Origin of the sequence: Streptomyces sp. NPDC056144, from assembly GCF_042264145.1 — a bacterium.
In the GTDB taxonomy this organism is placed as follows: Bacteria; Actinomycetota; Actinomycetes; order Streptomycetales; family Streptomycetaceae; genus Streptomyces.
Genome location: NZ_JBHJVF010000010.1, coordinates 146,217 through 201,968, shown reverse-complemented (window position 1 = coordinate 201,968; position 55,752 = coordinate 146,217). Strand labels below are relative to the sequence as shown.

Annotated in this window: 50 protein-coding genes and 1 riboswitch (2 of these 51 running past the window's edge); of the genes, 31 read left to right on the top strand and 19 right to left on the bottom strand. The window is 72.7% G+C overall.

Translation table 11 applies throughout. The features are described 5' to 3' along the window. The 4 genes from guaA to ACFC0Z_RS27100 form a co-directional block, all read left to right on the top strand. A protein-coding gene (gene guaA / locus ACFC0Z_RS27115) for a glutamine-hydrolyzing GMP synthase (protein WP_376443014.1) crosses the window boundary here: on the top strand, positions 1-167 show its end. The gene continues 1,426 nt to the left of window position 1, outside the view; 167 of the gene's 1,593 nt are visible here — the last part of the coding sequence; the start codon falls outside the window, past its left edge; it ends in the stop codon at positions 165-167. Between the two features lie 159 nt (positions 168-326). After that, positions 327-1,115 carry a class II aldolase/adducin family protein gene (locus ACFC0Z_RS27110; RefSeq protein WP_376443012.1) on the top strand — a complete coding sequence of 263 codons (789 nt, stop codon included), beginning with the start codon at positions 327-329 and terminating at the stop codon, positions 1,113-1,115. A 188-nt stretch (positions 1,116-1,303) separates the two neighbouring features. Then, complete coding sequence (locus ACFC0Z_RS27105; protein WP_376443010.1) at positions 1,304-2,536, top strand: hypothetical protein; 1,233 nt, start codon at positions 1,304-1,306, stop codon at positions 2,534-2,536. 91 nt (positions 2,537-2,627) lie between these two features. Continuing rightward, the gene (locus ACFC0Z_RS27100; protein ID WP_376443007.1) at positions 2,628-3,197 is read left to right on the top strand and encodes a DoxX family protein; all 570 of its coding nucleotides are present in this window, start codon (positions 2,628-2,630) and stop codon (positions 3,195-3,197) included. 156 nt (positions 3,198-3,353) lie between these two features. Here ACFC0Z_RS27100 and ACFC0Z_RS27095 read toward each other — a convergent pair whose 3' ends face one another. Next, entirely contained in the window at positions 3,354-4,697 is a 1,344-nt protein-coding gene (locus tag ACFC0Z_RS27095) for a PspC domain-containing protein (RefSeq protein WP_376443004.1), read from the bottom strand. Between the two features lie 157 nt (positions 4,698-4,854). Between ACFC0Z_RS27095 and ACFC0Z_RS27090 the strand changes: the two genes are divergently transcribed. After that, the gene (locus ACFC0Z_RS27090; RefSeq protein WP_376443001.1) at positions 4,855-6,120 is read left to right on the top strand and encodes a PspC domain-containing protein; all 1,266 of its coding nucleotides are present in this window, start codon (positions 4,855-4,857) and stop codon (positions 6,118-6,120) included. Then, a complete protein-coding gene (locus tag ACFC0Z_RS27085) occupies positions 6,117-6,854 on the top strand; it encodes a LuxR C-terminal-related transcriptional regulator (RefSeq protein ID WP_376442998.1) in 738 nt (245 codons plus the stop codon). The genes ACFC0Z_RS27090 and ACFC0Z_RS27085 overlap by 4 nt, the downstream gene beginning before the upstream one ends. A gap of 47 nt (positions 6,855-6,901) precedes the next feature. Here ACFC0Z_RS27085 and ACFC0Z_RS27080 read toward each other — a convergent pair whose 3' ends face one another. Next, complete coding sequence (locus tag ACFC0Z_RS27080; protein ID WP_376442995.1) at positions 6,902-8,077, bottom strand: NlpC/P60 family protein; 1,176 nt, start codon at positions 8,075-8,077, stop codon at positions 6,902-6,904. Between the two features lie 362 nt (positions 8,078-8,439). Between ACFC0Z_RS27080 and ACFC0Z_RS27075 the strand changes: the two genes are divergently transcribed. Together ACFC0Z_RS27075 and pcrA are read left to right on the top strand one after the other, a co-directional pair. After that, entirely contained in the window at positions 8,440-8,793 is a 354-nt protein-coding gene (locus tag ACFC0Z_RS27075) for a hypothetical protein (RefSeq protein ID WP_376442992.1), read from the top strand. Positions 8,794-8,859: 66 nt separating this feature from the next. Further along, positions 8,860-11,304: a DNA helicase PcrA gene (gene pcrA, locus ACFC0Z_RS27070; protein WP_376442989.1), complete on the top strand. Its 2,445-nt coding sequence runs from the start codon at positions 8,860-8,862 to the stop codon at positions 11,302-11,304. 103 nt (positions 11,305-11,407) lie between these two features. Here the strand turns inward: pcrA and ACFC0Z_RS27065 are convergent, their stop codons facing one another. Continuing rightward, positions 11,408-13,021 (bottom strand): M23 family metallopeptidase, encoded by a 1,614-nt coding sequence (locus tag ACFC0Z_RS27065; RefSeq protein ID WP_376442986.1) that lies wholly within the window; start codon positions 13,019-13,021, stop codon positions 11,408-11,410. A 228-nt stretch (positions 13,022-13,249) separates the two neighbouring features. After that, the gene (locus tag ACFC0Z_RS27060) at positions 13,250-14,116 is read right to left on the bottom strand and encodes an esterase/lipase family protein (protein ID WP_376442984.1); all 867 of its coding nucleotides are present in this window, start codon (positions 14,114-14,116) and stop codon (positions 13,250-13,252) included. A gap of 327 nt (positions 14,117-14,443) precedes the next feature. Between ACFC0Z_RS27060 and ACFC0Z_RS27055 the strand changes: the two genes are divergently transcribed. Next, positions 14,444-14,851: a cobalamin B12-binding domain-containing protein gene (locus ACFC0Z_RS27055; protein ID WP_360800605.1), complete on the top strand. Its 408-nt coding sequence runs from the start codon at positions 14,444-14,446 to the stop codon at positions 14,849-14,851. A gap of 90 nt (positions 14,852-14,941) precedes the next feature. On the opposite strand, the gene ACFC0Z_RS27050 is transcribed toward ACFC0Z_RS27055, so the two are convergent. Together ACFC0Z_RS27050 and ACFC0Z_RS27045 are read right to left on the bottom strand one after the other, a co-directional pair. After that, on the bottom strand, positions 14,942-16,660 hold the full coding sequence (locus tag ACFC0Z_RS27050; RefSeq protein ID WP_376442981.1) for a DUF5691 domain-containing protein: 1,719 nt from the start codon (positions 16,658-16,660) through the stop codon (positions 14,942-14,944). After that, a complete protein-coding gene (locus tag ACFC0Z_RS27045) occupies positions 16,657-18,060 on the bottom strand; it encodes an SWIM zinc finger family protein (protein WP_376442978.1) in 1,404 nt (467 codons plus the stop codon). Before ACFC0Z_RS27045 ends, ACFC0Z_RS27050 begins: the two co-directional genes overlap by 4 nt. Before the next feature lie 138 nt (positions 18,061-18,198). Between ACFC0Z_RS27045 and ACFC0Z_RS27040 the strand changes: the two genes are divergently transcribed. The 5 genes from ACFC0Z_RS27040 to sucD all read left to right on the top strand — a co-directional run bounded on the left by ACFC0Z_RS27040 (position 18,199) and on the right by sucD (position 25,320). Then, the gene (locus ACFC0Z_RS27040; RefSeq protein WP_376442976.1) at positions 18,199-19,314 is read left to right on the top strand and encodes an AAA family ATPase; all 1,116 of its coding nucleotides are present in this window, start codon (positions 18,199-18,201) and stop codon (positions 19,312-19,314) included. Further along, entirely contained in the window at positions 19,311-21,695 is a 2,385-nt protein-coding gene (locus tag ACFC0Z_RS27035; RefSeq protein WP_376442973.1) for a DUF5682 family protein, read from the top strand. The genes ACFC0Z_RS27040 and ACFC0Z_RS27035 overlap by 4 nt, the downstream gene beginning before the upstream one ends. After that, positions 21,692-22,837, top strand: coding sequence for a VWA domain-containing protein (locus ACFC0Z_RS27030; protein WP_376442971.1), 1,146 nt, complete (start codon positions 21,692-21,694; stop codon positions 22,835-22,837). The genes ACFC0Z_RS27035 and ACFC0Z_RS27030 overlap by 4 nt, the downstream gene beginning before the upstream one ends. A 398-nt stretch (positions 22,838-23,235) precedes the next feature. Next, positions 23,236-24,414, top strand: coding sequence for an ADP-forming succinate--CoA ligase subunit beta (sucC, locus tag ACFC0Z_RS27025; protein ID WP_376442968.1), 1,179 nt, complete (start codon positions 23,236-23,238; stop codon positions 24,412-24,414). 21 nt (positions 24,415-24,435) lie between these two features. Further along, complete coding sequence (gene sucD / locus ACFC0Z_RS27020) at positions 24,436-25,320, top strand: succinate--CoA ligase subunit alpha (RefSeq protein ID WP_200426104.1); 885 nt, start codon at positions 24,436-24,438, stop codon at positions 25,318-25,320. Between the two features lie 112 nt (positions 25,321-25,432). Here the strand turns inward: sucD and ACFC0Z_RS27015 are convergent, their stop codons facing one another. Then, on the bottom strand, positions 25,433-26,803 hold the full coding sequence (locus ACFC0Z_RS27015; protein WP_376442965.1) for a helix-turn-helix domain-containing protein: 1,371 nt from the start codon (positions 26,801-26,803) through the stop codon (positions 25,433-25,435). A gap of 120 nt (positions 26,804-26,923) precedes the next feature. Between ACFC0Z_RS27015 and ACFC0Z_RS27010 the strand changes: the two genes are divergently transcribed. Beyond that, the gene (locus ACFC0Z_RS27010; RefSeq protein ID WP_376442962.1) at positions 26,924-28,525 is read left to right on the top strand and encodes a DUF6350 family protein; all 1,602 of its coding nucleotides are present in this window, start codon (positions 26,924-26,926) and stop codon (positions 28,523-28,525) included. A gap of 7 nt (positions 28,526-28,532) precedes the next feature. Here ACFC0Z_RS27010 and ACFC0Z_RS27005 read toward each other — a convergent pair whose 3' ends face one another. Then, positions 28,533-29,381, bottom strand: a complete 849-nt coding sequence (locus ACFC0Z_RS27005) for a hypothetical protein (protein ID WP_376442959.1) — start codon at positions 29,379-29,381, stop codon at positions 28,533-28,535. Between the two features lie 219 nt (positions 29,382-29,600). Here ACFC0Z_RS27005 and purN point away from each other — a divergent pair, with 219 nt between their 5' ends. From purN to ACFC0Z_RS26990, 3 genes are all read left to right on the top strand, one after another. Beyond that, positions 29,601-30,242: a phosphoribosylglycinamide formyltransferase gene (purN, locus tag ACFC0Z_RS27000; protein WP_376442956.1), complete on the top strand. Its 642-nt coding sequence runs from the start codon at positions 29,601-29,603 to the stop codon at positions 30,240-30,242. Continuing rightward, positions 30,217-31,782 (top strand): bifunctional phosphoribosylaminoimidazolecarboxamide formyltransferase/IMP cyclohydrolase, encoded by a 1,566-nt coding sequence (gene purH, locus ACFC0Z_RS26995; protein WP_376442954.1) that lies wholly within the window; start codon positions 30,217-30,219, stop codon positions 31,780-31,782. Before purN ends, purH begins: the two co-directional genes overlap by 26 nt. A 163-nt stretch (positions 31,783-31,945) precedes the next feature. Next, positions 31,946-33,379: a DUF2079 domain-containing protein gene (locus tag ACFC0Z_RS26990; protein ID WP_376442951.1), complete on the top strand. Its 1,434-nt coding sequence runs from the start codon at positions 31,946-31,948 to the stop codon at positions 33,377-33,379. Positions 33,380-33,468: 89 nt separating this feature from the next. On the opposite strand, the gene ACFC0Z_RS26985 is transcribed toward ACFC0Z_RS26990, so the two are convergent. Next, positions 33,469-34,188 carry an RDD family protein gene (locus ACFC0Z_RS26985; protein ID WP_376442948.1) on the bottom strand — a complete coding sequence of 240 codons (720 nt, stop codon included), beginning with the start codon at positions 34,186-34,188 and terminating at the stop codon, positions 33,469-33,471. Between the two features lie 257 nt (positions 34,189-34,445). Between ACFC0Z_RS26985 and ACFC0Z_RS26980 the strand changes: the two genes are divergently transcribed. The 3 genes from ACFC0Z_RS26980 (at position 34,446) to ACFC0Z_RS26970 (ending at position 37,078) form a co-directional block, all read left to right on the top strand. Beyond that, the gene (locus tag ACFC0Z_RS26980; RefSeq protein ID WP_376442945.1) at positions 34,446-35,306 is read left to right on the top strand and encodes a bifunctional methylenetetrahydrofolate dehydrogenase/methenyltetrahydrofolate cyclohydrolase; all 861 of its coding nucleotides are present in this window, start codon (positions 34,446-34,448) and stop codon (positions 35,304-35,306) included. 19 nt (positions 35,307-35,325) lie between these two features. Continuing rightward, complete coding sequence (locus ACFC0Z_RS26975) at positions 35,326-35,736, top strand: DUF3017 domain-containing protein (RefSeq protein WP_376442943.1); 411 nt, start codon at positions 35,326-35,328, stop codon at positions 35,734-35,736. A 352-nt stretch (positions 35,737-36,088) separates the two neighbouring features. Continuing rightward, positions 36,089-37,078, top strand: a complete 990-nt coding sequence (locus ACFC0Z_RS26970; RefSeq protein WP_376442940.1) for a malate dehydrogenase — start codon at positions 36,089-36,091, stop codon at positions 37,076-37,078. Between the two features lie 123 nt (positions 37,079-37,201). Here ACFC0Z_RS26970 and ACFC0Z_RS26965 read toward each other — a convergent pair whose 3' ends face one another. Together ACFC0Z_RS26965 and ACFC0Z_RS26960 are read right to left on the bottom strand one after the other, a co-directional pair. Continuing rightward, a complete protein-coding gene (locus ACFC0Z_RS26965; RefSeq protein ID WP_376442938.1) occupies positions 37,202-37,951 on the bottom strand; it encodes an isocitrate lyase/phosphoenolpyruvate mutase family protein in 750 nt (249 codons plus the stop codon). Continuing rightward, complete coding sequence (locus ACFC0Z_RS26960) at positions 37,948-38,469, bottom strand: carboxymuconolactone decarboxylase family protein (protein ID WP_376442936.1); 522 nt, start codon at positions 38,467-38,469, stop codon at positions 37,948-37,950. Before ACFC0Z_RS26960 ends, ACFC0Z_RS26965 begins: the two co-directional genes overlap by 4 nt. Positions 38,470-38,516: 47 nt before the next feature. On the opposite strand from ACFC0Z_RS26960, the gene ACFC0Z_RS26955 reads away from it, so the two are divergent. Continuing rightward, positions 38,517-39,914, top strand: coding sequence for a PLP-dependent aminotransferase family protein (locus ACFC0Z_RS26955; RefSeq protein ID WP_376442933.1), 1,398 nt, complete (start codon positions 38,517-38,519; stop codon positions 39,912-39,914). Positions 39,915-39,952: 38 nt separating this feature from the next. Here the strand turns inward: ACFC0Z_RS26955 and ACFC0Z_RS26950 are convergent, their stop codons facing one another. Further along, entirely contained in the window at positions 39,953-40,810 is an 858-nt protein-coding gene (locus tag ACFC0Z_RS26950) for a hypothetical protein (RefSeq protein WP_376442930.1), read from the bottom strand. 123 nt (positions 40,811-40,933) lie between these two features. Between ACFC0Z_RS26950 and ACFC0Z_RS26945 the strand changes: the two genes are divergently transcribed. Further along, positions 40,934-41,260, top strand: coding sequence for a hypothetical protein (locus ACFC0Z_RS26945; RefSeq protein ID WP_376442928.1), 327 nt, complete (start codon positions 40,934-40,936; stop codon positions 41,258-41,260). 28 nt (positions 41,261-41,288) lie between these two features. Then, positions 41,289-42,473, top strand: coding sequence for a glutathionylspermidine synthase family protein (locus ACFC0Z_RS26940; protein ID WP_376442925.1), 1,185 nt, complete (start codon positions 41,289-41,291; stop codon positions 42,471-42,473). 7 nt (positions 42,474-42,480) lie between these two features. On the opposite strand, the gene ACFC0Z_RS26935 is transcribed toward ACFC0Z_RS26940, so the two are convergent. Next, a complete protein-coding gene (locus ACFC0Z_RS26935) occupies positions 42,481-43,188 on the bottom strand; it encodes a polysaccharide deacetylase family protein (RefSeq protein WP_376442923.1) in 708 nt (235 codons plus the stop codon). A 92-nt stretch (positions 43,189-43,280) separates the two neighbouring features. After that, on the bottom strand, positions 43,281-44,486 hold the full coding sequence (gene rocD / locus ACFC0Z_RS26930; protein WP_376442920.1) for an ornithine--oxo-acid transaminase: 1,206 nt from the start codon (positions 44,484-44,486) through the stop codon (positions 43,281-43,283). A gap of 107 nt (positions 44,487-44,593) precedes the next feature. Continuing rightward, positions 44,594-44,684, top strand: a riboswitch (ZMP/ZTP riboswitch). A gap of 92 nt (positions 44,685-44,776) precedes the next feature. Here rocD and glyA point away from each other — a divergent pair. The 3 genes from glyA (at position 44,777) to ACFC0Z_RS26915 (ending at position 47,877) form a co-directional block, all read left to right on the top strand. After that, positions 44,777-46,054, top strand: coding sequence for a serine hydroxymethyltransferase (gene glyA, locus ACFC0Z_RS26925; RefSeq protein WP_376442917.1), 1,278 nt, complete (start codon positions 44,777-44,779; stop codon positions 46,052-46,054). Positions 46,055-46,177: 123 nt separating this feature from the next. Continuing rightward, positions 46,178-47,191: a tryptophan--tRNA ligase gene (gene trpS / locus ACFC0Z_RS26920; protein ID WP_376442915.1), complete on the top strand. Its 1,014-nt coding sequence runs from the start codon at positions 46,178-46,180 to the stop codon at positions 47,189-47,191. Between the two features lie 98 nt (positions 47,192-47,289). Beyond that, positions 47,290-47,877, top strand: coding sequence for a 2'-5' RNA ligase family protein (locus ACFC0Z_RS26915; RefSeq protein ID WP_376442912.1), 588 nt, complete (start codon positions 47,290-47,292; stop codon positions 47,875-47,877). Between the two features lie 3 nt (positions 47,878-47,880). On the opposite strand, the gene ACFC0Z_RS26910 is transcribed toward ACFC0Z_RS26915, so the two are convergent. Continuing rightward, the gene (locus tag ACFC0Z_RS26910) at positions 47,881-48,693 is read right to left on the bottom strand and encodes an SDR family NAD(P)-dependent oxidoreductase (RefSeq protein ID WP_376443141.1); all 813 of its coding nucleotides are present in this window, start codon (positions 48,691-48,693) and stop codon (positions 47,881-47,883) included. A 176-nt stretch (positions 48,694-48,869) separates the two neighbouring features. Here ACFC0Z_RS26910 and ACFC0Z_RS26905 point away from each other — a divergent pair, with 176 nt between their 5' ends. Then, a complete protein-coding gene (locus ACFC0Z_RS26905) occupies positions 48,870-49,817 on the top strand; it encodes a YihY/virulence factor BrkB family protein (RefSeq protein WP_376442909.1) in 948 nt (315 codons plus the stop codon). Here the strand turns inward: ACFC0Z_RS26905 and ACFC0Z_RS26900 are convergent. After that, positions 49,708-51,051, bottom strand: a complete 1,344-nt coding sequence (locus ACFC0Z_RS26900) for a D-alanyl-D-alanine carboxypeptidase family protein (RefSeq protein WP_376442906.1) — start codon at positions 51,049-51,051, stop codon at positions 49,708-49,710. The genes ACFC0Z_RS26905 and ACFC0Z_RS26900 overlap by 110 nt on opposite strands. Before the next feature lie 109 nt (positions 51,052-51,160). Between ACFC0Z_RS26900 and ACFC0Z_RS26895 the strand changes: the two genes are divergently transcribed. The 3 genes from ACFC0Z_RS26895 to ACFC0Z_RS26885 all read left to right on the top strand — a co-directional run bounded on the left by ACFC0Z_RS26895 (position 51,161) and on the right by ACFC0Z_RS26885 (position 54,457). Next, positions 51,161-51,415 carry an SCO4848 family membrane protein gene (locus ACFC0Z_RS26895; protein WP_376442903.1) on the top strand — a complete coding sequence of 85 codons (255 nt, stop codon included), beginning with the start codon at positions 51,161-51,163 and terminating at the stop codon, positions 51,413-51,415. Between the two features lie 20 nt (positions 51,416-51,435). Beyond that, on the top strand, positions 51,436-52,710 hold the full coding sequence (locus tag ACFC0Z_RS26890; protein ID WP_376442900.1) for a metallophosphoesterase: 1,275 nt from the start codon (positions 51,436-51,438) through the stop codon (positions 52,708-52,710). Between the two features lie 193 nt (positions 52,711-52,903). Further along, on the top strand, positions 52,904-54,457 hold the full coding sequence (locus ACFC0Z_RS26885) for an ABC transporter substrate-binding protein (RefSeq protein ID WP_376442897.1): 1,554 nt from the start codon (positions 52,904-52,906) through the stop codon (positions 54,455-54,457). Positions 54,458-54,506: 49 nt separating this feature from the next. Here the strand turns inward: ACFC0Z_RS26885 and ACFC0Z_RS26880 are convergent, their stop codons facing one another. The 3 genes in view from ACFC0Z_RS26880 to ACFC0Z_RS26870 are tightly spaced (at most 12 nt apart) and all read right to left on the bottom strand, a layout consistent with a single transcriptional unit that may run on beyond the window. Then, positions 54,507-55,256: a TetR/AcrR family transcriptional regulator gene (locus ACFC0Z_RS26880; RefSeq protein WP_376442894.1), complete on the bottom strand. Its 750-nt coding sequence runs from the start codon at positions 55,254-55,256 to the stop codon at positions 54,507-54,509. A gap of 10 nt (positions 55,257-55,266) precedes the next feature. Beyond that, positions 55,267-55,671, bottom strand: coding sequence for a thiol-disulfide oxidoreductase DCC family protein (locus ACFC0Z_RS26875; RefSeq protein ID WP_376442892.1), 405 nt, complete (start codon positions 55,669-55,671; stop codon positions 55,267-55,269). Positions 55,672-55,683: 12 nt separating this feature from the next. Beyond that, on the bottom strand, positions 55,684-55,752 hold the 3' portion of the coding sequence (locus ACFC0Z_RS26870; RefSeq protein WP_376442889.1) for a hypothetical protein. 366 nt of this gene lie beyond the right edge of the window; the window shows 69 of its 435 coding nt (coding positions 367-435); the start codon falls outside the window, past its right edge — the gene reads right to left on this strand; its stop codon occupies positions 55,684-55,686.

The following is a 55,752-nucleotide window of genomic DNA, read 5'->3' as shown; positions in this document are numbered from 1 at the left end:
TGCTGCGCCCCGTCTCCTCCGAGGACGCGATGACGGCCGACTGGTCGCGCCTCCCCTACGAGACGCTCGCCAAGATCTCGACCCGCATCACCAACGAGGTCGCCGACGTGAACCGCGTCGTCCTCGACGTCACGAGCAAGCCCCCGGGCACCATCGAGTGGGAGTAATCGCTCCCTGAGGTGTCCGAAGCCGCCGTCCCGGTCCTCCGTGGCGGCGGCTTCGCCGTGTTCCCGCCGCTGCTCCCGCCCGCGTTCCCGCACGTGTTCCCGGCCGTGATCCCGTCCGGACTCTGGTGACTTGACCGGCCGGGCGTTACCTTCCGGCGCATGAGCGTGATACCGGACCCCGTCCCCGTCGAACGGCTCCACTTCGCCATGCCTCCCGTCCACGCGACGGCCGAGGAGGAACGCACCCACCGCAGACAGCGGCTCGCCGGCGCGCTCCGGCTCTTCGGGCGGCTCGGGTACGAGGAGGGCGTCTCGGGTCACATCAGCGCCCGCGACCCCGAACTCCCCGACTGCTACTGGGTGAACCCCTTCGGAGCGCCCTTCGAGGACATCACCGCGAGCGACCTGATCCTCGTCAACGGCGACGGCCAGGTCCTCAGCGGTGACCGGCACGTGAACCAGGCGGCCTTCACCGTCCACGCCCAGGTCCACCGCGCCCGGCCGGACGCCGTCGCCGTCGTCCACACCCACTCGCTCCACGGGCGGGCCCTCGCCGCGCTCGGCGAACTCCTCGACCCCCTGACCCAGGAGGCCTGCGCCTTCTATCAGGACCACGCCCTCTACGACGCGTACACCGGCGTCACCGTCGACCCGGAGGAGGCCCGCCGGATCGCCGTCGCCCTCGGCACCCTCAAGGCGATCGTGCTCCGCAACCACGGCCTCCTCACCGTCGGCACCTCGGTCGACGCCGCCGCCTGGTGGTTCATCGCCATGGAACGCTGCGCCCAGGTCCAACTGACCGCGCGGGCGGCCGGCAAGCCGGTCCCGATCGACCACCGGGACGCGGTCGCCACCCGCGAACAGCTCGGCAGCGACCTCGTGGCCTGGATCAACTACCAGCCGCTCTGGCACAGGATCACCCGAACGGACCCCGAACTCCTGTCGTAACACCATCGCTTCACCCTTCTGTACGTCAATGAGATGGCGCGGCAATCACTCTCCGGCGGGGAGTACACGGCGACTTCCGGTGTCGTCGGTACGACACAATTCCGTGGAACCAACGGCTGGTTGACCCTTCGGAACGCATCGGGACGGGTCGTGAGGTGAGCTCGGGAACGAGCTCGGGAGTGAGCACCGTGGCGGTTCAAGAGGCGAGACAGTACGGCGAGCACGCGACGGCCTGCGCCGGCTGCGCCCACTGCGGACAGGCCGGCCACCGACGCGCGGTCGCCGCCTTCCTCGCCCGGCGCGACGAACTCGCCGCCGGGCACGGCGTCCCCGTCGCCGTCGCCCACTCCCCGGTCGCCTCCCGCCAGTGGGTCTCCGACGAACTGGCCCAGTCCGCCCGCGCCGTCGCCGCCCGCGGCCGTGAGGCCGGCGTGGCCTGGCTCGACCGGGTACGGAGCGGGGGCCTCGGCGCCATCTGGGGCGCCGTCCTCGCCCTCCTCCTCGGCCAGGCCCTCACCGCGATCGAGAGCGGCTGGACAGGAGCCCGCACGGCCGGCCTCTGCACCGCCCTTCTCCTCGCCGTCCTGCTCAGCCTCGCGGCCCACGCCCACCGGGCCCGCGGCGGCCTCCTCGCCCCGCTGATCGGCGAGGACAACCGGCTCTCCACCACCCGTGCCGTCGCCGCCGCCTGGCTGCTCCTCCTCGCCTTCACCCTCCTCTTCCTGGTCTTCGCGTCCCGTGACGTGACGACCTTCGGCCTGTCCCGGGGCGCCGGACTGCTCACCGTCTTCGCCCTCGTCTCGGCGGTGACCGTCACCGCCCGGCTCGTCGTCTCCGTCCGGATCGCCTCACGCCGCCTCCAGAAGGTCCGCGCCGACCGCCCGCGCGCCGCCGACCTGCTCTGCGACGACAGCGGCCGCGCCAGCCTCGCCGACGTCCAGTACCTCCTCGTCTCCTGCGCCGTCCTCGTCCTGACCGCCCTCGGTCTCGCCCGCGACCCCGGCCGGCTCCCCGAAGTGCCCTGGTCCCTCGTCCTGCTGCTCGCCGTCTCCGCCGCCTGGCAGCTCGCCGCGAAGTGCACCGAGGGCGTCCGCCCCACGATCCACTCCGTGGTCCGCTCCCGTGAGGCCGGCGACCTCGACGCCCCGATCCGCACGGGCGACGACATCGAGATCCGAGGCTGCGGCTTCGTCCCGCCCGGCGCCGCCGCCCCCGACCCGCTGACCCGGCTCGTCGTCCGGATCGGCCCCGTCCACGCCCACGTCCCCCTGGTCCCCGTCCCGGGCGGCTTCGCCAACCCGACGGACGCGGTCCTCACCGTCCCCCTCCCGGCGGACGTGGAGCCGGGCCGGGTGGAGGTCTCGGTCGTCACGGCGGCCGGAGTCGAGACCAATCGGGTCACGATCGACGTCGCCGACTGACCGTCGGGCCCCCTCCGCCTGTCCCCGGTGCCCGGGTGCGAGGAGAATCGCTCCGCGAACAGTCGTACGGGGTGTGGAGAGGTGACCGACGATGACGGGACGAGTGGACCGGGCGGACGACACGGGCGGGAGCGGGGAAGCGGGCCGCCCCGACGCGCCCGAGGGCACCCTCGCGCGCCTGCGGGCCACCGCCGACCGCTGGAAGGCCGTCGCCTCCCGCTACGCCCTCCTTCCCCTGCGGCTCTTCCTCGGGATCACGTTCGTCTACGCCGCACTCGACAAGCTCACCGACTCCGCCTTCCTCGCGGACAGCGGCAGCGGCTCCCTCGGCGAGACCCTGAGCGCCGTGCGGGACTCCTCGGCCGTCCCCGGCCTCGTCGACCTCGCCCTCAACAACCCGACCGGTTTCGGATACGCCATCGCCCTGGGGGAGCTCGCCGTCGGAATCGGGACGCTCCTCGGCCTGTACGCCCGGGTGGCGGCCCTCGGCGGCGCCCTGATCTCGCTGAGCCTCTGGCTGACCGTGAGCTGGCAGGTGAACCCGTACTACCTCGGCAACGACCTCGCCTATCTGATGGCCTGGCTTCCGCTGCTGCTGGCAGGGGCGTCCGAACTGTCGCTGGACAGGCTCCTCGCCGACCGGCGGCGCCGTATTCGATAGGCGACCCAGGTCGCGAGGCCGGCCGTGCCGAGCGACCCGCAGAGCACCGGGACCACCGCGTACCACGGGGTCTTCCAGGCGCCCGCGAGGTCACCCGCGTAGGCCGCGGCCAGGGTCAGGGCGCCCAGGCCGACGATCAGCCGGCCGGGGCGGAACTCATGAAGCAGCACGGGTGACCTCCACCTGTCCGATGCCGACCTCCAGCGAGAGGTCCAGCGTGCCCGCCGGGGTGGTCCCCGCCGGCGGGTCGATCGTGCGGGTCTCGGAACGGTCCGGGCCGACGTCGATGTCCTCCGGCGCCTGACCCGGCAGCTGCACGTCGCCGAGTCCCACCTGGGCGTGGACCTTCACGACCGCGTCCTTCGGCACGATCACCTTGAGCTGCCCGGCGCCCACCTCCGCCTCGGTGGCGACGGACGCCCCCTTCGGCAGCGGGACCGCCGAAAGGTCGAGCAGTCCGACACCCGTCCCCAGCTCGTACCGGGGCTGCACCGCGGCGACGGAGGCGGGCTTCCAGGTCTCGCGGACCCAGTCCGTGGTGATCGTGTCGGGCAGGGCGGTCGCACCGGCGAGCAGGCAGGCCGTGAGCACGGTCTGCACGATCGTCCCGAAGCCGAGGCGGCCGAGGAAGCTGCTGACGACCAGCCCGAGGCCGTACACCGCGAGGGCCGCCGCGAGACCGGTCGCGAGGCTCGTGCCCAGCGGCTCGGTCTCCCATGTCGCGGCGACGCCGATGACGGCCGCGACACAGGCGAGCAGATTGACGAGACCGCTGAGGGACCGCGGGCTGCGCCGTATGGACGGCTGCGGACGCTCGGGAGCCGTGGCGTCAGGGCTGCCCCACTGGCTGCCGGGCTTCACCACCTCGCCGTTCACCCGGCCGTCCTTGTCGACATCGCCGTGCGGACCCCACAGGTAGCCGATGGCCACCTTGCCCGTCGACCCGTCCTTCACGATCGGGTCCTTCCACCACGAGTGGTACTCCACTCTCGGCGGGGCCTTGGTCTCGGGCGGCGCCTCGGCGACCCCGTGGGCCATCGCCGCGTCGGGCCGTCCCTCCGTCTCGCCGGCCGCAGCGCGGCGCCGCGACCAGACGGCGGCCGCGGTCACCGCGCCCGACAGGACCACCATGAAGCCGAGCATCGACCCGCTGCGCAGCGTCGAGAGGAAGAGGCCACAGCCGATGAGCGCTATGAGGACGGCGGCCATCGAAGAGCCCGAGACCCGGCCCGTCAGCAGCCTGCGGCCCTCGCTCTCCTCCTCGCCCACGAGGGGCACTATCAGCCACGCGAAGCCGTAGAAGACCAGGCCGACGCCGCCCGTCACGGACAGTACGCCGACGGCGATCCGGAAGATCACCGGGTCCAGGTCGAAGTAGCGGCCGAGACCACCGCAGACTCCGCCCACGACCTTGCTGTTTCGCGAGCGCCGCAGGGACACGGAGGACACGGCCTCCGCCGGCGGCGGGGCCTCGTGGGTCGAGGACTTCGAACTCGTCATGTGTCCATGGTGACCGCCCGTGACCCTCAACCGCACCGGGGATCGACCCTGGCCCGACCCTGATATTCGGAGGGGTGCCGTCCCTGATCCGATACCAGGGACGATCTCAGGGCCGACCCTGATGTGTCCGGTGGGCGGGGCGTGTGACGATCGGTGCATGTCCGCAACCGCTCGTGTCACCGACACCGACGAACCGCCCGTGCGCAGGCTCTACCGGAGCGCCGACGGGCGGTGGCTCGGTGGTGTCGCGAGAGGCCTCGCGGGACACCTCGGCGTGCCGGTCGTCTGGGTGCGCGCGCTCTTCGCGGTGCTGTTCTTCACGGACGGCCTCGGCGCCCTGCTCTACGCGGTCTTCTGGATCGTCGTCCCGCTCGGTGTCGGCGGCCGGGCCGCCCCGCGGCCCGTCTTCGAGATCACCCCGGACGGCCGACGCCGGCTGCGCAAACCCGACCGGGGACAGATCTTCGCCCTGGTGGCTCTCGCGATCGGCGGCATGGTCCTCATCTCCAACGTGGAGATGCGCAACGAGTCCGGGCGGTACGTCTGGCCGGTCCTCCTCATCGGCGTCGGTGTCGTCCTCGTCTGGAGACAGGCGGACAACGCACGCCGGGCCAGCTGGACCGAGGCCGGCAGCCGCAGACGCGTCCTCCAGCTCGTGCGCGGACTCGTCGGTGTCGCCCTCGTCGGCACGGGCCTCGCGGTCTTCGTGGTGGTCCGGGGCTCCGTCGCCCAGCTCGGCACGGCCCTCACCGCCGCCGTCGCGGTCCTCACCGGCATAGCCCTGCTCGCCGGCCCCTGGCTGGTCCGCATGTCCCAGGACCTCACCGAGGAACGGACCATGCGCATCCGCGCCCAGGAGCGCGCCGAGGTCGCGGCCCACGTCCACGACTCCGTGCTCCACACCCTCACGCTGATCCAGCGCAACGCCGACGACCCGGGGGAGGTGCGCCGCCTCGCCCGCGCCCAGGAGCGGGAGCTGCGGAACTGGCTCTACAACCCCGAGGGCACGGGCAGCGACGAGGAGGAGCCGACGACGCTCGCGGAAGCGGTGAAGAAGGCCGCCGCCGAGGTCGAGGACAAGCACGGCGTCCCGCTGGAGGTCGTCGTCGTGGGCGACTGCCCGCTCGACGAGAAACTGGCCGCGCAGATGCAGGCCGCGCGCGAGGCGATGGTCAACGCCGCCAAGTACGGTGGCGAGGGCGGGGCGGTGCAGGTGTACGCCGAGGTGGAGGGCCGCACGGTCTTCGTCTCGGTGCGGGACCGGGGGCCCGGCTTCGACCTGGACGCGGTGCCCGAGGACCGGATGGGCGTACGAGAATCGATCATCGGCCGGATGCAGCGCAACGGCGGTTCGGCCCGGCTGCGGTCCGTGCCGGGCGGGGGCACCGAAGTGGAGCTTGAGATGGAGAGGGCGGACGGATGAGCGACGAGACCGGAGCGGCGACCGGGGCCGAGGCGGGGGAGGCCCCGTCGGAGGAGACCCAGCCGGGCGTGGAGCGCCGGGTGCGGGTCGTGCTCGTCGACGACCACCGGATGTTCCGCGCGGGTGTGCAGGCGGAGATCGGCCGGACACCGATCACCGGGGTCGAGGTCGTCGGCGAGGCCGCCGACGTCGACCAGGCGGTCACGGTCATCACCGCGACCCGTCCCGAGGTCGTCCTCCTCGACGTCCACCTCCCGGGCGGAGGCGGTGTCGAGGTGCTGCGCCGCTGCGCCGGGCTGATGGCGGCGGCCGAGGACCCGGTCAGGTTCCTCGCCCTGTCCGTGTCGGACGCGGCCGAGGACGTGATCGGCGTGATCCGCGGCGGTGCCCGCGGTTACGTCACGAAGACGATCACGGGCACCGACCTCGTCGACTCGATCTTCCGGGTCCAGGAGGGCGACGCCGTCTTCTCCCCGCGCCTCGCCGGGTTCGTCCTCGACGCCTTCGCCTCGACGGACGCGCCCCCGGTCGACGAGGACCTGGACCGGCTCACGCAGCGGGAGCGCGAGGTGCTGCGGCTGATCGCCCGGGGCTACGCGTACAAGGAGATCGCCAAGCAGCTCTACATCTCGGTGAAGACGGTGGAGTCGCACGTCTCGGCCGTGCTCCGGAAGCTCCAGCTCTCCAACCGGCACGAGCTGACCCGCTGGGCCACCGCCCGCCGCCTGGTCTGAGCGGCCGGCCCGATCTGCGTCAGCCGACCCGCGTCAGCCGACCCGCGTCAGCCGACCCGTGTCGCCCCGGCGAAGGGCATCTCGTCGATCGGGGCGATCCGGATCGGGGAGCCGGGGCGCGGGGCGTGGATCATCTGGCCGCCGCCGATGTACAGCCCGACGTGGCTGATCCCCGAGTAGAAGAAGACCAGGTCACCGGGGGCGAGCTCGGAGCGGGAGACCCGGCGGCCCGCGTTGATCTGGGTGTACGTGGTGCGCGGCAGGGAGACGCCGGCCGCGCGCCAGGAGGCCTGGGTGAGTCCCGAGCAGTCGTACGCGGACGGGCCCGTCGCCCCCCAGACGTACGGCTTGCCGAGCTGGGCGCGGGCGAAGGAGATCGCCGCGGCGGCCCTGCTGTCCGGGGCGGGTGAGACGGCGGCCAGCGGCGTGCGGTCGCCGGTCGAGCCCGACGTGGAGCGGTCGGCCCGGGTCGCGCCGGCGGACTGCCCGGCCGGGGCCGTGTAGGACCCGGAGGACGTGGACCCGGCCGCCGTCGTGGAGCCCGTACCCCCGGCTTCCGTGGCGCGGCTGCCGCTCCGGGCGGCGACGGCGGCCTCGTACCGGGCGCGTTCCTCCGCGGTCAGCCGGGCGAGCAGGGTGCGCGCCGCCTCCAGCTTGCCGAGGACGGCCGTCTTCTGGCGCCGCAGCTCCGCCTCGTGCTCGCGCAGCGTGGTCATCCGGCCCTCGGACTCGCCGCGCAGACGCCGGATCGCGCCGAGCTCGCGCCGGACGGCGACGACGGCCGCCGCCTGCCGGTCCCCGGCCTTCTCCGCGAGGGCCGCGCGCTCCAGGTACTCGTCGGGGTCCGAGGTGAGGGCGAGCTGTACGGCGGGGTCGAGGCCGCCGGACCGGTACTGCGCGGCGGCCGCGGCGCCGAGCCCGGCCCGCGCGGTGTTGAGCCGCTCGGTCCTGCGGGCCGCCTCGTCCCGCAGCCGGTCGAAGGCCGCGCGTGCCTCGTCGGCCTTCTCCTTCGCCCCGTTGTACTTCTCGGTCGCGACCTCGGCCTCCTCGTAGAGGCGGTCGACCTTCGCCTTGACCTGGGCGGTGGTGAGACGGGGGTCGGCGTGTCCCGTTCCCTCGAAGAGCGTCGCGGTCGCCGCGGAGGCGAGGGCGAGGGTGGCGGCGGTGCGGACCGCATGGCCACCGAGGGGGGACTGCTGCCTGGGTTTTCGGTGCGCTGCCACGAGGGCGGGTCACATCCTCTTCCCTGCGGGGGAACGGTGCCCGCCGGGCCGACGGCGGTCCGCACAGGGGAGACGGACCGCCGCCGGTTCTTCCTGGCGGGGATGACCGGCAGCCGCCGGGTGACCGACGGTGGTGGGAGCCGACCACCTGGTGCAGGACGCTAAACCTCGGGGTCACGCCCGAGAGGGGAGTTGAACGCTATTGGCGGCAGTTGTCGGATCCGGACCGGATCGGTTCGATCGCGGGGGCACTTCCGAGAACTTGCGGCAGGGGAGAGACCGAAGCGCCCGGAGCGTGCGTCGCCCCGCGGGGGCGGCCCCGGCCGTGGTGGGGCGTCCGGGCCCCCGTTAGGCTCCGCCCCATGGACGCCCTCATCAATGTCTTCGTCGCCCTGCACATCATCGGCATCGCCTCCCTCCTGGGCGGCTTCCTCACCCAGATGAAGGCGATGGGCGCGGGTACGGCCCGTTTCACCCCGGCCATGCTGCACGGCGCTCTGGTCATGCTGATCACGGGCGTCGCGCTCGTCGGCCTCAACCAGGCCGACGACCAGACCGTGAACAACCTCAAGGTCGGCATCAAGCTCGCGATCCTCGTCGTCATCCTCGGCCTCGTCTACGTCAAGCGGGACGAGGAGAAGGTCGACAAGGGCCTCTTCGCCGCCGTCGGCGCCCTGACCACGGCGAACATCTTCATCGCGACCCTCTGGGTCTGAACCGGCGGCGGCCGGTACCCGGCCGTTTCCCCGGATGTCGGTGCGGCGTCCTAGACTCGTGAGGCGATGAGCAGCCTCTTTGACGACAGCTTCCTGGCCGGCCTCCAGAACTCCTCGGGAGAGGCCCCGCCCCCGCCCGAGGACGAGGAGCACGGCGCCCCGGCCGAGGAGGAGGTCCCGCACGACCTCTTCGGGGAGCACTTCGACGCGCCCCCGCCCCGGGACGCGTACTACCGCGACGGCGCCGCACGGCCCGTCGTGGACCCCGCCGCGCTCCTGGAGGGGCTGAACGAGCAGCAGCGCGCCGCCGTCGTCCACACCGACACCCCGCTGCTCATCGTCGCCGGAGCCGGCTCCGGCAAGACCCGGGTGCTCACCCACCGCATCGCCCACCTCCTGGGCACGCGGCACGTCCACCCCGGCCAGATACTGGCGATCACCTTCACCAACAAGGCCGCCGGCGAGATGAAGGAGCGCGTCGAGCAGCTCGTCGGCCCGCGCGCCAACGCCATGTGGGTCATGACCTTCCACAGCGCGTGCGTCCGCATCCTGCGCCGCGAGTCGAAGAGGCTCGGCTTCACCTCGTCCTTCTCGATCTACGACGCCGCCGACTCCAAGCGGCTGATGTCCCTGGTCTGCCGCGACCTGGACCTCGACCCGAAGAAGTTCCCCCCGAAGTCGTTCAGCGCCAAGATCTCGAACCTGAAGAACGAGCTGATCGACGAGGAGACCTTCGCCGACCAGGCCGCCGACGGCTTCGAGAAGACGCTCGCCGAGGCCTACCGGATGTACCAGGCGCGGCTGCGCGAGGCCAACGCCCTGGACTTCGACGACATCATCATGACGACGGTCCACCTGCTCCAGGCGTTCCCCGACGTCGCCGAGCACTACCGCCGCCGCTTCCGCCACGTCCTCGTCGACGAGTACCAGGACACCAACCACGCGCAGTACACCCTCGTGCGCGAGCTCGTCGGCACGGGCTACGAGGACCTCGGCCCCGCCGAGCTCTGCGTCGTCGGCGACGCCGACCAGTCGATCTACGCCTTCCGCGGCGCGACCATCCGCAACATCCTCCAGTTCGAGGAGGACTACCCGGACGCGACGACGATCCTCCTGGAGCAGAACTACCGTTCCACGCAGACGATCCTCTCCGCCGCCAACGCCGTCATCGAGCGCAACGAGTCCCGCCGCCCCAAGAACCTCTGGACCAACGCCGGCGCCGGCGCCCAGATCACGGGGTACGTCGCGGACACCGAGCACGACGAGGCCCAGTTCGTCGCCGACGAGATCGACCGCCTCACGGACGCCGGGGACGCCAAGGCCGGAGACGTCGCCGTCTTCTACCGCACCAACGCCCAGTCCCGCGTCTTCGAAGAGATCTTCATCCGCGTCGGCCTGCCCTACAAGGTCGTCGGCGGCGTGCGCTTCTACGAGCGCAAGGAGGTCAGGGACGTCCTCGCGTACCTGCGCGTCCTCGCCAACCCCGAGGACAACGTCCCGCTGCGCCGCATCCTCAACGTCCCCAAGCGGGGCATCGGCGAGCGCGCCGAGGCGATGATCGACGCCCTCTCGCTCCGCGAGAAGATCACCTTCCCGCAGGCGCTCAAGCGCGTCGACGAGGCGTACGGCATGGCGGCCCGCTCCGCCAACGCCGTGAAGCGGTTCAACACGCTGATGGACGAGCTCCGCACCGTCGTCGAGTCCGGCGCGGGCCCCGCCGTCGTCCTGGAAGCCGTCCTGGAGCGCACGGGCTACCTGGCCGAGCTCCAGGCCTCGACCGACCCGCAGGACGAGACCCGGATCGAGAACCTCCAGGAGCTCGCCGCCGTCGCCCTCGAATTCGAGCAGGAGCGTGGCGAGGAGCCCGCGACACTCGCCGAGTTCCTGGAGAAGGTCGCCCTCGTCGCCGACTCCGACCAGATCCCGGACGAGGACGAGGAGGGGCGCGGCGTCATCACGCTGATGACCCTGCACACCGCGAAGGGCCTCGAATTCCCGGTGGTCTTCCTCACCGGCATGGAGGACGGCGTCTTCCCGCACATGCGCGCCCTCGGCCAGACGAAGGAGCTGGAGGAGGAGCGGCGCCTCGCGTACGTGGGCATCACGCGCGCGCGTGAGCGGCTCTACCTCACCCGTTCGTCGATGCGCAGCGCCTGGGGCCAGCCCTCGTACAACCCGGCCTCGCGCTTCCTGGAGGAGATCCCGGCGACGTACCTGGAGTGGAAGCGGACCGGTCCGATGGCGAAGCCCGCCGGGCCGACCTCCGGCATCACCTCCTCGCTCTCCTCCTCCCGCTCGCGCTCCGGCCCCTCGGGCTTCGCCACGCGGCGGGCCGGGGAGAAGCCGGTGATCACTCTCAGGATCGGCGACCGTGTCACGCACGACCAGTTCGGCCTCGGCACGGTGACGGCCGTGACCGGCGTCGGAGCGGACGCCCAGGCGACGATCGACTTCGGCGACGAGAAGCCGAAGCGGCTGCTCCTGCGGTACGCGCCGGTCGAGAAGCTGTAGAAGCCGGAACCGCAGAAGCGGTGGAGGCGGGTACGAGGAAGGGCCCTGGCGGATGTCTTCGCCAGGGCCCTTCCTCGTACGGCGTCGTGTGCGTGAGGTGGTGTCAGCTCGTCGGGTCGAGGCCGTGGCTGCGCAGCCAGGCCAGCGGGTCGATCGCGGAGCCGCCGCCGGGACGGACCTCGAAGTGGAGGTGCGGGCCGGTGGAGTTGCCGGAGTTGCCGGAGTACGCGATGACGTCGCCGGCCTTGACGTAACCCGAGCGGATCTTGGTGCTGCTGAGGTGGCAGTACCAGGTCTCGGTGCCGGCGGGCGAGGTCACGATCGCCATGTTGCCGTAGGCGCTGTTCCACTGGGTGCGGACGGTGCCGTCGGTGGCGGCCATCACCGGCGTGCCGTACTGCACGGGGAAGTCGATGCCGGTGTGCACCGACATCCAGTTGACGCCCGACTGGCCGAAACGCGCGCTGAGCTGGTGGAGCTTCACCGGCAGCATGTACTTGGGACGCAGCGCCTCCTTGCGGGCCGCCTCCTCCTCGCGCTTCTTCTTGTCGGCGGCCTGGCGGACCTTGAGGTCGATGCGCTCCTGGGTGCGGCTGGCGCGGTCGCCGAAGTCGCGGGCGCCGGCGTCGAGGGCTTCGAGCCGGTTGTTGATGTCCTTGTTGGCCGGGACCTGCTTGACGGAGCCCGGGTCGGCGGCGGCGAGCGCGGTGGTCTCGTCCTTCTTGCCGCCGTCGCCGGTGGGGTTGGTGAGTCCGCCGACGGAGGCGGCGGCGATGCCGGCGACGCCCATGACACAGGCGGAGGGGACCGCGACGGTCAGCAGCGCGGACCGCTTGGCGGGGGTGCGGCGACGGCCTCGGCCGCCACCGGAGGAGCGGCGCACGGGGTGGGCGGCGAGCGCGGGGTCCGTACGGAGCTCGACGGCGGGCCCGTTCTCGGCGAGGTCGTCGGCGCCGTCGTCGGTGCGGCTGTCGGCGAGGTCGTCGGTGAGGGGCTCGGCCAGGGGCTCGGCGACGCTCTCCGCGGAGAGTTCGACGGGTTCGTCGAACTCGAACGCGAACTCGGCGGTGTGCTCGACGGGCTGCTCGGCCTGCGGGCTGTACTGCTGGGGCACGACCGGCTGCTCGGCCTCGGGAGCCGTCTGGTTCCAGGCGGTGGCGTCGAAGGCGCCGGTCTCGGTCGCGAAGGCGGGGGCCGCCCACTGGCCGGTGGCGTCGTAGGACTCGTAGCCGTACGCGCCCTGCGCGGCGTACGCGCCGGAGTGGAGGGTCTCGTACTGGCCGGTGTGCTGGGCCTCGGTCCAGGCGGAGGCGTCCCACTGGCCGGTGGTGTCGTACGACGTCTGCGGTGCCTGGGCGTACTGCGCGGTGGTCTCGGCGTACTGGTCCGTGTACGGGTCCGCGTAGGGCGTCTGGTGCGGATCGGCCGTCGGCCACTGGCCCGTGGTGCTCCACTGGCCGGTCGTGTCCCACTGGCCCGTGGTGTCCCACTGGCCCGTGGTCTCGTGCTGCCCGGTCAGGTCGTGCTGTCCGGTCAGGTCGTACTGGCCGGTCGTGTCGTGCGGACCGGTCGTCACCCCGTACTGGTGGAAGTCCCACTGCCCGCTGTGGTCGGTCTGACCGGCGGCATAGGCGCCGAACAGGGGGTCGACGGCGTAGCTGCCAGTGGCGTGCGTGCCGTCTCCGACGTACCCGGCGTGGGGGTGCTGGTCGTTCACCAACGTCTCTCTCGCCTCGGCAGCAGGACCAGTCCGGGGCGGGCCCGACGAGGGGTGTCCCGGGGGGAAGCAGTGGGCGCGACTGTACCCGGCGGTATGCGCAACCGACAATCTTCGGACCGGTTTGAGCCCGTAGGAAACGGGCAATCGGATGTGTTTCGGCGGCTCCCGGAGAGAGCCTTGGCCTTGTGTTCGAGGAACGTTCGAAGAAACCGTTCCGGGAGGGCCTCAGGCGACCGAGGCAGCGCCCGGATTCCCGTCCCGGGTTCCCGGCGCCACCTGACCGTCGGCGTCGAGCGCCTCCAGGACCCCGGCGGCCACCGTCGGGTGGACGGGCAGGGCGAGATGGCCGATCCCGCTCACGCGGACGTTGTGCACGAGCAGGTCGGGGTGGTCCAGGCGTGCGGTCTCGACCGGCGCCATCACCTGGTCGAGGTCGCTCCAGAAGCTCACGAAGCGGGTACGGCAGCCGGGCGCGGGCTCTGCCAGCTCCCGCAGCACCGCCGAACCGGGCCGCATCTGCCGTACCAGCGGATGCGCGTCGGCGAGCGGGGCCACGGTGGTGCCGGAGTGCGGGGTGCCGAGCATGACGAGCGTCCGCACCCGGGCGTCACCGCCGAGACGCTGGACGTAGTAACGGGCGACGAGGCCGCCCAGGCTGTGCCCGACGATGTCGACCTCGGCCTGTCCCGTACGGGCGCGGATCGCGTCCACCCGGCGGCCGAGGAGCTCGGCGGCGGTCCGCAGGTCGCAGGTGAGCGGCGAGTAGTTGAGCGACTCGACGCGGTCACGGCCGTGGCGGGCGAGGGCGCGGCGGAGTACGACGAAGACGGAGCGGTTGTCGACGAAGCCGTGGACGAGGATCACCGGGCGCCGGCTCGCGCCGATCGTGGCGTCCGCGCCGGGCGGGTCGTCCGGCCCGGTGGTGCCGGGCGGGCTGCCCGCGTCGGGCGCGTCGGGGCCGGGCGTGTCGGGGTCGGGGGACGCGGGGCGCTCGGGTGTGATGCCCGAGGGGTAGAGGACGAGATGGCCGGTCAGGATCGCGAGCTCAAGGGCGGTGGCCTTCACCCGGGCGGTCACCTTGGAGAGCTCCATCGCCGACCTCCCGGCCTCCGGCATCGCCGACCTCGCGGAACGGCACGTGGAACCGGGGGTACGGCGGCGCGCCGCGCCCCGCGCCGCACGGACGGTGGCGCGGAGACACGGCGAGCCCCCGTTCGCGGCTCCCTCGCGGCCGGGCCCCGCTTGCGGCTGGTGGGCCCAGGAGGAGGGCCCGAAGCGGGGATCGGCGCAGAGCGAACATGTCCCACGTGTGATTTCCCCCTCGCTCGCCACCGCGAAACGGCAGGTTGCGGGATGCTGTCGATAACGTTCGTTCACCTCCCCGGCAATCAGGCGCGGGGGTCGCATGTGGAGGCAGTGATGGGTGTGACCGGTCCGATCCGCGTGGTGGTCGCCAAGCCGGGTCTCGACGGCCACGATCGCGGGGCCAAGGTGATCGCGCGGGCGCTGCGCGACGCCGGTATGGAGGTCATCTACACCGGCCTTCACCAGACGCCCGAGCAGATCGTCGACACCGCGATCCAGGAGGACGCCGACGCGATCGGCCTCTCCATCCTCTCGGGCGCGCACAACACGCTGTTCGTGAAGGTGATCGAGCTCCTCAAGGAGCGCGACGCGGAGGACATCAAGGTCTTCGGCGGCGGCATCATCCCCGAGGCGGACATCGCGCCGCTGAAGGAGAAGGGCGTGGCGGAGATCTTCACGCCGGGCGCGACGACGGCGTCCATTGTCGACTGGGTGAACGCGAACGTCCGCGTGGCGGTCTGATCCCGCGTCCCGGACTTCCGGACGACGGGTTTTCGCGTCGGGCCCTCCCTTTCGGGAGGGCCCTTCGTCATGTCCCGGTCGTACCGGATCTCAACCGCTCGCCTCGCCCAGTTCGGCGCGCATCGCCGCGCGCAGCCGCAGGGTGGAGACCAGGCGCTGGAAGGCCTCGGCCCAGTAGCCGCCGGCGCCGGGCACGGCGTCCTGTTCCTCCTCGGGAACCGCCGTCAGGGAGTCGAGGCCGGCCGCCGCCTCCGGGTCGAGGCAGCGCTCCGCGAGCCCCATCACCCCGCTGAAGCTCCACGGATAACTGCCCGCGTCCCGCGCGAAGTCGAGGGCGTCGATCACCGCCGCGCCCAGCGGTCTCGCCCACGGGACGGCACAGACACCGAGCAGCTGGAACGCCTCCGACAGGCCGTGGGCGGCGACGAACGCGGCCACCCAGCGGGCCCGTTCGTCCGCCGGGATCGTCGCGAGGAGCTGGGCGCGCTCGGCCAGTGAGGACGTGCCGGGCCCCGTCGCCGGCGGGGCCGCCGGGTCGCCGAGCAGCGCGCGCGACCAGGCCGCGTCCCGCTGCCGTACCGCCGCCCGGCACCAGGCGGCGTGCAGCTCGTCCTGCCAGTCGTCGGTGACCGGCAGCGCCACGATCTCCTCCGGGGTCCGGCCCCCGAACCGGGCCGGCCAGCAGGAGAGCGGCGCCGCCTCGACGAGCTGGCCGAGCCACCAGGAACGCTCGCCGCGCCCCGTCGGCGGGGTCGGGACGATGCCGTCCCGCTGCATCGACGCGTCGCACTCGTGCGGCGCCTCGACGGTGACGGCGGGCTCGTCGGCCGTTCTGTCGAGGCCGACACAGGTAGCGGCCCGGCCCGCCATCCGCCCGGCGAGGGCCGAGCCGGGCAGGGCGGAGAGCAGTTCGGCGGCGATGGAGCGGACGTTGCGGCTGCGGTCGGCGAGGGTCGCCTCCAGGAACTCCTCGTCCGCGTCGGAGAGTCCCGTACGCAGCGAGTCCACGAACATCAGCCGGTCCTCCGCCCGCTCGGCGGACCAGGTGGAGGCGAGGAGGGCGAGTCCGGCGGCCGGGTCCTCGGTACGAAGCGACACGAGCAGCGCGACCCGCTCGGCGAAAAGCCCCTCGTCCCACAGGGCCCCGACGGCCTCGGCGTCCTCCGGGGCCGGGAGCCTGCCGCCCGCGCCCCGCAGGGCGAACCGCCACTCGGGGTTGAACCCGGCCAGCCACAGGCCGCGCGGCCCGGCGAACCGGAGTGCCTGGGGCCGCAGGTCGGTCCGGGCCCTGGCCGCGTCGAGGAGGGCGGGCAGGGCGGAGGGTGGCGCCTTGTAGCCACGCTCGTTGGCGAGTGCCAGCCATTGGGGGAGCAGTTCGGTGAGGTCCGGTGCCGCGCCGCGCCGCCCTGCCGGCGAGGGCGCGGCCCGCCCGGCGAGCAGGTGGTCGAGACGCTTCCGCGCGGCGTCGGGCAGGGGGCGGCGCGGGTCCTCCGGCGAGGGCTCCGGCAGTGGAGCGGCGGCCCCCGGGCGCAGGCCCGCCCTGCGCCGTACGGCGTGCAGCGCGGCGGCGTCGAGCAGGGCGCGGGCGGTTTCCGCGCCTGTGCCTGTGCCTGTGCCTGCGCCCGTGGCCGTGGCCTTGCCCGTACCCGTACCTGTGTCTGGTGTTGCGTCGTCCGTCGGGGCGGCGAGGCCGGTGGGCGGGCGGCGGTCCGTGCCGAGGAGCGCGGAGGTGACGAGCTCCTCCCAGGCATGGTGGGCCGCGTCGTTCGTGGGCGCGAGGGGGTTCACCGCAGTCCTCCGATCCGTCATATGAGGGGCACCGTCTCGGTGGGCACCTCCGCCGACCAGGCGGAGAGCGGGGTGAAGCCCCGGTGCCCGCACTCCCCGAACACCGTCACCGGCGCGCCGCCCGACAGGGCGACGAGACGCCAGAGGCCGGGCCGGTTCTGGGCGGCGGCGGTCAGCGGCAGCGCCTCGTGGCCGTCGGAGTCCGCGAGCTGCCAGCCGTACTCCGCCCGTGTCGGCACGACCTGGCTCAGCGTCACGGGCCAGGAGTCCAGCCACGGGTCCTCGCCCAGCGCCCGCCCGTACGCACCGAGGGCCGCGGCCACCGGGCCGCCCGGCGGCGGGGAGGCGGGGGCGTCGACCGGCACGAAGTCCCCGGCCGGCTCCACGCGGAGTCTGCCCGCGCCCGTGTACGGCGTGACCTCGCCGTCCAGCAGGGCGCCCACCGGCAGGGCCAGGCCGGGCGCCCGGCCGGCGGCGCCGAAGGAGAGGAGGAGCACCGTCCGGCCGCTCCCCGAGCCGTACAGCCAGACGCGCCGGGTGGTCAGCCGGGCGTCGGCCGTGTCGTACCGCGCGAGGACCAGCCACTGGTCGCGCACCGGCGTGCCGTCGGCGGGGGCGGTGAGGCCGACACGGGTGCGGACGGTCGTGGCGAGGGCGGCGGGCAACCGGTCGGCCGTGAGCCACGCCTGGTCGAGGAGGTGTGTCAGCGCGCACTCCTCCAGGAGGCGCACGGGCCAGTCCGGGCCCGAACCCGGGATCGCGCCCAGCTCCCTGACCCGGGCGGCGAGCCCCGGCGCCTGGGCGTCGACCATGCGGGCCGCGGTCTCCTCCCACAGCCCGTGCCCCGCCTGCTCGGTGGCCGCGAGACCGCCGCGCACCAAGTCCGCGAGGCGCTGTTCGAGCTCCCGCGCGCCCGCCGTGATCCGCGCCGCCCGCCGCTCGGCCCGCCGCCGCGCGGCCTCGGGGTCGGCGGAGGCCCCGGGCGGAGTGGTGCCCGCCGTTCCGTGCGCGCGCGGAAGAGGGGGGAGGGGAACGGAGGCGAGAGGTGCCCCGGGGCGCCGGGTCACGGCGTCCCCGTTCCCCCGCAGCCTTCTGAGCCGCAGCTCCGCCCAGGTCGGAGGGGTGCCGGCCGTGACCGCGGACTCGTCGGTCGCCTGGAGCAGCAGGAGGCCGAGGGCATGCTTGCACGGGGACTTCCGGCTGGGGCAGCTGCAGCCGTACGCCGGGACCCCGGTGTCGACCACCGTCTCGTACCGTCGGGGGCCGTCGCCTCCGCACAACCCCCAGACGGCACCCCCGCCGTGACCCGTCGACGTCCACGGTCCGGCCGTGCCCAGCCTGCTTCCCGCGCTGCGCGACGCCTCGTCAGGAGCCAGTGTCAGCACCTGTTCCGCCGTCCGGCGCACCCCCATGGCATTCATGTCCTCGACCGTAGACGCCCTCACTGACAAAGTCTCCGGCCGGAGTTATCCACAGGCCTGACCAGGGGCATGTCCCGATGTCAGTGGGATGGTGCACCGTGGATGGCACAGCAGGTCGAACGATCTGGAGGGGGAGTCATGTCCGTGCACGAAACCGTCGCGGCGGCCGTCGCCGCCGAGGCCCTGAGGCCGCATGCCGAGCACGCCTTCGCGGGCGAACTGGCCGCGCTGGCCGCCGTCGACGACCGCCCGCGCCCCGCCCGCTGGCGTCTCTCGCCCTGGGCCGTCGCCATCTACCTCCAAGGCGGGACGCTTTCCGACGGGACGGTGATCACCCCCAAGTACGTGGGGCCCCGCCGCATCGTCGAGGTCGCCGTCACCACCCTCGCCACCGACCGGGCGCTCCTGCTCCTCGGCGTGCCCGGCACCGCCAAGACCTGGCTCTCGGAGCACCTCGCCGCCGCCGTCAGCGGCGACTCGACCCTCCTCGTCCAGGGCACCGCGGGCACGCCCGAGGAGTCCGTGCGGTACGGGTGGAACTACGCGCGGCTCCTCGCGGAGGGCCCCAGCCGCGAGGCCCTCGTGCCGAGTCCGGTGATGCGGGCGATGGAGCGGGGCATGACGGCCCGGGTCGAGGAGCTGACCCGTATGCCCGCCGACGTGCAGGACGGCCTCATCACGATCCTCTCCGAGAAGACCCTGCCCGTCCCCGAGCTCGGCGAGGAGGTGCAGGCCGTCCCCGGTTTCAACCTGATCGCCACGGCCAACGACCGCGACCGGGGGGTCAACGAACTCTCCAGTGCGCTGCGCCGCCGCTTCAACACGGTCGTGCTGCCGCTGCCCGCGACGGCCGAGGCCGAGGTCGACATCGTCGCCCGGCGCGTCGACCAGATCGGGCGCGCCCTCGCGCTGCCGGCCGTTCCGGAGGGCGCTGAGGAGATCCGCCGGGTGGTCACCGTCTTCCGCGAGCTGCGGGACGGGGTCACCACGGACGGGCGGACGAAGGTCAAGTCCCCCTCGGGGACGCTCTCCACGGCCGAGGCGATCTCCGTCGTCACGGGCGGCCTGGCGCTCGCCGCCCACTTCGGCGACGGGGTCCTGCGGCCCGGGGACGTCGCCGCGGGCATCCTCGGCGCGGTCGTCCGCGATCCGACGGCGGACCGGGTCGTCTGGCAGGAGTATCTGGAGACGGTGGTCAGAGAGCGGGACGGATGGAAGGACTTCTACCGGGCCTGCCGGGAGGTGAGCTCATGACGTCCACGACGACCGGCGCGTGCGCGTGGCCGCTGCTGCTCGGGGTGCGGCATCACGGGCCCGGTTCCGCGCGGGGCGTGCGGGACGCGCTGGAGGCGGCGCGGCCGGACGTCGTCCTCGTCGAGGGGCCGGCCGAGGCCGACGCCCTGGTGGAGCTCGCCGGTGACGCGGCCATGCGGCCCCCCGTCGCGCTGCTCGCGCACGCCGTCGACGACCCCGGGCGGGCCGCGTTCTGGCCGATGGCCGACTTCTCGCCCGAGTGGGTCGCGATCCGCTGGGCGCTCGACCGGGGCGCCGCCGTGCGGTTCATCGACCTGCCGGCGGCCCACACCCTCGCCGCCGCGGACCCCACCTGGGGCGACGAGGAGGAGGCCGAGGGCGGGCCGCCGACGGACGCGCCGCTCGACCCGCTCGTTCCGCGCGGCGCGTTCGATCCTCTCGCCGAGCTCGCCAGGGCCGCCGGACACGACGACCCCGAGCGGTGGTGGGAGGACGTCGTCGAACTGCGTGGCGGCGGCGACCCGTTCGCGCCCTTCGAGGCCCTCGGCGAGGCGATGGCCGCGCTGCGGGAGGCGTACGGGAACGGCGGGCATCCCCGCGACGGCGTCCGCGAGGCGCACATGCGGCTCCGGCTGCGGGCCGCCCGCAAGGAGTTCGGCGACGGGATCGCCGTCGTCTGCGGCGCCTGGCACGTCCCCGCGCTCGCCCGGCGGACCACCGTCGCCGCCGACCGGGCGCTGCTCAGGGGCCTGCCCAAGGTGAAGACCGAGATGACCTGGGTCCCCTGGACCCACCGCAGGCTCGCCCGCCGCTCCGGGTACGGGGCGGGTGTCGAGGCGCCCGGCTGGTACGGGCACCTGTTCGCCGCGCCCGACCGTCCCGTCGAGCGCTGGATGACGAAGGTCGCGGGGCTCCTCAGGGCGGAGGAGCACCCCGTCTCCTCGGCCCACGTCATCGAGGCGGTACGGCTCGCCGAGACGCTCGCCGTGCTGCGCGGCCGGCCGCTCCCGGGGCTCGACGAGACGACGGACGCCGTCCGCGCGGTCCTGTGCGAGGGGGCCGACCTGCCGCTCACCCTCGTCCGGGACCGCCTGGTCGTCGGCGACGTCCTCGGAGAGGTCCCGGCCGGTGCCCCCGCCGTCCCCCTCCAGCGGGACCTGAGCCGTCTTCAGCGCACCCTGAGGCTCAAGCCCGAGGCGCGGGAGCGGGAGCTCGACCTCGACCTCCGCAAGGAGACGGACGCGGCCCGCAGCCGCCTGCTGCACCGGCTGCGACTGCTCGGCGTCGACTGGGGCGTGCCGGAGGCCGGGCGGGCCGGTACGGGCACCTTCCGTGAGGTGTGGCGGCTGTGCTGGGAGCCCGAACTGCACGTCCAGGTGGCCGAGGCCGGTGTGTGGGGCACCACCGTCGAGGCCGCCGCCACCGCGAGGACCGAGTCCCGGGCCCTGGCCGTGACCGCGCTCCCCGACATCACCGCCCTCGCCGAGCAGTGCCTGCTCGCGGGGCTGGGCGACGCGCTCACCGTCGTCATGCGGGCCCTCGCCGACCGTGCCGCGCTCGACACGGACGTCGCCCATCTCGCCCAGGCCCTCCCGGCCCTCGCCCGCGCGTTGCGGTACGGCGACGTCCGCGCGACCGACACGGCCGCCCTCGCCGAGGTCGCCGCGGGCCTCGCCGAGCGCATCTGCGTCGGCCTCCCGCCCGCCTGCGCGGGCCTCGACGTGGACGCGGCGGCGGCGATGCGCGACCGCCTCGACGAGATCCACACCGCGATAGGCCTCCTGCCCGCGCCCGCCGGGACCCGCACGGGACCCGGCACCGGCACCTCCACCGGCTCCGACACCGGTACCGAAGGCGAGGCCGAGGGTGACTCCGGGCTCGTCGGGCGGTGGATCGGGGTGCTGCGGCGGCTCGCCGGCTGGGAGCGGGTGGCCGGCGGGCTGCGGGGCCGGGCGGTGCGGATCCTGCTCGACGAGGGACGGATCGGCGAGGCCGAGGCCGCGCCGTACATGAGCCGGGCCCTCTCGGTCGGTACGCCGCCGGCGGAGGCCGCCGCCTGGATCGACGGGTTCGTCGGCGGCAGCGGCGGCGGGCTGCTGCTCGTGCACGACGAGCGGCTGCTCGGGCTCGTCGACGCCTGGCTCACCTCCGTACCGCCCGAGGCGTTCATCGACGTCCTGCCGCTGCTGCGGCGGACCTTCTCCGGGTACGAGCCCGGCGTCCGCAGGACCCTCGGCGAGCTCGTCGCCCGTGGCCCCGAGGCCGGACGGCGGGTCGCGCTCGGAGGCGTACCGGGCTTCGGCGACGGGATCGACTCCGAGCGGGCGGACGGCGTTCTGCCGCTTCTCCATCTCATCCTCGGCACGGAGGCACGCGTATGAGCACCGACGACGAGCGGCTGCGGCGGTGGAGGCTGGTCCTCGGGGGAGAGGCGGCCGACGGCACCGGACGCGGGCTCACCGGCACCGACGCCGGTGTCGACCGTGCCCTCTCCGCGCTCTACGACCGGCCCGCGCCCGTCCCCGGCACCCGGGGCCGCACCGGAGGGCTCGGGGCCTCCGCGCCCTCCGTCGCCCGCTGGCTCGGCGACATCCGGAGGTACTTCCCCAGCTCGGTCGTCCAGGTCATGCAGCGCGACGCCATCGACCGCCTCGGCCTCGCCACGCTCCTCCTGGAACCGGAGATGCTGGAGGCCGTCGAGCCCGACGTCCACCTCGTCGGCACCCTCCTCTCCCTCGACAGGGCGATGCCGGAGAAGACCAGGGAGACCGCGCGGGCCGTCGTGCGGAAGGTCGTCGCGGAGCTGGAGAGGCGCCTCGCCGGCCGGACCCGCGCCACGCTCACCGGCGCCCTCGACCGCTCCGCCCGGATCAGCCGCCCCCGCCACGGGGACATCGACTGGGACCGCACCATCCGCGCCAACCTCAAGCACTACCTGCCCGAGTACCGCACGGTCGTCCCCGAGCGGCTCGTCGGCCACGGCCGTTCCGCACGGGCGGTCCGCAAGGAGGTCGTCCTCTGCGTCGACCAGTCCGGCTCCATGGCCGCCTCCGTCGTCCACGCCGCCGTCTTCGGGGCCGTCCTCGCCTCGATGCGCTCCCTCGCCACCCGGCTCGTCGTCTTCGACACCTCCGTCGTCGACCTCACCGACCGCATCCACGACCCCGTCGACGTCCTCTTCGGCACCCGCCTCGGCGGCGGCACCGACATCAACCGCGCCCTCGCCTACTGCCAGTCCCGGATCACCCGCCCCGCCGACACCGTCCTCGTCCTCATCAGCGACCTGTACGAGGGAGGCATCCGCGACGAGATGGTGAAGCGGGTCGCGGCGATGAAGGCCTCCGGCGTCCAGTTCGTGACCCTGCTCGCGCTCTCCGACGAGGGTGCGCCCGCCTATGACCGCGACCACGCGGCGGCGCTCGCCGCGCTCGGCGCCCCCGCCTTCGCCTGCACCCCCGACCACTTCCCGGAGATCATGGCCGCCGCCCTGGAGCGCCGCCCGCTCCCGATACCCGAGGCGTAGGGCGGCGTGCGGAATCCGTAGCCGCGGCACCACCCGCTTGGCCGCTCCGGGGCCGATTGAGGCCCATATCACATCGACCTCGGAGGGGCCCTCACCCCGGCCCCCGGCGTGCCGTGAGGGGGCGGGAGGCCAGTCCCCGCCTGCCGCGCGGCGCGCACACCCCCTCATGTCGGCCCCTACGGAGCGACCCTTGCCCCCTACAACCTGTGACCCGTATCACCGCTCTGTTGTGATCTGCGATTTAGGGACCTAGGTCCCTCGGGGATAACCTGCGAGACGGACATGCCGCGTCCACGGTCACCGTGTACGCCTCCCTTGTGACAGCGCAGTCACGTTGCCCTCCGCGGCACGCCCACGCAGACAACGAACCGCGATCATCAGAAAAGGGACGGACTGGCGTGGACCTGTTCGAGTACCAGGCGAGGGACCTCTTCGCCAAGCACGGTGTACCGGTGCTGGCCGGTGAAGTCATCGACACGCCCGAGGCGGCGCGCGAGGCCACCGAGCGTCTTGGCGGCAAGTCCGTCGTCAAGGCCCAGGTGAAGGTCGGTGGCCGCGGCAAGGCCGGCGGCGTCAAGCTGGCCGCCGACCCGGACGAGGCCGTCGCCCGCGCGACGGACATCCTCGGGATGGACATCAAGGGCCACACGGTCCACAAGGTGATGATCGCCGAGCTGTCCCCGGAGATCGAGGCCGAGTACTACGTCTCGTACCTCCTCGACCGCACCAACCGCACCTTCCTGGCCATGGCCTCGGTGCAGGGCGGCATGGACATCGAGGAGGTCGCGGAGAAGACCCCCGAGGCCCTCGCGAAGGTCCCGGTCAACGCCGTCGACGGCGTCGACATCGAGAAGGCCCGCGAGATCGTCGCCCTGGCGAAGTTCCCGGCCGACGTGGCCGAGGGCGTCGCCGAGGCCCTGGTCACCCTGTGGAAGACCTTCGTCGCCGAGGACGCCCTCCTCGTCGAGGTCAACCCGCTGGTCAAGACCAAGGACGGCCGCATCCTGGCCCTCGACGGCAAGGTGTCTCTCGACGAGAACGCCGACTTCCGTCAGCCGGAGCACGAGGCGCTCGAGGACAAGGCCGCAGCCAACCCGCTCGAGGCTGCCGCCAAGGCCAAGGGCCTCAACTACGTCAAGCTCGACGGCGAGGTCGGCATCATCGGCAACGGCGCCGGCCTGGTCATGTCGACCCTGGACGTCGTCGCGTACGCCGGTGAGAACCACGGCGGCGTGAAGCCGGCCAACTTCCTCGACATCGGTGGCGGCGCGTCCGCCGAGGTCATGGCGAACGGCCTGGAGATCATCCTGGGCGACCCGGACGTCAAGTCCGTCTTCGTCAACGTCTTCGGTGGCATCACCGCCTGTGACGAGGTCGCCAACGGCATCGTCCAGGCCCTGGAGCTCCTCGCCTCCAAGGGTGAAGAGGTCACCAAGCCGCTGGTCGTGCGCCTTGACGGCAACAACGCGGAGCTGGGTCGCAAGATCCTGTCCGACGCCAACCACCCGCTCGTGCAGCGCGTGGACACCATGGACGGCGCGGCCGACAAGGCCGCCGAGCTCGCGGCTGCGAAGTAAGGGACAGGGGAAACCACAGCCATGGCTATCTTCCTCAACAAGGACAGCAAGGTCATCGTCCAGGGCATGACCGGTGCCACGGGCATGAAGCACACCAAGCTCATGCTGGGTGACGGCACCAACATCGTCGGCGGCGTGAACCCGCGCAAGGCCGGCACGACCGTCGACTTCGACGGCACCGAGGTCCCGGTCTTCGGCTCCGTCGCCGAGGCGATGAAGGAGACCGGCGCCAACGTCTCGGTCCTCTTCGTGCCGCCGGCCTTCGCGAAGGCCGCCGTCGTCGAGGCGATCGACGCGGAGATCCCCCTCGCCGTCGTCATCACCGAGGGCATCGCCGTCCACGACTCCGCCGCCTTCTGGGCGTACGCGCAGGCGAAGGGCAACAAGACCCGCATCATCGGCCCGAACTGCCCCGGTCTCATCACCCCGGGCCAGTCCAACGCCGGCATCATCCCGGGCGACATCACGAAGCCGGGCCGCATCGGCCTGGTCTCGAAGTCCGGCACGCTGACGTACCAGATGATGTACGAGCTCCGTGACATCGGCTTCTCCTCCGCCGTCGGCATCGGTGGCGACCCGGTCATCGGCACCACGCACATCGACGCCCTCGCGGCGTTCGAGGCGGACCCCGACACCGACCTGATCGTCATGATCGGCGAGATCGGCGGCGACGCCGAGGAGCGTGCGGCCGACTTCATCAAGGCCAACGTCACCAAGCCGGTCGTCGGCTACGTCGCGGGCTTCACCGCGCCCGAGGGCAAGACCATGGGCCACGCCGGCGCCATCGTCTCCGGCTCCTCCGGCACCGCCCAGGCGAAGAAGGAGGCCCTCGAGGCCGCGGGCGTCAAGGTCGGCAAGACGCCGACCGAGACGGCCAAGCTGGCGCGCGCGATCCTCGCGGGCTGAACCCAGCAGCTGAGGCGGTAGCCGAAGCAGTACGCGAGTGGGCCCCGCCCCTCCCGGGAAACCGGGCGGGGGCGGGGCCCACTCGCGTACTGGCCGCCAGGCGGCCACTCGGCTATTCGGCCGACGGGACCAGGCGCTCCGGGCCCGGGTTCGGCTCCGAGCGGAGCTTGTCGCGGAGCACGACGTCCTCGGGTCCGAGCTTCTGCGAGCCGCCGCGCACGGGCACGCCGTTGACGGTCGAGCCCGGGGCGATGTCCGGGATGTACTGGGTGGGCGCGGTCGCCGCCGTGATGGCCGTGACACAGATCAGGGCGGCCGTCGCCCCCAGCGCCGTCCGTGTCCACCGGCGGCTGCGCTGCTCGCTGCCCGTCCTGACCGTCCGCGCCGCGGGGAGGGTCGCCGTCGGCGCCTCGGAGACCAGTGCGTGCAGCCGCTGGTGCAGCGCCTCCGGATCGGCGAGTTCCGGGATTCGGTCGCCGATGACCGTCCGGGCGTAGATCACCCGGTTGGCGGCGGCGGGGGTGCTCGCCTCCGTCTCGGCCGCCGTGTCCGGCAGGTCGAGGCCGAGGCCGTCGTAGAGCAGGACGGTACGGCGGTAGGGCGGCGGCAGTTCGAGCAGCGCCGTGAGCAGCGCCCGGCGGCCCGCCTCGGTCGGCGGCGAGTCGGGGTGCTTGTGGGCGCGCCGGAACCGGTGCCAGGGGGAGAGGGCGTACTCGTACGCCGCCGCCCGCACCCAGCCCACCGGGTCCGCGTCGACGGCGACCTCGGGCCAGTGCTCCCAGGCGTGGTGGAAGGCGTGCTCGACGGACTCCCGGGAGAGCCGGCGACGCCCGGTGAGCAGGTACGTCTGGTGCACGAGGCCGGGCGCGGCGTGCGCGTACAGCGCGTCGAAGGCCTCGGCCGGGGTGAGGCCGGGGTCGTCGGGAAGCCAGCGGGGCCGGAGTGTGGTCACGGATGCCGGTACGGGCATGGGCGCGGGCGTCGGTCTGTCCGATGCCGTCGACTCCGGTACGGGTTTCAGGCGTTCCTGGGCCTTCGGCGGCCTGGCGGCGCGCTTGACCGCGGCCTTGGGCCGGACGTTGGCCTGAGCGGTGGGAACGGCGGACACGGCCTTGGACGCCGAGACGGGCGCTGACGCGGACACGGGTGCGGGTGCGGACGCCGCAGCGGACTTCACCGGCTGCACCGGCTTCGCCGACTTCACCGGCTTCGCGGGCTTCGTGGACCTCACGGGCTGCGTCGCGCCCGGCGCGGCGACCTCCTCGCAGGTGCCGAGCAGCTTCGCGTACGCCTCGCGCTTGCGGCCCCTCGGCGCCGAGCGCCCGGTCTCCCAGGCCTTGACCGTGGCCTTCGTGACGCCCATGGCCTCGGCGACCTGCTCCTCGCTCAGGGCGAGAGCCTCACGCAACCTGCGCCGCTCCTTCGGTGTCGGGAGGGCGACGGCTGATGCGGGAGATGCGGAATCCGTGGTGCTCCGGCTCATCGGCGTCGACCTCCCGCAGAGCTGCTATGGGCGGAAAAGTACATAAACGTATCTTGAGCGACACAGCGGAGGTTTGCCTGTTACGCGGCTTAAGCGCGTGTCGTTGGCAGCATGGCCCCCGTGACCCATCTGACCGATCACCCCTTGGTCCAGGGCGGCCGTTCCGCCGCCCTGGCAACCGCCTGCGTCCGGGGCGCGGTGGCCGCCGGGCTTGGTCTCGGCGCCCTCGCCGTCCTGGTGATCGCGGCCTGGATCAGCTCCCCGCACGCCGACGGCGGCCCCGGCGGGGCCCTGCACGTCGCCGCCGGGCTCTGGCTCCTCGCCCACGGCGTCGACCTGATCCGTACGGACACCGTCTCCGGCCTGCCCGCGCCGCTCGGCATCGTGCCGATGCTCCTCACCGCGCTGCCCGTCTGGCTCCTCCACCGGGCCGCCCGCGACACCCTCGACCCGGGCGACGACCTCGACCGGCCGCGCCCGTCCGCGGGCGGCGCGGTCGCCGCCGTCGCCGGGGGATACCTGCTGGTCGCGGCCGTCGCCGTGGTCTACAGCGAGAGCGGTCCGCTGCCCGCCGGCCTGATCACCGCCGGGGTCTGGCTGCCCGCCGTCGTCGTCGGCGCGGCGGGCGCGGGCGTCTGGACGGCGCTCGGTCACCCGCTGCCCGGTCAGCGGCAGGCCGCCGCCGCCCTGCGCGCGGCGGGGATCGGGCTCGTGACGCTGTGCGGCGGGGGCGCGGTCGTCGCCGCCGTCTCGCTCGCCTGGCACGCGGGCGAGGCCCAGACCGCCTTCGACGCCCTCACGGGGGAGTGGTCGGGCCGGATCGCGGTCCTGCTGCTCGCCCTCGCGCTGCTGCCGAACATGGCCGTGTGGGGAGCCGCGTACGGACTCGGGCCCGGGTTCGCCCTCGGCACGGGCGCGCTCGCCACCCCGCTCGGCGTCGCGGGCGACCCGGCCGTGCCGCCCTTCCCGCTGCTGGCCGCGCTGCCCGACACCGCGCGCGGTACCTGGACGCACTGGGCCGCCGCCGCGGTCCCGCTGGCCGCCGCGCTGTTCCTCGGGTGGCATGTGGGGCGCACGGCACGGGGGTGGCCGGTCAAGGACACCGTCCTGACGGCCCTGGCGGCCGCCGGCGGCTGCGGGGCGGCCGTCGCCGTCCTCGCGGGCGCGGCCGGCGGCCCGCTCGGCTCGGGGCGGCTCTCCGCCTTCGGGCCGGTGTGGTGGCAGGTGGGCGCGGCGACCGTGCTGTGGGGCGCCTGTTTCGGGGTTCCGGCGGCCTTGGGCGTACGGGCCTGGGGGCGCCGCTCCCTCCGCCCGAAGCCCCTGCCGGCCTCCGTGCCCGCACCCGCACCCGTGCCCGTGCCCGCCCCTGCGGCGGTGTCGGTACCGGCGCCCGTCCCCGTATCCGTATCCGCGCAGGCCTCGGAGACGACGACGGCGGCCGCGCCCGCACCCGCGCTCGCGGACGGGGGCGACGAGAAGCCGGAGGCGGTTGCCGAGAAGGCCGACCCGAGCGAGAAGAAGGCCGAGAGGAAGGCCGAGAGGAAGGCCGAGAAGACGGCCGAGACGACGGAAAAGGGCCCGGACGCCGGTACCCGTACCGACGCCGAGCCCTTCGTCCCGGCGGCCCCCGCCGCGATCGACCTCGACGACGACCCCGGCTACGAGCCCTACGACTACCTCCCGGCGGCCTGGGAGTCCTCCCCGCCGCCGGACCGGCCCTGAAGGCTTCCTACTCCCGGACCCCGAAGCCGTCGCGGAGCGGCTTCGGCAGGAGGTCGTTGCAGGCGAGTTCGCCCGCGTGGGTCAGCGCGTCGTCGCGGCACTCGTAGAAGTCCTTGTAGACGAGCTGCATGGTGAAGCCGACCGCGACGATCATCAGGGCCACGCTCGCCGCGACCAGGCCGCTGATCGCGGCCGTCCGCATCGAGCGGAGCGGCGAGGGGGCGCCGGGGCCGGCCGCACCCGGACCGGCCGCACCGCGTCCGGCCGTCGCACCGGCTCCCGCCGGGGCGCCGGTCGCCGGGCCGGGGCCCGCGGGCCCCGCGGGGCCCTCCGTAGAGGTCGCCGTCCCACCCGTTCCCTGTGATGTCGGCGACACTCCCTCGGCCTCGCGCGGCTTCGACCGCAGCGAGCTGATGCCCCAGTAGAGCGCCAGCGCGCCCAGCAGCAGCGCCAGCTCGGGGATCGAGAAGATGGCGAAGAAGAAGGCCCACATGCCCGCGAGGATCGCGTACCGCGCGCGCCGCTGGGCCGGGTCCGTCGGGTCCCAGCGCATCGCGGGCCCGCGCCCGGGACCGTCCTGACCGGGTCCGCCCGGGCCCCCCTCGGGGCCCTCGCGGGACGGTCCGCGACCGAAGCCGTCGCGGGAAGGGCCTGGCTGGCGAGGGCTCCAGCGGCCGTCGGACGGTCCCGACGAGTCCGGGGAGCCGGAAGGGGAGCCGGACGGGGAGCCGGCGTCGGAGCCGGACGTGTCGTCGCCCGAGCCCTCCGGTCGCCGCGGCTGCCACGGCTGATCCGGCCGGCCCTCGGGCGGCGGCGCGAACGGGTTGTTGTCGTCCGTGGACTGGCGTTCCGGCATCTGCTGAACGTCTTCCCTCTGTCGTCGTGACCGCGGCCGCACCCACGGCCCCTGCTGGCGTCGGACCCTGACGCTACCGCCCAGCTCCGCCCCCGTCCCGTGGGGGCCGTCCGGAGTGCCGGTATCGTTGCTGACGGTCGAGCCATTCGTAGGGTTCCCCGTATCGAGCGACACGATTCGTTCGTACGACCGCACAAACACCACGGAAAGAGTGACTGAGTGGCTGCCGCCCGCCATGCCGCCCGCCTCGTCGTCCTGGTCTCCGGGTCCGGTACGAATCTGCAGGCCCTCCTCGACGCCATCGCCGCCGACCCGGACGGGTACGGCGCCGAGGTCGTCGCCGTGGGTGCGGACCGTGACGACATCGTCGGTCTGGAGCGCGCCGAGCGCGCCGGGATCCCCACCTACGTCTGCCGCGTCAAGGACCACGCCTCCCGCGAGGAGTGGGACCGCGCCCTGACCGAGGCCACCGCCGCCCACGAGCCGGACCTCGTCGTCTCCGCCGGTTTCATGAAGATCGTCGGCAAGGAGTTCCTCGCCCGCTTCGGCGGCCGGGTCGTCAACACCCACCCGGCCCTTCTCCCCAGTTTTCCCGGTGCCCACGGGGTGCGTGACGCCCTCGCCTACGGCGCGAAGGTCACCGGGTGCACCGTCCACTTCGTCGACGACGGTGTCGACACCGGCCCGATCATCGCCCAGGGCGTGGTCGAGGTGCGGGACGAGGACGATGAAGCCGCTCTGCACGAGCGCATCAAGGAAGTCGAGCGCTCGCTGCTCGTCGACGTCGTGGGGCGCCTCGCCCGGCACGGCTATCGCATTGAGGGACGAAAGGTTCATGTCGGTGAACACGGACACGGTTAAGCCCATCCGCCGCGCGCTGGTCAGCGTCTACGACAAGACGGGTCTGGAGGAGCTGGCCCGCGGTCTGCACGAGGCCGGCGTCGAGCTCGTCTCCACCGGTTCCACCGCCGGCAAGATCGCCGCCGCGGGCGTGCCGGTCACCAAGGTCGAGGAGCTCACCGGCTTCCCCGAGTGCCTCGACGGCCGCGTGAAGACCCTCCACCCGCGCGTGCACGCCGGCATCCTCGCCGACCTGCGCCTGGAGTCGCACCGCGAGCAGCTCGCCGAGCTCGGCGTGGAGCCCTTCGACCTCGTCGTCGTGAACCTCTACCCGTTCCGCGAGACCGTCGCCTCCGGCGCCACCCCGGACGAGTGCGTCGAGCAGATCGACATCGGCGGCCCGTCGATGGTCCGCGCCGCCGCCAAGAACCACCCGTCGGTCGCGATCGTCACCAGCCCGGAGCGGTACGCCGACGTCCTCGCGGCCGTCAAGGCGGGCGGCTTCGACCTGACCGCCCGCAAGCGTCTCGCGGGCGAGGCCTTCCAGCACACCGCCGCGTACGACGTGGCCGTGGCCTCCTGGTTCGCCGACGACTACGCGGCCGCCGACGACTCCGGCTTCCCCGACTTCCTGGGCGCCACGTACGCGCGCCAGAACGTGCTCCGCTACGGCGAGAACCCGCACCAGGGTGCCGCGCTGTACGTGGACGGCACGGGCGGCCTCGCCGAGGCCGAGCAGCTGCACGGCAAGGAGATGTCGTACAACAACTACACGGACACCGACGCCGCGCGCCGGGCCGCGTACGACCACACCGAGCCCTGCGTCGCGATCATCAAGCACGCCAACCCGTGCGGCATCGCGATCGGCGCCGACGTCGCCGAGGCCCACCGCAAGGCGCACGCCTGCGACCCGCTGTCCGCGTTCGGCGGCGTCATCGCCGTCAACCGCCCGGTGACGGTCGAGCTGGCCGAGCAGGTCGCCGAGATCTTCACCGAGGTCATCGTGGCCCCCGGCTACGAGGACGGCGCGGTCGAGATCCTCGCCAAGAAGAAGAACATCCGCGTCCTGAAGGCCGACGGCGCCCCGGCCAACCCGGTCGAGGTCAAGCCGATCGACGGCGGTGCCCTCCTCCAGGTCACCGACCGTCTCCAGGCCGACGGCGACGACCCGGCCAACTGGACCCTCGCGACCGGCGAGGCCCTCTCCGCCGAGGAGCTCGCCGAGCTCTCCTTCGCCTGGAAGGCCTGCCGCGCGGTCAAGTCCAACGCGATCCTGCTCTCCAAGGACGGCGCCTCGGTCGGCGTCGGCATGGGCCAGGTCAACCGCGTCGACTCCGCCAAGCTCGCCGTCGAGCGCGCGGGCGAGGAGCGGGCGGCCGGCTCGTACGCCGCCTCCGACGCCTTCTTCCCCTTCCCCGACGGCCTGGAGATCCTCACCGCGGCCGGCGTGAAGGCGGTCGTGCAGCCGGGCGGCTCGATGCGTGACGAGCTGGTCGTCGAGGCCGCGAGGAAGGCCGGCGTGACGATGTACTTCACCGGTACGCGCCACTTCTTCCACTGAGCGTGACCGCCGCGGGGCCCCTCCTCAGGAGGGGCCCCGCGGTGTCTCCGCGGCCTCCGCTGGGAAGCTCGGCCGATCGGGTGGACTCTGGTCTAATGGGTTGCTCTTTTGTCGGCCGCAGGCAGCACAGACAGCGCGGGCAGCGCAGGTAGTGGGAGTCGTGGTGTTGGACGTACTGAACAGACCCGCCGCGGAATCCGCCGAGACGGAGCCGTCCGACGGGCTCTCTCCGGCGCCGATACGTCCGTACGTGATCGTCGCGGTCGTCCTCTGCGGCCTGTACTTCCTCTACTCCTGGGTGCAGTACACGCACTTCCGCACCCCGTCCTGGGACCTCGGCATCTTCGGGGAGTCGGTCAGGGCGTACGCCGAGTTCCGCGCCCCGGTCGTCGACATCAAGGGCCCCGGCTTCCCCATACTCGGCGACCACTTCAGCCCGGTCACCGCGCTCCTCGCGCCGCTGTACTGGATCTGGCCCTCGCCGGTCTCGCTGCTCTTCGGCCAGGCCGCGCTGTTCGCCGCCTCGGCCGTCGTCGTCGGCCGCACCGCCCAGCAGGTCCTGGGCAGCAAGGCCGTCGGAATCGGTCTGACGGTCGCGTACGGGCTGTCCTGGGGGCTCCAGGAGGCCGTGAAGTCCGACTTCCACGAGATCGCCTTCGCCGTCCCGCTGCTCGCCCTGACCTGCCGGGCCCTGATCCTCGGGCGGTGGACGGCGGCCGCCGCCTGGTCCGCGCCGCTCGTCCTCGTCAAGGAGGACATGGGGCTCACCGTCGCCATGGTCGGCGCGGTCCTCTTCCTCAAGGGACAGAAGAAGCTGGGCGCCGCCCTCGCGGCCTTCGGCGTCGGCGCCTTCGCCCTCACGGTCCTCGTCCTGATCCCGGCGGCGAGCAAGCTCGGCCAGTACGACTACTGGTCCAAGATCGAGAAGACCGGCCAGGGCGCCGACACCTCTTTCGGGCAGGTGATCGTGGACGCCCTCGGCTCCGGCGAGCGCTGGGAGATGGTCCTCTTCCTGCTCGCCATCACCGGCTTCCTCGCCCTGCGCTCCCCGCTGATCCTCCTCGTCCTGCCGACCCTCGGCTGGCGCTTCCTCTCCCAGGACCCCAACCACTGGGGCATGCACTGGCACTACAGCGCGATCCTCATGCCGATCGTCTTCCTGGCCCTCGTGGACGCGGTCCGGTCGGTGCGCACGTCCCCGCACGCCTGGCTCGCCGCGTACGGGAAGGTCGTCGTCCCGGTCGCCACGGCGGTCGCGCTCGTCCTCGCCGTGAACCTCCCGCTGCGCGAGCTGACCAAGCCGGAGACGTACCGCACGGACACCCGGGCGGAGCAGGCGCGGGCGGCGGTCGACGCCGTCCCGGAGGGGGTCAGTGTCGAGGCCGACGTCTCGCTCCTCGCGCACCTCACGGCGGACCACCGGGTCTACTGGGTCGGCACCTCGAAGGGCGCCACGCCGGACTACCTCGCCTTCGACCTGCGTGGATGGTCGCAGCAGGTCACGGATCCGGAACAGCTGGCTTCGCAATTGCATCCGGAAGCCACGTACAAGATCACGCACCGCTCGGACGGTTTCGCGGTGCTCAAGAGGGTGTGACCCGGAGGCCGGGAAGGAAAAGGCCGAAGGCCGTCCGGCGAGGTGCCGGACGGCCTTCGGAGGGGCGGGGGAAGACCCCCGCCGAAGCGTTACTTCTTGATGACGATCGTGCCGGCGGCACGGTCGTGCCAGCCCTGGAGCTTGCCCGAGTTGTCGAAGAACGGGGACAGGTAGACCAGGAGCTGGCCGATGCCGCAGGCGAGCGCGCCGGCCATCGGGATGATCCAGCGGATGAAGCCGCCGCCGACGCCGGGCTTGCCACCCGTGGCCTCCTTGACGACGCGCAGGCCCACGGCCATCTTGCCGAGGGTGGCGCCGACGAAGGCGATCATCAGCCACTCGTAGAGCATCGTGGCGATGAACAGCAGGAAGAGGAAGCCGAAGAAGGCGGCGAGGAGGCCACCGGCGGCGGCCGCCTGCTCGTTCACACAGTCCGAGTACGCCTGGGTCATCGGGTCGTACGAGGAGCAGTCGTCGATGGTCTCGGCGGCGCCGACGATGCCCGCCGCGCCGACCATCGTCAGGATCCAGTAGATGGCGCCGATGGCGACGGCGTCGATCAGGCGGGCGGCGAAACGCAGACCCATCGAGCCGACCTTGACGGTGCCGAGACCGTGCAGGTTGATGTAGCCGTTGTTGGCCTGGAGGGTGCCCGGGGCCGGCGGGTACGCGCCCGGCTGCTGCTGCGGGTAGCCGTAGCCCTGCTGCGGCGGCACGCCCTGCGGGGCCTGCTGCGGGTAGCCGTAACCGGGCTGCTGGCCCTGGCCCTGCGGCTGGCCGTAGGGGTTGTTCGAGTCGCCGAAGCTCATCGGGGAGTTCCTCCGTGGTTTTCCGTGCGGGGACGTCGCGGAACGTCACGGACGGGCGCGGAGGAGTTGCATGCATCTGAGCGGATGTCCCCCCGGCACTTTCCGCGGTTCTGCGCGGTCATCGTCGTCGTACCGCCGACTTCTTGTCCAGTCGGTATGCGAGGGAGTTGTGCAAGTGCAATCTTTCGCTCCGTATGACGAGCCGTCCGATGACGGCGAATTGGAACAAGGCGGGGGTCATCCGGGAGGATGTCTCCATGAGCGCCCAGATTCTCGATGGCAAGGCCACCGCAGCCGCGATCAAGTCCGATCTGACCGTCCGTGTGGCGGCCCTCAAGGAGCGGGGCATCACCCCCGGACTGGGCACGGTCCTGGTCGGCGACGACCCGGCCAGCCGGAAGTACGTGGCGGGCAAGCACCGTGACTGTGCCGAGGTGGGCATCGCGTCCATCCAGCGCGAACTCCCCGACACCGCCACCCAGGAGGAGATCGAGGCGGTCGTACGGGAGCTCAACGAGGACCCGTCCTGCACCGGTTACATCGTCCAACTCCCGCTGCCCAAGGGCATCGACGAGAACCGCGTCCTGGAGCTGATGGACCCGCTCAAGGACGCGGACGGCCTGCACCCGACCAACCTCGGGCGTCTCGTGCTCAACGAGCCCGCCCCGCTGCCCTGCACCCCCAACGGCGTCATCACGCTGCTCCGCGCCCACGGCGTGGAGATCAACGGGGCCGAGGTCGTGGTCGTCGGACGCGGTGTCACCATCGGCCGCCCGATGCCGCTCATCCTCACCCGCCGCTCCGAGAACGCGACGGTGACCCAGTGCCACACCGGCACCCGTGACCTCTCCGCCCACCTGCGGAACGCCGACATCATCGTCGCGGCCGCCGGTGTCCCGCACCTGATCAAGCCGGAGGACGTGAAGCCGGGCGCGGCCGTCCTCGACGTCGGCGTCTCGCGCAACGCCGAGGGCAAGATCCTCGGCGACGTCCACCCCGGTGTCGCCGAGGTGGCCGGCTGGATCTCCCCGAACCCCGGTGGGGTCGGCCCGATGACCCGCGCCCAGCTCCTCGTGAACGTCGTCGAGGCCGCCGAGCGCGCGGCCGAGGCCCTCTGAAGTCCGAGGGTCTGAGGACATGGCCTCGAAGCGGGCGGACCGGCGGCCGCCCACCGTCACCACCGACACCGCGCGCCCCGAGGGCGGCGGCCGGGCGGCGCCCGGCGACGCCTCCGCGCCCGCGCGTCAGTGGCCGCTGCTGACCGTGCTCGTGATCGCGGGCGTCGGTCTCGTCATCGTGGGGACCGACCTGTTCTGGCAGTCCTTCCGGATCGGCACGATCATGGTCGGGGCGGCGCTGCTCCTCGGCGCCGTGCTGCGCCGGGTGCTGCCGAAGGCGGGCATGCTGGCCGTACGGTCCCGGTTCACGGACGTGATCACGTACGGGATCATGGGGAGCCTGATCGTGCTGCTCGCGCTCATGGTGCAGCCGGGGCCCTGGGTGCGGATTCCGTTCCTCGAGGACATCCTGCACCTCACGGTGACGTAGCCGACCGCGTGTGCGACAACGCCCGCCCTCTCCCCCGTGGGAGGGCGGGCGTTGCCGTCCTTAAGGGTCATGTACGCGCCAATCATGATCAAGCTCCGTAGACCCGCTGTGGCATGGAGGTGACCATTCCGCCACGTCGTCTCCGCATCCGTGGCGCGACTTCCCCCATCTCCCCGTCCTGGCTCGGGCGGGTGGCAGTGAGCCGGACCACAAGGGGTAGGAGGTCGGCAGGGGTCAGGGTCCGATAGCCTGACCGCTGGATATCTCTTCATGTCGAGACACCGATCGATCAAAGGGCTATCCAGATTCTGGGGCAGGGACCCCCACCGCCAGCTGTCTTACGGAGATCGCCATGACCCGCACTCCCGTGAATGTCACCGTGACCGGCGCGGCCGGCCAGATCGGCTACGCGCTGCTCTTCCGCATCGCCTCCGGCCACCTGCTCGGCGCGGACGTGCCGGTCAAGCTTCGCCTCCTGGAGATCCCGCAGGGCGTCAAGGCCGCCGAGGGCACCGCCATGGAGCTCGACGACTGCGCCTTCCCGCTGCTCAAGGGCATCGACATCTTCGACAACCCGAACCAGGGCTTCGAGGGTGCCAACATCGGTCTGCTCGTGGGCGCCCGCCCGCGCGGCCCGGGCATGGAGCGCGGCGACCTGCTCGCCGCCAACGGCGGCATCTTCAAGCCGCAGGGTGAGGCCATCGCCGCCCACGCCGCGGACGACGTCAAGATCCTCGTCGTCGGCAACCCGGCGAACACCAACGCCCTGATCGCCCAGTCGGCCGCCAAGGGCGTCCCGGCCGAGCGCTTCACCGCGATGACCCGCCTGGACCACAACCGCGCGCTGACCCAGCTGGCGCAGAAGACCGGCTCCTCGGTCACGGACATCAAGCGCCTCACCATCTGGGGCAACCACTCCGCGACCCAGTACCCGGACATCTTCCACGCGGAGATCGCCGGCAAGAACGCCGCCGACGTCGTCAACGACGAGGCGTGGCTGGCCGACACCTTCATCCCGACCGTCGCCAAGCGCGGCGCCGCGATCATCGACGCCCGTGGCGCGTCCTCCGCCGCCTCCGCCGCGAACGCCGCCATCGACCACGTCCACACGTGGGTCAACGGCACCGCCGAGGGCGACTGGACCTCCATGGGTGTCCCGTCGGACGGCTCCTACGGCGTCCCGGAGGGCCTGATCTCCTCCTTCCCCGTCACCTGCAAGGACGGCAAGTACGAGATCGTCCAGGGTCTGGAGATCAACGACTTCTCCCGCTCCCGCATCGACGCCTCCGTCAAGGAGCTGTCGGAGGAGCGCGACGCGGTCCGCGAGCTCGGCCTCATCTGAGCCGTGGCCTGACCCGCCCCGCATCACTCGGCACCCCCGGACCGTACGACCGACCGTACGGACCGGGGGTGCCGTTCTTTCGTGCGGCACCGGGCCGCTCGGCCGTGCCCGTACCCGTACCGCTCAGGCGTCGAGCGTGCCCGCCGACCCCAGCCGCGCCGCGAGGGCCGCGACCTCGGTACGCGCGCGCGTGAGCAGCCCTTCGCCGAAGGTGATCCGGGTGGCGCCCAGGCTCCCGAGTTCCGCGAAGGACGGGCCGCCGGGGACGGCGAGCGCGTTGACCGGCAGGTCGCCGAGCGCGGCCCGCAGGGCGGGCAGGTCGGCCGCCGGGGCGAGGATCGGGTAGACGCAGTCCGCGCCCGCCTCCGCGTACCGCAGGGAGCGGGCCACCGTCGCCTCGAACGGCTCCGGGGCCTTCCTGAGATACGTGTCCACGCGCGCGTTGACGAAGAGTCCGGGCCCCGCCGCCGCCCGTACCGCCGCGAGGTACTCCGCGAACTCCTCCGGGTCCCCGAGCCCGTTCCGCCGGTCGCTGTCCTCCAGGTTGACGCCGACCGCGCCCGACTCCCGTACGCGCTCCACGAACTCGGCCGCGGGGAGGCCGTAGCCGCCCTCCAGGTCCGCCGTGACGGGGACGGAGACGGACCGGACGATCCGCTCGACCGCGGCGAACATCTCTCCGGGCGGGGTGGCCCCGTCCTCGTACCCGAGGGAGAGCGCGATCCCGGCGCTCGGCGTCGCCAGTGCCGGGAAACCGGCCTCCTCGAAGGCGCGGGCGCTCATCGCGTCCCACGGCCCCGGCAGGACGAGCGGGCCGCCGGCGGCGGGCCGGTCGCGGTGGAGGGCCCGCAGGGCCTCCGAAGCGGCGGTCACAGGGACTTCGGCGTGTAGTGGCCGGGCACCATGCGGGTCGTCACGGCGATGCGGTTCCAGGAGTTGATGGTGATGATCGCGGCGATGACCTTGGCGAGCTCGGCCTCGTCGAAGTGCTCGGCGGCCTTCGCGTACACCGCGTCGGGGACGAAGCCGTCGGTGAGGACGGTGACGGCCTCGGTCAGCTCGATCGCGGCGAGCTCCCGCTCGGTGTAGAAGTGCCGGGACTCCTCCCAGGCGCCGAGCTGCACGATCCGCTGGACGGTCTCCCCGTCGGCGAGCGCGTCCTTCGTGTGCATGTCGAGGCAGAAGGCGCAGTGGTTGAGCTGCGAGGCCCGGATCTTGATCAGGTGGTAGAGGGTCGGGTCGACGCCCTTCGCGGCGGCCCGCTCCAGGCCGAGCATCGCCCGGTAGAACTCGGGGGCCAGCTCGGCCATGGCCAGGCGGGGCGTGTGGGCGGGGGCGTAGGGGTGGACGTGTCCCTGTGCGGGTGTCCCGGCGTTCTCCGTGATCGTCATGCGTCCCACCGTACGGGCGCGGTGGCACGGGGCTAAGGTCCATTTCCATGGAGATGGACTGGGCCACTTTCGGTTCCGACCTGCACCTGGAGCTGCGCGGGACGCGGCTGCGGGCGGGCCTCGTGGACGCCCTGCGGGAGGCCGTCCGCGGCGGGCGGCTCGGGCCCGGCACCCGGCTGCCGTCCTCCCGCTCGCTCGCCGCCGACCTCGGCATGGCCCGCAACACCGTCGCCGACGCGTACGCCGAGCTGGTCGCCGAGGGCTGGCTGACCGCCCGGCAGGGCTCCGGCACCCGGGTCGCCGAACGGCGCCCCGCGCCCCCGCCCCGTCCGGTCCGCGCGCCCGGTCCGCCGGCGCCCCGCCCCGTCCACGACCTCACGGCGGGCACGCCCGACCTCGCCTCCTTCCCGCGCGCCGAGTGGCTCAAGGCGTACCGCAAGGCGCTCGCCGATGCCCCGAACGAGGCCTTCGGGTACGGCGATCCGCGCGGCCGCGTCGAACTGCGCACCGCGCTCGCCGAGTACCTCGCCCGTGCGCGGGGCGTGCACGCCCGGCCCGAACGGATCGTGGTCTGCTCGGGCTTCGTCCACGGCCTGCGGCTGATGGGGGAGGTGCTGCGGAGCAGGGGCGTCCGGGACGTGGCGGTCGAGTCGTACGGCCTCGACGTCCACGCGAACCTCCTGACCCGCGCCGGACTGGGCATCCCCGCCCTGCCCTTCGACGAACGCGGTACGCGCGTCGAGGAACTGACGACGGAGCCCGGGGTGTACGGGAAGGCCGGCGCCGTCCTGATGACGGCGGCGCACCAGTTCCCGCTGGGCGGCGCGCTGCCCCCGGACCGGCGGGCGGCCGTCGTCGACTGGGCGCGCGGGGCGGGCGGGTTCGTCCTGGAGGACGACTACGACGGCGAGTTCCGCTACGACCGGCAGCGGGTGGGCGCCCTCCAGGGCCTCGACCCCGACCGGGTCGTCTACCTCGGCACCGCCAGCAAGTCCCTGGCGCCCGCGCTGCGCCTCGGGTGGGCGGTGGTGCCGGAGGGGCTCGTGGGGGAGGTGGTGGCGGCGAAGGAGGCGCCGAGCGCGCTGGACCAGCTGGCGTTCGCGCGGTTCCTGGAATCGGGGGCGTACGACCGGCACGTACGGGCCATGCGGCTGCGCTACCGGCGGCGCCGCGACCAGCTGGTCGCGGCGGTGGCCGCGCACTCGCCCCGCACGCGGGTCAGCGGCATCGCGGCCGGCCTCCACGCGGTCCTCACCCTCCCGCCCGGCACCGGACAGGACGTCCTGCGCGCGGCGGCCTGGCACGGCCTCGCCGTCCGCGGCCTCGGCGCCTTCCGCCGCCCCACGACCCCGCCGACCCTCGACGGCCTGGTCGTCGGCTACGGCACCCCGCCGGACAGCGCCTGGCAGAACGCCCTGACGACCCTGTGCCGCGTACTCCCGTAGCGGGGACGGGCTCGGCCCGGTTCGGAGGCCGGGTTCGGCTACCCCGTGGGGGACGGGGACGGCGCCGAGGTCGGACTCTCCGGGGGCCCGCTCTCCGGAGGTTCGCCGAAGCGGGCCAGGGTCAGCGAACCCGCCACGGCCACCGCGAAGCCCGTGACGGCGAGCCAGCCGAGGCCCTCGCGGGTGGTGTCGCCGAGCCAGACCACGCCGATCAGCGCCGGGCCGATCGTCTCGCCGAGCACCATGCCGGCCGTGGCCGTCGTCACGGAGCCGCGCTGGAGTGCCGAGGTCAGCAGGGCGAAGGCCGCGCAGCCGCCGAGCGGGAGCGCGTACCAGACGGGGTCGGTCAGGTCGAAGCCGTCGATGAGCCGGACCGCCACCTCCACCACCCCGAAGCCGAAGCCGGCCCCGAGGCCCAGGACCAGCGCGCGCGGCTTCTCCGGCAGCCGGCCCCCGGCCACGCCGAGCAGCAGCACCCCGCCGGCCGCCGCGAGCAGCGCCCAGGGCAGCCAGTCGGGTCCTGGCTCGCTCCCCTCCTCGCCCGAGGCGAGCGCCAGCATCCCGAGCCCCGCGCACACCACCGCCACGGCCGCCCACTCCACCCGGCTCAGCCGCACCCGCAGCAGCCGGGAGGCGACGACCGCCGTCACCGCCAGGCTCGCGGCGAGCGCCGCGCCCACCACGTAGATGGGCAGCGTCCGCAGCGCCACGATCTGGAGGCCGAACCCCAGAACGTCCAGGCCGAGACCGGCGAGATACCGCCACTGCCGCAGCGCCCGCCACAACAGGGCGACGTCGACGCCGCCACCCGTCCCCGGCTCGGCCGCGCGCGCGGCCATCGCCTGGAGCACCGAGGCCGCACCGAAGCAGACAGCCGAACCGAGCGCACAAATCATCCCCAAGAGCACGAAAGGACTCTAGGGCGTGGGGCCGAAAACCACCGGCCTACACTGTGCGGTCGCGACTGTGGCGACTGTCGTGGCCACGGCGGACACGGTCGCGAAGGGGAGGGGACTGACATGCGCAGGCTGAGGTCGAGCACGGTGGTGCTCGGCGGTATGGGCGTGCTCGCCGCGACGATCACCGCGTGCGGCGCGGAGCCGGACCAGCGGTGCGCGGACCGGGTGACCCGCGAGCTGCTGTCGGGGTACGAGTGCGACGGCGGCAGCGGCAGCGCCACCGGTTCGACCCACAGCGCGGCGTACTACTACGGCGGCAGGGTCGAGAGCGGCATGCTGCCCGGCCGGAACGCCCAGGCGAGCATGGTGACCGGCGGCAGCTTCGACAAGTCGGCCGTCGACACCGGCGGCTTCGGCTGTTCGAGCTCCGGCTCCGGCGGCGGCTGACCGGACGGGCGCAGGCAGGAAGCGCACCATGGAACGGCACACCATCGAGCCCCGCCCGGGCTGGCAGGAGACGGTCGAGGAGCAGGGGCTCGTCTACCCCCTGACCCGCTACCCGGACGGTTCCCTGCGCCCGTACTGGGACGAGTCCGCGTACTACTCCTTCTCGCTCCCCGAGGTCGAGGCCCTGGAGGAGGTCGTCGAGGAGCTGCACGCGCTGTGCCTCGCCGCCGCCGCGCACATCGTCGAGGAGAACCGGTTCGCCGACCTCGGCATCACCGACCCGCGGATCGTCGCCCGCGTCGCCGAGTCCTGGCACCGCCGCGCCGAGCTCCCCTCCCTCTACGGCCGCTTCGACCTGCGCTACGACGGCACGGGCCCGGCCAAGATGCTGGAGTACAACGCCGACACCCCGACCTCCCTGGTGGAGGCCGCGAGCCCGCAGTGGTTCTGGATGGAGGAACGGTTCCCCGGCGCCGACCAGTGGAACTCCCTCCACGAGCGGCTCGTCGACGCCTGGAAGCGCCAGGCGCACCTGCTGCCGCCCGGCCCGGTCCACTTCGCCCACTCGGAGGCCGACGAGCTCGGCGAGGACCTGATGACGGTCGCGTACTTGCGCGAGACCGCCCAGCAGGCCGGGCTCGACACGGAGGCGCTGTCCGTCGAGCGGATCGGCTGGGACCGGCTCTCGGGCCGGTTCGTCGACGAGCGGCTCCGCTTCGTGCGCAGCTGCTTCAAGCTCTACCCGTGGGAGTGGCTGGTCACCGACCGCTTCGGCCCGCACGTCCTCGACACCCTCGACAACGGCGGCGGCACCGGCACCACCTGCTGGATCGAGCCCGCCTGGAAGATGCTCCTCTCCAACAAGGCGCTGCTCGCGATCCTGTGGGAGCTCAACCCGGGCCACCCGAACCTGCTCCCCGCCTACCTCGACGGCCCGCGCGAGCTCGCCTCGACGACGGGCTGGGTCGCCAAGCCGCTGCTCGGCCGTGAGGGCGCGGGCGTCACGCTGCACGAGGCCGGTACGGAGCCGTTCGTCCGGGACGGGGAGGCCTGCTGCTACCAGGAGCTGGCCCCGCTGCCCGACTTCGACGGCAACCGGGTGGTGCTCGGCGCGTGGGTCGTCGAGGACGAGGCGGCGGGGCTCGGCATCCGGGAGTCGGCGGGGCTCGTCACCGACGAGTACGCCCGCTTCCTCCCGCACGTGATCCTGTAGGCGGCGGCTACTCGGAGACGTAGTCCCGCAGCGGCGCCGGCTTCAGACCGGCCGCCTCGGCCAGGTCCAGGGCCCGCTTCAGGTCCTGCGTCACCGTCTCGTTGAAGTGCAGCAGGATGATGTCGCCGGCCTTGAGCTGCGGGCTCGGCGGCGTCCACTGCCCCCAGGTCGTCAGGTCGTACGTCCACGTGACCAGCGCCTTCGCCCCGCACTGCCGGGCGGTGGTGCGGGTCGCCTCGTTGAACGTGCCGTACGGCGGCCGGAGCAGCCGCGGTCCGTCGCCGAACTGCGCGAGGTGCTGGTCGCGCGCCCCGCACACCTCCGCCTTCTGCCCGGCCGCGTCGAGCGTGGTCAGGTCCGGGTGGTTGACGGTGTGGTTCTCGACGCGCGAGGGGCCCTGGTTCAGCAGGGAGTGGAAGTAGCCGGAGTCGTACGAGTACGCGCCCGGGAGCAGGAACAGCGAGGCGGGCACCCGGCGGTCGAGCAGCAGCTTCGCCGCCGCCGGGTCGTGGTTCCAGCCGTCGTCGATGGTGATGAAGACGACGGGGGCGGTGGTCTCGACGTGGGAGACCACCGGGACGGGCTCGGGCCAGGCCGCCGCGGGGGCGGAGTGCGCGGGGCCCGCGAACGCGCCGAGCAGCGCGAGCGGGACGAGGGCGGCGAGCGCGGCACGCAGGGTGTGACGCGGTGCGTGGCGCAGACGGAGTCTCGACATGGCCCGCATCATTGGCCTAGACCAACTGCCCTGTCAATGGCCCCCTTTGAGCCCGTACGGCCCCGCCGGCCGCCCCCGTCAACCGGACCCGGCTACTCCGCCAGCACCCCCCTCAACTGCTCAAGGCCCCAGTCCAGGTCCTCCTTGCCGATCACCAGCGGCGGCGCGATCCGGATCGTCGACCCGTGCGTGTCCTTCACCAGGACACCCCGCTCCATGAGCCGCTCCGAGATCTCCCGGCCCGTCCCGCGCGACGGCGCGATGTCCACCCCGGCCCACAGGCCGCGCCCGCGCACCGCCTCCACCGCCCCGCCGCCGACGAGCAGCCGCAGCTCCGCGTGCAGGTGCTCGCCGAGCTCGGCGGCCCGCTCCTGGTACTCGCCGGTCCGCAGCATCGCGATGACCTCCAGGGCCACCGCGCAGGCCAGCGGGTTCCCGCCGAAGGTCGAGCCGTGCTCGCCCGGCCGGAACACCCCGAGCACCTCGCGGTCGGCGACCACCGCCGACACCGGCACGACCCCGCCGCCCAGCGCCTTCCCCAGGATGTACACGTCCGGCACCACGCCCTCGTGCTCGCACGCGAACGTCCGCCCCGTCCGGCCCAGACCCGACTGGATCTCGTCCGCCATGAACAGGACGTTCCGCCGCCGCGTCAGCTCCCGCACCCCGGCCAGATATCCGGCCGGCGGGACCAGGACCCCCGCCTCGCCCTGGATCGGTTCGAGCAGCACCGCCACCGTGTTCTCGGTGACCGCCGCGTCGAGCGCCGTCAGATCCCCGTACGGGACGATCTCGAAGCCCGGCGTGTACGGACCGAAGTGGTCACGGGCCTCGTGGTCCGTCGAGAAGCTGACGATCGTCGTCGTCCGGCCGTGGAAGTTGTTCCCCGCGACCACGATCTTCGCGTGCCCGTCCGGCACGCCCTTCACCTCGTACCCCCACTTGCGGGCGGTCTTCACGGCCGTCTCGACCGCCTCCGCCCCCGTGTTCATCGGCAGCACCGCCTCCTTCCCGCACAACTCCGCGAGCCGCGTGCAGAACTCGGCGAAGCGGTCGTGGTGGAAGGCGCGGGAGGTCAGCGTCACCCGCTCCAGCTGCGCCTTCGCGGCCTCGATCAGCCGCCGGTTGCCGTGGCCGAAGTTGAGCGCCGAGTAGCCGGCGAGCATGTCGAGGTAGCGGCGCCCCTCGACATCGGTCATCCAGGCCCCGTCCGCCGAGGCGACGACGACCGGGAGGGGGTGGTAGTTGTGCGCGCTGTGCGCGTCCGCGGCAGCGATCGCGTCTTCTGTCCTCGACACGGGATCTCCGTTCGTCCTGCGGCCAGGGCCTGGGTGTGGCCCCCTTCTTATCGTCGCTCGGATGCCGGACAGGGAAACCTCCCCGACGGCGCGCCCGCTACTGTGGAAACACGCACGGCGACTGGCGTACGGGGAAGCGACCCCGGGGGAGCCGTGCGCGCTCCGTCACACGAGGTGCCGCCCGCCTGGGCATCACGGGCCCAAGAGATCCACGGTCCCGTGCGCACCTCAGCTCCGGGACCGCGTCCGCGACAGGATCCGCATCCGCCGAACGCCCGGAGGACGTCACCATGACCACCCCGCAGCCCCCGCAGCAGCATCCCGCGCTGTCCGCCGCCGACCCCGAGATCGCCGCGCTCGTCGGCGCCGAGGAGCGGCTCCAGGGCGAGACCCTCCGTCTCATCCCCAGCGAGAACTACGTCTCCGCCGCCGTCCTCGAAGCCTCCGGGACGGTCCTCCAGAACAAGTACAGCGAGGGCTACCCCGGCCGCCGCTACTACGAGGGCCAGCAGAACATCGACGAGGTCGAGACCCTCGCGATCGAGCGTGCCAAGGCCCTCTTCGGCGTCGACCACGCCAACGTCCAGCCCTACTCCGGCTCCCCGGCCAACCTCGCCGTCTACCTCGCCTTCGCCGAGCCCGGCGACACCGTCATGGGCATGTCCCTGCCGATGGGCGGCCACCTCACCCACGGCTGGGGCGTCTCCGCGACCGGCAAGTGGTTCCGCGGCGTCCAGTACGGCGTACGCCAGGACACGGGGCTGATCGACTTCGACGAGGTCCGCGAGCTCACCCTCAAGGAGCGCCCGAAGGTGATCTTCTGCGGCGGCACCGCCCTGCCCCGGACGATCGACTTCGCCGCCTTCGGCGAGATCGCCCGCGAGGCCGGCGCCGTGCTCGTCGCCGACATCGCCCACATCGCCGGCCTGATCGCCGGCGGCGCCCACCCCTCCCCGGTCGGGCACGTGGACGTGATCTCCACGACCACCCACAAGACCCTGCGCGGCCCGCGCGGCGCCATGCTCATGTCCACCGAGGAGCACGCCAAGGCCCTCGACAAGGCCGTCTTCCCCGGTCTCCAGGGCGGCCCGCACAACCAGACCACCGCCGCCATCGCCGTCGCCCTGCGCGAAGCCGCCCAGCCGTCCTTCCGTACGTACGCGCACGAGGTCGTCGCCAACGCCAAGGCCCTGGCCGAGGCCCTCCTAGCCCGCGGCTTCGACCTGGTCTCCGGCGGCACCGACAACCACCTGATCCTCATGGACCTCACGCCCAAGCAGGTCCCCGGCAAGATCGCCGCGAAGGCCCTCGACCGGGCCGGGATCGTCGTCAACTACAACACCGTCCCCTACGACCCCCGGAAGCCCTTCGACCCCTCCGGCGTCCGCATCGGCACCCCGTCGCTCACCTCGCGCGGTCTCGGTACGGAGCACATGCCGCTGGTCGCGGAGTGGATCGACCGTGGTGTCGCCGCGGCCGGCACGGGCGACGAGGCCGCGCTCGACGCGGTCCGCGCGGAGGTCGCGGAGCTGATGGCCGCGTACCCGGCGCCGGGCCTGCCCGCCTGACCTCCGCCGGGCCCGCCCGCCCGACCTCCGCCGGGCCCGCCCGCCCGACACGTCACGAACGGAAGCCCCGGGTCCGCGCCGCCCGGGGCTTTCCCGTCCGTCACACCTGAGACAATGATGTGCATGGCCTCTGAGAATCCCCGCGTGCTCTCCGGAATCCAGCCCACCGCAGGCTCGTTCCACCTCGGCAACTACCTCGGCGCCGTTCGCCAGTGGGTGGCTCTCCAGGAGACCCACGACGCCTTCTACTCGGTCGTCGACCTGCACGCCATCACGGTTCCGCAGGACCCCGCCGAGCTCCGCGCCAACACCCGGCTCGCCGCCGCCCAGCTGCTCGCGGCCGGTCTCGACCCGGACCGCTGCACGCTCTTCGTCCAGAGCCACGTCCCCGAGCACGCCCAGCTCGGCTGGGTCATGAACTGTCTCACCGGCTTCGGCGAGGCCTCCCGCATGACCCAGTTCAAGGACAAGTCCGCCAAGCAGGGCTCCGACCGCGCCACCGTCGGCCTCTTCACGTACCCGATCCTCCAGGTCGCGGACATCCTGCTCTACCAGGCGAACCAGGTCCCGGTCGGCGAGGACCAGCGTCAGCACATCGAGCTGACCCGCGACCTCGCGGAGCGCTTCAACGGCCGCTTCGGCGACACGTTCACGCTCCCCTCGCCGTACATCCTGAAGGAGACGGCGAAGATCTACGACCTCCAGGACCCGACGAGCAAGATGAGCAAGTCGGCGCCCTCGCCGAAGGGCCTCGTCAACCTCCTGGACGACCCGAAGACCACCGCCAAGAAGGTCAAGAGCGCCGTCACCGACACCGACACGGTGATCCGCTTCGACCCGGAGAACAAGGCCGGCGTCTCCAACCTGCTCACCATCATGTCCACGCTCACCGGCACGTCCGTCGAGGACCTGGTGAAGAGCTACGAGGGCAAGATGTACGGCGCCCTGAAGACCGACCTCGCCGAGGTCGTCGTGGACTTCGTCACGCCGTTCCGGGCCCGCACCCAGGAATACCTGGACGACCCGGAGACGCTGGACAACATCCTGGCCAAGGGAGCGGAGAAGGCCCGCGCGGTCGCGGCGGAGACGCTGGCGCAGACCTACGAGCGGATCGGGTTCCTTCCCGCGAAGCACTGAGTCCTAGGGCCCTGGCCACGAGGGTGGTGCAGGACGCACACTGGCGACTGCACCACCGCACACCATTCGACGGACGACGGACGACGGAGGAGAACGACGTGGGGACCGTAACGCTCGGCGTTTCGATCGCGGTCCCGGAGCCCTACGGCAGCCTGCTCCAGGAGCGGCGCGCGGGCTTCGGGGATCCCGCCGCGCACGGCATCCCGACCCACGTCACCCTCGTACCGCCGACCGAGGTCGACGAGGAGCGGCTCCCCGAGATCGAGGCGCACCTCGCCGGGGTCGCCGCCGATCACGACCCGTTCCCCGTACGCCTCCAGGGGACGGGCACCTTCCGCCCGCTCTCCCCGGTCGTCTTCGTGAAGCTCGCGGAGGGCGTCCCGTCCTGCAACCGGCTCCAGCAGGAGATCCGCGACGAGACGGGGCCGCTCGCCCGCGAGCTGCAGTTCCCGTACCACCCGCACGTCACCGTGGCCCACGCCATCTCCGAGGAGGGCATGGACCGGGCGTACGAGGAGCTCGCCGGGTACGAGGCGGCCTGGACCTGCGGTTCCTTCGCGCTGTACGAGCAGGGGCCCGACGGCGTGTGGCGGAAGCTGTACGACTACGAGTTCGGCAGTGGCCGCCCGATCTCCGCCGTCCCCACGCAGGGCGGGACCCCGGTCACCACCCGGCCCGGCTGCTGACGGTCACACCGGCAGCAGCCGGAACAGCGGCCTCGGCACGTGCCGTACCGCCGTCATCACCACCCGCAGCGCCCCCGGCACCCACACGGTCTCCGAGCGCCGCCGCAGCCCCAGCTCGATCGCCGTCGCGACGGCCTCCGGCGTCGTCGACAGCCGTGCGTCCGTCAGCCCGGCACCGGCCCGCCGCCCGTCCGCCCGGCCGGGGGACGCGAGCCGCGCGTCCAGGCGCCGGCCGTCCGTCCTGCGCGAGCGCACGACCCCGGGGCGTACGACCATGACGCGCGCCCCCGTGCCGTGCAGCGCGTCCCCGAGCCCCTGGGCGAAGACGTCGAGCCCCGCCTTCGACGAGCCGTAGATGAAGTCCGCGCGCCGGGCCCGCTCGCCCGCCACCGAGGACAGCACCACCAGCGAACCGTGCCCCTGCGCCTGGAGCGCGCCCGCGCACACGAGACCGGACGAGACCGCGCCCGTGTAGTTGGTCTGGGCGACCCGCACGGCGGCGACCGGGTCGGACTCGTCGCGCGCCTGGTCGCCGAGGACCCCGAAGGCGAGCAGGACCATGTCGACGGGGCCCTCGGCGAAGATCTTGCCGAGCCGCTCCTCGTGGGTGTCGGTGTCGAGCGCGTCGAAGGGGACGGTGTGGACCTCCGCGCCGAGCACGCGCAGCGACTCCGCGGCGGCGGCCAGCGCGGGGGAGGGCCGGCCGGCCAGCCAGACCGTGCGGCAGCGGCGGGCGATCAGCCGGCGGGCGGTGGCGAGCCCGATCTCGGAGGTGCCGCCGAGGACGAGCAGGGACCGAGGGGTGGCGTCCGTCATCGTGTGGGTGACCGTCATGGAGGTGACCGTATAGCCGTATCTGTCGCTTATGCCGCATTGTCGGGCGGTTCGCCGATGCGGGCGCCCGGAATGTCGCTCACCGCCCCGGGTACGAGGCCGGGAGATTCTCGTACCAGCACACCCGCGCCGGCGACACCGAGGAGTACGCGCACGACATGGACTGGCTGACGAAGCTCCCCGTCATCGGCCCGCTGGCCACCCGCCTCATGCGGACCCATGCCTGGCGCTCGTACGAGACCCTCGACGCGGTCCACTGGAGCAGGCTCGCCGCCGCGATCACCTTCCTCTCCTTCCTCGCCCTCTTCCCGCTGATCACCGTCGCCGCCGCGATCGGCGCCGCGCTCCTCACCACCGAGCAGCTCGACAAGATCGAGAACAAGATCGCCGACCAGGTCCCCGGCATCTCCGACCAGCTCGACATCGACGGACTCGTCGCCAACGCCGGCACCGTCGGACTCATCGCCGGCGCGATCCTCCTCGTCACCGGCATCGGCTGGATCGGCTCCATGCGGGACTGCCTGCGCGCCGTCTGGGGCCTCGACGACACCGACGAGGGCAACCCCTTCGTCCGCAAGGGCAAGGACACCCTCGTCCTCCTCGGCCTCGGCGGGGTCGCCCTCGCCTCGCTCGCCGCGTCCTGGCTCGGCTCCACCGCCGTCGGCTGGACCGCCGACCGCCTCGGCATCTCCGGCGACGGCACGGCCGGGCACTACCTCCTCGAAGCGGCCGCCATCCTCGTCGCCGTCCTCGCCGACTTCCTCATGCTGGCCTACCTCCTGACGCTGCTTCCCGGCGTCACCCCGCCCCGCCGCCGGCTCGTCGTCGCCGCGCTCATCGGCGCGGTCGGCTTCGAGCTCCTGAAGCTGCTGCTCGGCGGCTACATGAAGGGGGTCGCGTCGAAGTCGATGTACGGGGCGTTCGGCACCCCGGTCGCCCTCCTGCTCTGGATCAACTTCACCGCGAAACTGCTGCTGTTCTGCGCGGCCTGGACGGCTACGGGGTCCCGTCCTTCGGAGGAGTCCCCGTCGGAGGAGCCTCCGTCGAAGGAGTCCCCGACGGACGACGACGCCCCGCGGCCCCGCCCAGCGGCCACCGACGATTGACGAGGAACACGGCACCGGCGAGGAGCACCAGCACCCCGCCCGCCACGCCCAGGGCGATCCCGACCCCGCCGGAGCGCTGCTCGGCGGCGACCGGATCGGCCGAGGCGCCGGGCGCCTCCTTGCCGGGGGCGGGCGCGGTCCCGCCGTCCGTGTTCCCCGTCCCCGCGCTCGTCCCCGTGCTCGCCCCCGCGCTCGTCCCCGTGCGGGCCGTCGTGGGCGGCACCAGCTCACCGACCGGTGTCACCTTCCCGGCCGCCGCGAACCCCCAGTCGAGCAGCCGGGTCGTCTCCTTGTAGACGGCGTGCTGCTCCTTCGACGACGGGTTCATGACGGTGACGAGCAGCACCTTGCCGTTGCGCTCGGCGACTCCCGTGAAGGTCGACCCGGCGTGCGTGGTGTTGCCGTTCTTCACCCCGGCGATGCCCTGGTACGGGGCGACGCCGAGGTCGCCGGTCAGGAGCCGGTTGGTGTTCTGGATCTCGAAGGTCTCGCGCTTCTTGCCCGGCTTCTGCTCGCCGGGGAAGGCGGCGCGGGACGTGGCGGCGTACTCCCGGAAGTCCGGCTTCGTCATGCCGTTGCGGGCGATGAGTGTCAGGTCGTACGCGGACGAGACCTGGCCCGGGGCGTCGTACCCGTCCGGCGAGACCACGTGCGTGTCGAGCGCCTGGAGCTCGGCCGCGTGCTCGTTCATGTCCTTCACGGTCTGCGGGACGCCGTTGTTCATCGCCGACAGGACGTGCACGGCGTCGTTGCCCGACCGCAGGAAGACGCCGAGCCACAGGTCGTGGACGCTGTAGCTCTGCTTCTCCTTGATGCCCACGAGGCTCGAACCGGAGCCGAGCCCCGCCAGGTCCTGCGGGGCGACCAGGTGGTTCTGCGTCCGGGGGAACTTCGGCAGCAGGGTGTCCGCGAAGAGCATCTTCAGCGTCGACGCGGGCGCCAGCCGCCAGTGCGCGTTGTGCGCGGCGAGCACCTGCCCGTTCTCCGCGTCCGCCACGATCCAGGACCGCGCCGACAGCTCCTTCGGCAGCACCGGCGCCCCGGGCCCCAGCCGCACCTGCGTCCCGGGCTTCCCGAGCAGCGCACCGCCGACGGTGGACATGATCGCGGGCGGCTTGGGCTGCTTCTCCTTCTCGTCCTTCTTCCCGTCCGCGTGCGCGGCGGGCGCGGAGACGAGAAGCGGCAGAAGCACCCCAGCGGCGACCGCCCAGGCGGCCTTCTTCGATACAGACACGACCGAGAACGTACCGCCCCGACCTGAGGATCCGAACCCCGCAGGGCGGTACGTCCGCCCTCGTCCACCCGGAAGCGGGGGCCGGGAGGCGGACGGCGATACTGGGGCCATGAAGCTCAGCCGCCGCGTCTCCTGGTTCCTGCTCGCTTTCGGGGTGTGGAGCTGGTTCATCTGGATCACTTTCGTCAAGAACCTCTGGAACGACGGGAGCGGCCTCGCGTTCGACGACGCGGGTGACCCGACCCCCTACTTCTGGGTGCACCTGCTGCTCGCCGTGACCTCCTTTGTTCTGGGGACGGCGATCGGGGTGCTCGGGTTCCGCGGGGTGCGTGCGGGGCGGAGCGAGAACGGTCACAGTTCGTAGACAACGAGGGGGGTTCGTTCGTGATCGTCTATCTGGTGGTCCCGCTGGTGCTGGGGCTGTTCGGAGGCGTCCACTGGTACGTGTGGCGGCGGCTCGTGCGGGATGTGACCGTCCCGGGCGGGGCGGCGCGGAAGGCGGGGACGGCGGCCGTCGTCCTGCTGCCGCTGCTGTCGCTCGCCGCGATGTCCACCGGGTGGCTGGGGGCGCCGTTCTGGCTGGAGCGGGCCGTGGCCTGGCCGGGGTACCTGTGGCTTCCCGTGCTGCTGTACCTGGTCCTGGCGCTGCTCGTGGGAGAGGCCCTGCGGCCCCTGCTGCGGAAGGCGCTGGAGCGGCGGGCCCCGGTCGAGGCGCCCGCGCCCGCCCCGGCGGCCGTGCCCGTGACCGTACCGGCGGCGCCGCCCTCTGACGTCGACGAGCCGGCTGCTCCTGCCGCTCCTGCCGCCCCGGTTTCCGACGGTGCGGGAGGCGTCTCCCGGCGCCTCTTCGTCTCGCGGGTCGTCGGCGGGTCCGCCGCCGCCGTCGCGGTCGGGACCGTGGGGTACGGGACGTACGGCGTGCTGCGCGGGCCCACGATCAAGCGGGTGACCGTGCCGCTGGCCAAGGTGCCGCGGGCCGCGCACGGGTACCGGATCGCCGTCGTGTCCGACATCCACCTCGGGCCGATCCTGGGGCGGGGGCACAGCCAGCGGATCGTGGACGCCATCAACTCCACGCAGCCCGACCTGATCGCCGTCGTCGGCGACCTGGTGGACGGGAGCGTGGCGGATCTCGGGTCCGCCGCCGAGCCGCTCGCGCAGCTGCGGGCCCGGCACGGTTCCTTCTTCGTGACCGGGAACCACGAGTACTTCTCCGGGGCCGACGCCTGGGTCGACCACGTGCGGGAGCTCGGGCTGAGGCCGCTGCGCAACGAGCGGGTGGAGATCGCGGCCGGCTTCGACCTCGCCGGTGTCGACGACGTCGCGGGGGAGAAGACGGGGCAGGGCCCCGACTTCGTGCGCGCGCTCGGCGACCGGGACCGGTCCCGCGCCTCCGTGCTCCTCGCGCACCAGCCGGTCGTCATCCACGACGCCGTACGCCACGGGGTGGACCTCCAGCTCTCCGGCCACACCCACGGCGGCCAGCTCTGGCCGGGCAACTACCTCGCCGAGCTCGCCAACCCGACGGTCGCCGGTCTGGAGCGGTACGGGGACACGCAGCTGTACGTCTCGCGAGGCGCGGGCGCCTGGGGACCCCCGGTCCGGGTCGGCGCGCCCTCGGACATCACCATCGTCGAACTCGCCTCGAAACAGGCGTAATCGGGAATCGTCACTCCCCGCGCCGAGGTCGATACGTGCTGCTCATCGGCTTAAATTCTCATATCCCGGACATATACCTGCGGTGTGAAAGTTTTTCCTTCCACTTGTGAAATCCGTGTGATTGGCTGACGCGAAAGCGGCGTTTTCGGGGGGCGTCGTGCCTGGGGTGGTACGAAAAAAAGGAAGCACGGCAATGCGGTCGACGGTCCGTCTGCGGATCCTCATCACTTGTGGAGTACTGGTGGCGGCCGGAGTCGGAGGCTGGCAACTCCTGCCCTCCGACGACGCGCGGAAGGACGCGATCAACGTCGGCACGACCGACGAGGTCACCTCGCTCGACCCGGCCGGCGCCTACGACGCCGGCTCCTGGGCGATGTACAGCAACGTCTTCCAGTCGCTGCTGACCTTCAAGCCGGGCTTCACGAGCCCCGTGCCGGACGCCGCCGAGAGCTGCGACTTCGTCGGCAGCAGGCTCACCACGTACAAGTGCACCCTGCGCGGCGACCTCACGTTCGCCAACGGGCGGAAGATCTCGGCCGAGGACGTCAAGTACTCCTTCGACCGGATGCTGAAGATCAAGTCGGAGGTCGGCCCGCAGCCGCTCTTCCCGACGCTGAAGAGCGTGGTGGCCGAGGGCCGCACCGTCACCTTCCAGCTGAGCGGCCGCGACGCGACCTTCCCGCTGAAGCTCGCCACGGGCGCGGGTTCGATCGTCGACAAGGACCAGTACCCGGCCGACAGGCTGCGCGGCGACCTGGCCGTGGACGGCTCAGGGCCGTACGTCCTCAAGGAGTACAAGCCGGGCGAGTCCGCGCTCCTGGAGCCCAACCCGGCGTACAAGGGTGCCGTCACCAAGGCCGGCGGCCCGGTCCTCGTGAAGTACTACGGCCAGTCCGAGGAGCTCGCCGCCGCGTGGAAGGCGGGGGACGTCCAGGTCACGCACCGGCAGATGCCGCCGACCTTCCTCTCGACGCTGGAGACCGAGGGCGGCACCCGCCTCACGGAGTCGGAGAGCGCGGAGATCCGCAACCTCAACTTCAACGTGCGGTCCGGCTCGCCGATGGCGAAGAAGGCCGTGCGGCGGGCCGTGGCCGCGATCATCGACCGGCCGGAGATCAGCGCCCGCGCCTACAAGGACACGGTCGAGCCGCTGTACTCGCTCATCCCGCAGGGCTTCGTCGGGCACAACACCGCGTTCTACGACGAGAACCCGGGCCCGAGCGCGAAGAAGGCGAAGGGGCTGCTGAAGGACGCGGGCGTGCAGTGGCCGGTGGAGTTCACCTTCGGCTTCCGCAAGGACGCGACCTACGCCGCCGAGGCCGCCGAGATCAAGCGGCAGCTGGAGGACAGCGGCCTCTTCAAGGTGAAGGTCGTCGAGGCCGACTGGAAGAGCTTCCAGAAGGGGTACGCGCGCGGCGACTACGACGCGTACACCGTGGGCTGGCTCCCCGACTTCCCCGACTCCGACAGTTTCACCGCGCCGCTCGTCGGCACGGAGAACACCCTGCACAACGGTTTCTCCAGCGCGAAGATCGACCGGCTGGTCACCTCGACGCAGCAGTACAGCGACCGCTCGCGGGCGACCGGCGACTTCAAGGCGATCCAGGCCGAGGTCGCGGACGAGGTCCCGCTCGTGCCGCTCTGGCAGAAGAAGGACTACGTCCTGTCGACGGAGACGGTCGGCGGCTCGCAGTACCTCTCCGACGGCACCGGCATCTGGCGCCTGTGGGAGCTGAACTGGATCTAGACCGCGAGGTCTGACCGCGAGGTCTGACAGCGGGGTCTGGTCGCGAGGTCTAATCCTGCGGCTTCGGGGTGGCTCGCTTGGGCTTCCCCGAGGCCGCCATTCCGGCCGCCGTCGGCATGAAGTCGGCGAGCAGTTCGTGCGTCTCCTTGACCAGCGGGCGCAGGATCCGGAAGCGGGAGAGCGAGATCGCGCGGGCGGTGACCGGCGCGAGCCGCTCGACGAGCCGCCGGCTGTTCGCCGTGTTCTCCGAGCGGTCGTACACCCAGAACAGCACCAGGCCCATCTGCTGGAGCCAGAGGAGCTGGGGGAGGGCCTCGGTGAGCTCCGGGTCGACCTTGACCGAGGCGCCGGCGATGACCCGCCGGTGGACCTCGATGGCGGCCTCGCGGGGGCCCTCCGACTCCGGCGAGAACGGGCTGAGGGGGCTGTCGGGGTCGGCGGCGTTCTTGAAGAACTGGGCCGCGAACTCGTGGTACGGCTCCGCGATGTCGAGCCAGCCGAGGAGGACGCCCTTGATACGGGCTGTCAGGTCCTTCTCGTCGCCCGTCAGGAGGGACTCGACGGCCGCCTGGTGCTCCTGGGCGATCCGGTCGTAGAAGCCCTGGACGAGGTGCTCCTTGGAGGAGAAGTAGTAGTACGCGTTGCCGACGGAGACCCCGGCCTCCTGGGCGATGGCCCGCATGGTCGTCTTGTCGTAACCGCGCTCCTTGAACAGGCGGAGCGCGGTTTCGAGGATGAGCGTGCGGGTCTGCTCGCTCTTCGGGGCCTTCTTCTCTTCGGCCTTCTTCTCTTCCGTCACGGGGCCGAGCCTAGTCGGGCGGGGCGGGCGCCTCGCAGCGCCCGTCCTCGCAGGCCGGGCCCTTGAGGGCCTCGCGCCACTTCGCGGCGGCGAGGACCGTGACCCGGGCGAAGGGCCGGCCGGCGGGCGTGGCCAGCCAGTGGGCCCTGGGCCGGTGGTCGGCCAGCGCCCAGAGGCAGACGATCCAGGCGTCGGTCTCCCGGTAGACCTGCCCCCGGTCCCCGACCACGGTGATCTCCCGCAGGGTCGCGGCGTGGTCGAGGGCGGGGAAGCGGCGCCTGGCCTCCTGCGACCCGGCCGGGACCAGGTCGAGGGGGACCAGCTGGGGCTGGCGCATCAGCCAGTGCCTGAGGTGCGCGCAGAGCGGGCACTCGGCGTCGTAGAGCACGGTCAGGTGGCTCACCGGTGTCGCCATGACGCCGGACTCTCAGGCCTGGGGCGCGGGCGGGGCCCAGGGGCCGCCCTTGCCTGCGGGGGTCCAGCCCTGGGGGCGGAC

Excerpts from the sequence above, each read along its gene's own strand:
- ACFC0Z_RS26910 (WP_376443141.1), bottom strand. The coding sequence starts at position 48,693 with ATGACGGACGCCACCCCTCGGTCCCTGCTCGTCCTCGGCGGCACCTCC.
- ACFC0Z_RS27110 (WP_376443012.1), top strand. The coding sequence starts at position 327 with ATGAGCGTGATACCGGACCCCGTCCCCGTCGAACGGCTCCACTTCGCC.
- ACFC0Z_RS26955 (WP_376442933.1), top strand. The coding sequence starts at position 38,517 with ATGGAGATGGACTGGGCCACTTTCGGTTCCGACCTGCACCTGGAGCTG.
- ACFC0Z_RS27030 (WP_376442971.1), top strand. The coding sequence starts at position 21,692 with ATGAGCACCGACGACGAGCGGCTGCGGCGGTGGAGGCTGGTCCTCGGG.
- ACFC0Z_RS26950 (WP_376442930.1), bottom strand. The coding sequence starts at position 40,810 with ATGATTTGTGCGCTCGGTTCGGCTGTCTGCTTCGGTGCGGCCTCGGTG.
- ACFC0Z_RS27075 (WP_376442992.1), top strand. The coding sequence starts at position 8,440 with ATGGACGCCCTCATCAATGTCTTCGTCGCCCTGCACATCATCGGCATC.
- ACFC0Z_RS27050 (WP_376442981.1), bottom strand. The coding sequence starts at position 16,660 with ATGACGGATCGGAGGACTGCGGTGAACCCCCTCGCGCCCACGAACGAC.
- ACFC0Z_RS27100 (WP_376443007.1), top strand. The coding sequence starts at position 2,628 with ATGACGGGACGAGTGGACCGGGCGGACGACACGGGCGGGAGCGGGGAA.
- ACFC0Z_RS27085 (WP_376442998.1), top strand. The coding sequence starts at position 6,117 with ATGAGCGACGAGACCGGAGCGGCGACCGGGGCCGAGGCGGGGGAGGCC.
- glyA (WP_376442917.1), top strand. The coding sequence starts at position 44,777 with ATGACCACCCCGCAGCCCCCGCAGCAGCATCCCGCGCTGTCCGCCGCC.
- ACFC0Z_RS27040 (WP_376442976.1), top strand. The coding sequence starts at position 18,199 with ATGTCCGTGCACGAAACCGTCGCGGCGGCCGTCGCCGCCGAGGCCCTG.
- pcrA (WP_376442989.1), top strand. The coding sequence starts at position 8,860 with ATGAGCAGCCTCTTTGACGACAGCTTCCTGGCCGGCCTCCAGAACTCC.
- purH (WP_376442954.1), top strand. The coding sequence starts at position 30,217 with ATGTCGGTGAACACGGACACGGTTAAGCCCATCCGCCGCGCGCTGGTC.
- trpS (WP_376442915.1), top strand. The coding sequence starts at position 46,178 with ATGGCCTCTGAGAATCCCCGCGTGCTCTCCGGAATCCAGCCCACCGCA.
- ACFC0Z_RS27045 (WP_376442978.1), bottom strand. The coding sequence starts at position 18,060 with ATGAATGCCATGGGGGTGCGCCGGACGGCGGAACAGGTGCTGACACTG.
- ACFC0Z_RS27055 (WP_360800605.1), top strand. The coding sequence starts at position 14,444 with ATGGGTGTGACCGGTCCGATCCGCGTGGTGGTCGCCAAGCCGGGTCTC.
- ACFC0Z_RS26935 (WP_376442923.1), bottom strand. The coding sequence starts at position 43,188 with ATGTCGAGACTCCGTCTGCGCCACGCACCGCGTCACACCCTGCGTGCC.
- ACFC0Z_RS26875 (WP_376442892.1), bottom strand. The coding sequence starts at position 55,671 with ATGGCGACACCGGTGAGCCACCTGACCGTGCTCTACGACGCCGAGTGC.
- ACFC0Z_RS26885 (WP_376442897.1), top strand. The coding sequence starts at position 52,904 with ATGCGGTCGACGGTCCGTCTGCGGATCCTCATCACTTGTGGAGTACTG.
- ACFC0Z_RS27095 (WP_376443004.1), bottom strand. The coding sequence starts at position 4,697 with ATGACGAGTTCGAAGTCCTCGACCCACGAGGCCCCGCCGCCGGCGGAG.
- ACFC0Z_RS27015 (WP_376442965.1), bottom strand. The coding sequence starts at position 26,803 with ATGAGCCGGAGCACCACGGATTCCGCATCTCCCGCATCAGCCGTCGCC.
- ACFC0Z_RS26945 (WP_376442928.1), top strand. The coding sequence starts at position 40,934 with ATGCGCAGGCTGAGGTCGAGCACGGTGGTGCTCGGCGGTATGGGCGTG.
- ACFC0Z_RS26980 (WP_376442945.1), top strand. The coding sequence starts at position 34,446 with ATGAGCGCCCAGATTCTCGATGGCAAGGCCACCGCAGCCGCGATCAAG.
- ACFC0Z_RS27005 (WP_376442959.1), bottom strand. The coding sequence starts at position 29,381 with ATGCCGGAACGCCAGTCCACGGACGACAACAACCCGTTCGCGCCGCCG.
- ACFC0Z_RS26985 (WP_376442948.1), bottom strand. The coding sequence starts at position 34,188 with ATGAGCTTCGGCGACTCGAACAACCCCTACGGCCAGCCGCAGGGCCAG.
- ACFC0Z_RS26905 (WP_376442909.1), top strand. The coding sequence starts at position 48,870 with ATGGACTGGCTGACGAAGCTCCCCGTCATCGGCCCGCTGGCCACCCGC.
- sucD (WP_200426104.1), top strand. The coding sequence starts at position 24,436 with ATGGCTATCTTCCTCAACAAGGACAGCAAGGTCATCGTCCAGGGCATG.
- ACFC0Z_RS26940 (WP_376442925.1), top strand. The coding sequence starts at position 41,289 with ATGGAACGGCACACCATCGAGCCCCGCCCGGGCTGGCAGGAGACGGTC.
- ACFC0Z_RS27035 (WP_376442973.1), top strand. The coding sequence starts at position 19,311 with ATGACGTCCACGACGACCGGCGCGTGCGCGTGGCCGCTGCTGCTCGGG.
- ACFC0Z_RS26970 (WP_376442940.1), top strand. The coding sequence starts at position 36,089 with ATGACCCGCACTCCCGTGAATGTCACCGTGACCGGCGCGGCCGGCCAG.
- ACFC0Z_RS26895 (WP_376442903.1), top strand. The coding sequence starts at position 51,161 with ATGAAGCTCAGCCGCCGCGTCTCCTGGTTCCTGCTCGCTTTCGGGGTG.
- ACFC0Z_RS27090 (WP_376443001.1), top strand. The coding sequence starts at position 4,855 with ATGTCCGCAACCGCTCGTGTCACCGACACCGACGAACCGCCCGTGCGC.
- ACFC0Z_RS26960 (WP_376442936.1), bottom strand. The coding sequence starts at position 38,469 with ATGACGATCACGGAGAACGCCGGGACACCCGCACAGGGACACGTCCAC.
- ACFC0Z_RS26975 (WP_376442943.1), top strand. The coding sequence starts at position 35,326 with ATGGCCTCGAAGCGGGCGGACCGGCGGCCGCCCACCGTCACCACCGAC.
- ACFC0Z_RS27060 (WP_376442984.1), bottom strand. The coding sequence starts at position 14,116 with ATGGAGCTCTCCAAGGTGACCGCCCGGGTGAAGGCCACCGCCCTTGAG.